The organism is Larkinella terrae (assembly GCF_009668025.1).
GTDB classification, from domain to species: Bacteria; Bacteroidota; Bacteroidia; order Cytophagales; family Spirosomataceae; genus Larkinella; species Larkinella terrae.
In genome coordinates this window covers 57,672-112,184 of record NZ_WJXZ01000021.1, presented here as the reverse complement: position 1 = coordinate 112,184, position 54,513 = coordinate 57,672, and the positions used below count along the sequence as shown (strand labels likewise).

At 51.8% G+C, this 54,513-nt stretch carries 51 protein-coding genes (1 of these 51 cut by a window edge); 20 read left to right on the top strand and 31 right to left on the bottom strand.

The genetic code is table 11. The features are described from left to right. The 3 genes from GJJ30_RS32240 to GJJ30_RS31875 form a co-directional block, all read left to right on the top strand. A partial coding sequence (locus tag GJJ30_RS32240) for a hypothetical protein (RefSeq protein WP_205880641.1) occupies window positions 1-288 on the top strand: 288 nt, incomplete at its 5' end. Window positions 289-421: 133 nt separating this feature from the next. After that, window positions 422-916 carry an SRPBCC family protein gene (locus tag GJJ30_RS31880; protein ID WP_154179393.1) on the top strand — a complete coding sequence of 165 codons (495 nt, stop codon included), beginning with the start codon at window positions 422-424 and terminating at the stop codon, window positions 914-916. Window positions 917-1,151: 235 nt separating this feature from the next. Continuing rightward, window positions 1,152-2,000: an alpha/beta hydrolase gene (locus GJJ30_RS31875; protein ID WP_154179391.1), complete on the top strand. Its 849-nt coding sequence runs from the start codon at window positions 1,152-1,154 to the stop codon at window positions 1,998-2,000. 75 nt (window positions 2,001-2,075) lie between these two features. Here the strand turns inward: GJJ30_RS31875 and GJJ30_RS31870 are convergent, their stop codons facing one another. Then, a complete protein-coding gene (locus tag GJJ30_RS31870) occupies window positions 2,076-3,497 on the bottom strand; it encodes a M14 family metallopeptidase (protein WP_154179389.1) in 1,422 nt (473 codons plus the stop codon). Window positions 3,498-3,584: 87 nt separating this feature from the next. Continuing rightward, on the bottom strand, window positions 3,585-3,968 hold the full coding sequence (gene crcB, locus GJJ30_RS31865) for a fluoride efflux transporter CrcB (protein WP_154179387.1): 384 nt from the start codon (window positions 3,966-3,968) through the stop codon (window positions 3,585-3,587). A 54-nt stretch (window positions 3,969-4,022) separates the two neighbouring features. On the opposite strand from crcB, the gene GJJ30_RS31860 reads away from it, so the two are divergent. The 3 genes from GJJ30_RS31860 (at window position 4,023) to GJJ30_RS31850 (ending at window position 6,352) form a co-directional block, all read left to right on the top strand. Continuing rightward, window positions 4,023-5,351: an APC family permease gene (locus tag GJJ30_RS31860; protein WP_154179385.1), complete on the top strand. Its 1,329-nt coding sequence runs from the start codon at window positions 4,023-4,025 to the stop codon at window positions 5,349-5,351. Between the two features lie 17 nt (window positions 5,352-5,368). After that, a complete protein-coding gene (locus tag GJJ30_RS31855; protein WP_154179383.1) occupies window positions 5,369-5,818 on the top strand; it encodes a DinB family protein in 450 nt (149 codons plus the stop codon). Between the two features lie 144 nt (window positions 5,819-5,962). Continuing rightward, complete coding sequence (locus GJJ30_RS31850) at window positions 5,963-6,352, top strand: hypothetical protein (protein ID WP_154179381.1); 390 nt, start codon at window positions 5,963-5,965, stop codon at window positions 6,350-6,352. Window positions 6,353-6,442: 90 nt separating this feature from the next. Here the strand turns inward: GJJ30_RS31850 and GJJ30_RS31845 are convergent, their stop codons facing one another. The 5 genes from GJJ30_RS31845 to msrB all read right to left on the bottom strand — a co-directional run bounded on the left by GJJ30_RS31845 (window position 6,443) and on the right by msrB (window position 11,792). Beyond that, window positions 6,443-7,078, bottom strand: coding sequence for a gluconate 2-dehydrogenase subunit 3 family protein (locus GJJ30_RS31845; protein ID WP_154179379.1), 636 nt, complete (start codon window positions 7,076-7,078; stop codon window positions 6,443-6,445). A 220-nt stretch (window positions 7,079-7,298) separates the two neighbouring features. Further along, on the bottom strand, window positions 7,299-9,044 hold the full coding sequence (locus tag GJJ30_RS31840) for a GMC oxidoreductase (RefSeq protein WP_154179377.1): 1,746 nt from the start codon (window positions 9,042-9,044) through the stop codon (window positions 7,299-7,301). A gap of 133 nt (window positions 9,045-9,177) precedes the next feature. After that, on the bottom strand, window positions 9,178-9,753 hold the full coding sequence (locus GJJ30_RS31835) for a hypothetical protein (protein WP_154179375.1): 576 nt from the start codon (window positions 9,751-9,753) through the stop codon (window positions 9,178-9,180). 285 nt (window positions 9,754-10,038) lie between these two features. After that, window positions 10,039-11,316 carry a D-alanyl-D-alanine carboxypeptidase/D-alanyl-D-alanine-endopeptidase gene (locus GJJ30_RS31830; protein ID WP_154179373.1) on the bottom strand — a complete coding sequence of 426 codons (1,278 nt, stop codon included), beginning with the start codon at window positions 11,314-11,316 and terminating at the stop codon, window positions 10,039-10,041. 80 nt (window positions 11,317-11,396) lie between these two features. Continuing rightward, window positions 11,397-11,792, bottom strand: coding sequence for a peptide-methionine (R)-S-oxide reductase MsrB (gene msrB, locus GJJ30_RS31825; protein WP_154179371.1), 396 nt, complete (start codon window positions 11,790-11,792; stop codon window positions 11,397-11,399). 113 nt (window positions 11,793-11,905) lie between these two features. On the opposite strand from msrB, the gene GJJ30_RS31820 reads away from it, so the two are divergent. Both GJJ30_RS31820 and GJJ30_RS31815 read left to right on the top strand, forming a co-directional pair. After that, window positions 11,906-13,819 carry a RecQ family ATP-dependent DNA helicase gene (locus GJJ30_RS31820; RefSeq protein ID WP_154179369.1) on the top strand — a complete coding sequence of 638 codons (1,914 nt, stop codon included), beginning with the start codon at window positions 11,906-11,908 and terminating at the stop codon, window positions 13,817-13,819. Window positions 13,820-13,823: 4 nt separating this feature from the next. Further along, window positions 13,824-15,227, top strand: coding sequence for a DUF5723 family protein (locus GJJ30_RS31815; RefSeq protein WP_154179367.1), 1,404 nt, complete (start codon window positions 13,824-13,826; stop codon window positions 15,225-15,227). Window positions 15,228-15,310: 83 nt separating this feature from the next. Here the strand turns inward: GJJ30_RS31815 and tpiA are convergent, their stop codons facing one another. Beyond that, on the bottom strand, window positions 15,311-16,069 hold the full coding sequence (gene tpiA, locus GJJ30_RS31810) for a triose-phosphate isomerase (protein ID WP_154179365.1): 759 nt from the start codon (window positions 16,067-16,069) through the stop codon (window positions 15,311-15,313). Window positions 16,070-16,305: 236 nt separating this feature from the next. On the opposite strand from tpiA, the gene GJJ30_RS31805 reads away from it, so the two are divergent. After that, entirely contained in the window at window positions 16,306-17,559 is a 1,254-nt protein-coding gene (locus tag GJJ30_RS31805) for an aspartyl protease family protein (protein ID WP_154179363.1), read from the top strand. Window positions 17,560-17,705: 146 nt separating this feature from the next. Here GJJ30_RS31805 and rpmB read toward each other — a convergent pair whose 3' ends face one another. Together rpmB and GJJ30_RS32135 are read right to left on the bottom strand one after the other, a co-directional pair. Continuing rightward, window positions 17,706-17,945 (bottom strand): 50S ribosomal protein L28, encoded by a 240-nt coding sequence (gene rpmB, locus GJJ30_RS31800; RefSeq protein ID WP_154179361.1) that lies wholly within the window; start codon window positions 17,943-17,945, stop codon window positions 17,706-17,708. Window positions 17,946-18,097: 152 nt separating this feature from the next. Beyond that, window positions 18,098-18,265: a DUF5522 domain-containing protein gene (locus GJJ30_RS32135; RefSeq protein WP_170299321.1), complete on the bottom strand. Its 168-nt coding sequence runs from the start codon at window positions 18,263-18,265 to the stop codon at window positions 18,098-18,100. Between the two features lie 113 nt (window positions 18,266-18,378). On the opposite strand from GJJ30_RS32135, the gene rocD reads away from it, so the two are divergent. The 5 genes from rocD to GJJ30_RS31775 all read left to right on the top strand — a co-directional run bounded on the left by rocD (window position 18,379) and on the right by GJJ30_RS31775 (window position 23,091). After that, window positions 18,379-19,629, top strand: coding sequence for an ornithine--oxo-acid transaminase (rocD, locus tag GJJ30_RS31795; protein ID WP_154179359.1), 1,251 nt, complete (start codon window positions 18,379-18,381; stop codon window positions 19,627-19,629). Window positions 19,630-19,935: 306 nt separating this feature from the next. After that, on the top strand, window positions 19,936-20,571 hold the full coding sequence (locus GJJ30_RS31790) for a peroxiredoxin (protein ID WP_154179357.1): 636 nt from the start codon (window positions 19,936-19,938) through the stop codon (window positions 20,569-20,571). Between the two features lie 267 nt (window positions 20,572-20,838). Further along, window positions 20,839-21,411, top strand: a complete 573-nt coding sequence (locus GJJ30_RS31785; protein WP_124873625.1) for an RNA polymerase sigma factor — start codon at window positions 20,839-20,841, stop codon at window positions 21,409-21,411. A 65-nt stretch (window positions 21,412-21,476) separates the two neighbouring features. Further along, complete coding sequence (locus tag GJJ30_RS31780; RefSeq protein WP_310588444.1) at window positions 21,477-22,058, top strand: hypothetical protein; 582 nt, start codon at window positions 21,477-21,479, stop codon at window positions 22,056-22,058. Further along, complete coding sequence (locus tag GJJ30_RS31775; RefSeq protein ID WP_229313587.1) at window positions 22,033-23,091, top strand: hypothetical protein; 1,059 nt, start codon at window positions 22,033-22,035, stop codon at window positions 23,089-23,091. Before GJJ30_RS31780 ends, GJJ30_RS31775 begins: the two co-directional genes overlap by 26 nt. Before the next feature lie 8 nt (window positions 23,092-23,099). Here the strand turns inward: GJJ30_RS31775 and GJJ30_RS31770 are convergent, their stop codons facing one another. Together GJJ30_RS31770 and GJJ30_RS31765 are read right to left on the bottom strand one after the other, a co-directional pair. Beyond that, window positions 23,100-23,603 carry a cupin domain-containing protein gene (locus GJJ30_RS31770; RefSeq protein ID WP_154179355.1) on the bottom strand — a complete coding sequence of 168 codons (504 nt, stop codon included), beginning with the start codon at window positions 23,601-23,603 and terminating at the stop codon, window positions 23,100-23,102. A gap of 15 nt (window positions 23,604-23,618) precedes the next feature. Beyond that, window positions 23,619-24,215: a cupin domain-containing protein gene (locus GJJ30_RS31765; protein ID WP_170299320.1), complete on the bottom strand. Its 597-nt coding sequence runs from the start codon at window positions 24,213-24,215 to the stop codon at window positions 23,619-23,621. Window positions 24,216-24,320: 105 nt separating this feature from the next. On the opposite strand from GJJ30_RS31765, the gene GJJ30_RS31760 reads away from it, so the two are divergent. Then, on the top strand, window positions 24,321-25,379 hold the full coding sequence (locus GJJ30_RS31760) for a class I SAM-dependent methyltransferase (RefSeq protein ID WP_154179353.1): 1,059 nt from the start codon (window positions 24,321-24,323) through the stop codon (window positions 25,377-25,379). 31 nt (window positions 25,380-25,410) lie between these two features. On the opposite strand, the gene GJJ30_RS31755 is transcribed toward GJJ30_RS31760, so the two are convergent. The 3 genes from GJJ30_RS31755 to GJJ30_RS31745 all read right to left on the bottom strand — a co-directional run bounded on the left by GJJ30_RS31755 (window position 25,411) and on the right by GJJ30_RS31745 (window position 30,786). Further along, window positions 25,411-28,263 (bottom strand): AsmA family protein, encoded by a 2,853-nt coding sequence (locus tag GJJ30_RS31755; RefSeq protein WP_154179351.1) that lies wholly within the window; start codon window positions 28,261-28,263, stop codon window positions 25,411-25,413. 72 nt (window positions 28,264-28,335) lie between these two features. Beyond that, on the bottom strand, window positions 28,336-28,914 hold the full coding sequence (gene lpcA / locus GJJ30_RS31750) for a D-sedoheptulose 7-phosphate isomerase (protein WP_154179349.1): 579 nt from the start codon (window positions 28,912-28,914) through the stop codon (window positions 28,336-28,338). A gap of 72 nt (window positions 28,915-28,986) precedes the next feature. Continuing rightward, a complete protein-coding gene (locus GJJ30_RS31745; RefSeq protein WP_154179347.1) occupies window positions 28,987-30,786 on the bottom strand; it encodes a hypothetical protein in 1,800 nt (599 codons plus the stop codon). A 129-nt stretch (window positions 30,787-30,915) separates the two neighbouring features. Between GJJ30_RS31745 and upp the strand changes: the two genes are divergently transcribed. After that, window positions 30,916-31,560 (top strand): uracil phosphoribosyltransferase, encoded by a 645-nt coding sequence (upp, locus tag GJJ30_RS31740; protein ID WP_154179344.1) that lies wholly within the window; start codon window positions 30,916-30,918, stop codon window positions 31,558-31,560. Here upp and GJJ30_RS31735 read toward each other — a convergent pair whose 3' ends face one another. From GJJ30_RS31735 to ilvD, 16 genes are all read right to left on the bottom strand, one after another. Beyond that, window positions 31,561-36,354 (bottom strand): hypothetical protein, encoded by a 4,794-nt coding sequence (locus tag GJJ30_RS31735; protein WP_154179342.1) that lies wholly within the window; start codon window positions 36,352-36,354, stop codon window positions 31,561-31,563. It abuts the gene before it with no gap. Window positions 36,355-36,361: 7 nt separating this feature from the next. Next, complete coding sequence (gene prmA, locus GJJ30_RS31730) at window positions 36,362-37,204, bottom strand: 50S ribosomal protein L11 methyltransferase (protein ID WP_154179340.1); 843 nt, start codon at window positions 37,202-37,204, stop codon at window positions 36,362-36,364. A 107-nt stretch (window positions 37,205-37,311) separates the two neighbouring features. Continuing rightward, window positions 37,312-38,451 carry a 2-isopropylmalate synthase gene (locus GJJ30_RS31725; protein WP_154179338.1) on the bottom strand — a complete coding sequence of 380 codons (1,140 nt, stop codon included), beginning with the start codon at window positions 38,449-38,451 and terminating at the stop codon, window positions 37,312-37,314. Window positions 38,452-38,490: 39 nt separating this feature from the next. Then, window positions 38,491-39,561, bottom strand: a complete 1,071-nt coding sequence (gene leuB, locus GJJ30_RS31720; protein ID WP_154179336.1) for a 3-isopropylmalate dehydrogenase — start codon at window positions 39,559-39,561, stop codon at window positions 38,491-38,493. Window positions 39,562-39,658: 97 nt separating this feature from the next. Continuing rightward, window positions 39,659-40,261 (bottom strand): 3-isopropylmalate dehydratase small subunit, encoded by a 603-nt coding sequence (gene leuD / locus GJJ30_RS31715; RefSeq protein WP_154179334.1) that lies wholly within the window; start codon window positions 40,259-40,261, stop codon window positions 39,659-39,661. After that, window positions 40,258-40,620, bottom strand: a complete 363-nt coding sequence (locus tag GJJ30_RS31710) for a DUF5615 family PIN-like protein (protein ID WP_154179331.1) — start codon at window positions 40,618-40,620, stop codon at window positions 40,258-40,260. The genes leuD and GJJ30_RS31710 overlap by 4 nt, the downstream gene beginning before the upstream one ends. Then, window positions 40,620-40,865 (bottom strand): DUF433 domain-containing protein, encoded by a 246-nt coding sequence (locus tag GJJ30_RS31705; protein ID WP_154179329.1) that lies wholly within the window; start codon window positions 40,863-40,865, stop codon window positions 40,620-40,622. Before GJJ30_RS31705 ends, GJJ30_RS31710 begins: the two co-directional genes overlap by 1 nt. A gap of 13 nt (window positions 40,866-40,878) precedes the next feature. After that, a complete protein-coding gene (leuC, locus tag GJJ30_RS31700; RefSeq protein ID WP_154179327.1) occupies window positions 40,879-42,282 on the bottom strand; it encodes a 3-isopropylmalate dehydratase large subunit in 1,404 nt (467 codons plus the stop codon). A 16-nt stretch (window positions 42,283-42,298) separates the two neighbouring features. Then, window positions 42,299-42,676 carry a DUF5615 family PIN-like protein gene (locus tag GJJ30_RS31695; RefSeq protein ID WP_154179325.1) on the bottom strand — a complete coding sequence of 126 codons (378 nt, stop codon included), beginning with the start codon at window positions 42,674-42,676 and terminating at the stop codon, window positions 42,299-42,301. After that, window positions 42,676-42,909, bottom strand: a complete 234-nt coding sequence (locus tag GJJ30_RS31690; protein WP_154179323.1) for a DUF433 domain-containing protein — start codon at window positions 42,907-42,909, stop codon at window positions 42,676-42,678. The genes GJJ30_RS31695 and GJJ30_RS31690 overlap by 1 nt, the downstream gene beginning before the upstream one ends. Window positions 42,910-42,921: 12 nt before the next feature. Beyond that, complete coding sequence (ilvA, locus tag GJJ30_RS31685; protein WP_310588443.1) at window positions 42,922-44,190, bottom strand: threonine ammonia-lyase IlvA; 1,269 nt, start codon at window positions 44,188-44,190, stop codon at window positions 42,922-42,924. Window positions 44,191-44,307: 117 nt separating this feature from the next. Continuing rightward, window positions 44,308-45,351 (bottom strand): ketol-acid reductoisomerase, encoded by a 1,044-nt coding sequence (gene ilvC / locus GJJ30_RS31680; protein WP_154179321.1) that lies wholly within the window; start codon window positions 45,349-45,351, stop codon window positions 44,308-44,310. Between the two features lie 39 nt (window positions 45,352-45,390). After that, window positions 45,391-46,530 (bottom strand): hypothetical protein, encoded by a 1,140-nt coding sequence (locus tag GJJ30_RS31675; RefSeq protein ID WP_154179319.1) that lies wholly within the window; start codon window positions 46,528-46,530, stop codon window positions 45,391-45,393. Between the two features lie 34 nt (window positions 46,531-46,564). After that, entirely contained in the window at window positions 46,565-47,098 is a 534-nt protein-coding gene (ilvN, locus tag GJJ30_RS31670; protein WP_154179317.1) for an acetolactate synthase small subunit, read from the bottom strand. 86 nt (window positions 47,099-47,184) lie between these two features. Beyond that, a complete protein-coding gene (gene ilvB, locus GJJ30_RS31665; RefSeq protein ID WP_154179314.1) occupies window positions 47,185-48,936 on the bottom strand; it encodes a biosynthetic-type acetolactate synthase large subunit in 1,752 nt (583 codons plus the stop codon). A 57-nt stretch (window positions 48,937-48,993) separates the two neighbouring features. Next, a complete protein-coding gene (gene ilvD / locus GJJ30_RS31660) occupies window positions 48,994-50,703 on the bottom strand; it encodes a dihydroxy-acid dehydratase (protein WP_154179312.1) in 1,710 nt (569 codons plus the stop codon). 165 nt (window positions 50,704-50,868) lie between these two features. Here ilvD and murQ point away from each other — a divergent pair, with 165 nt between their 5' ends. From murQ to GJJ30_RS31640, 4 genes are all read left to right on the top strand, one after another. Continuing rightward, window positions 50,869-51,681, top strand: coding sequence for an N-acetylmuramic acid 6-phosphate etherase (murQ, locus tag GJJ30_RS31655; protein ID WP_154179310.1), 813 nt, complete (start codon window positions 50,869-50,871; stop codon window positions 51,679-51,681). Further along, window positions 51,678-52,706, top strand: coding sequence for a zinc-binding dehydrogenase (locus GJJ30_RS31650; RefSeq protein ID WP_154179308.1), 1,029 nt, complete (start codon window positions 51,678-51,680; stop codon window positions 52,704-52,706). Before murQ ends, GJJ30_RS31650 begins: the two co-directional genes overlap by 4 nt. A 72-nt stretch (window positions 52,707-52,778) precedes the next feature. After that, on the top strand, window positions 52,779-54,170 hold the full coding sequence (locus GJJ30_RS31645; protein ID WP_154179306.1) for a Gfo/Idh/MocA family protein: 1,392 nt from the start codon (window positions 52,779-52,781) through the stop codon (window positions 54,168-54,170). Window positions 54,171-54,386: 216 nt separating this feature from the next. Beyond that, on the top strand, window positions 54,387-54,513 hold the 5' end (the start) of the coding sequence (locus GJJ30_RS31640) for an aminotransferase class I/II-fold pyridoxal phosphate-dependent enzyme (RefSeq protein ID WP_310588442.1). 1,031 nt of this gene lie beyond the right edge of the window; 127 of the gene's 1,158 nt are visible here — the first part of the coding sequence; its start codon is at window positions 54,387-54,389; the stop codon falls past the right edge of the window.

Below are 54,513 nucleotides of genomic sequence, written 5' to 3'. Positions count from 1 at the left end.
CGGGCTTTAGCACGCCAATTAAAGCCCGGCACCGGCCGCCCGGCCTTCAGGGGGTTGGGGGCGGATTCAAATAAGGAAAATTCTAAAATTTTGACAGTTTTTAAGGGGTTGGAGTTAAGAAAAGTAAAATTCAGATGGTCTATAAGTGACTGTCTAAAATTCAGATTTTCCCTTTCTTCGGTCTGCCCCCAATCCCTTAAAGGGGGCTTTGAAATGCCGATTAAAGCCCCCTTTAGGGGGTTGGGGGCAAAGCGGAAAAGGAAAATTATAAAATTTAGAAGTCTCTAAAATAAGCGTTAAAAAAATTTGCGCAACCGAATAGTTGCGCGTATATTTGCAATCATTCGGTTGCAAATAAAGGAGATTTGGTGAATGAGAAGGGATGTAGACAACGTATTGCTTACCTTAAACACAAATAAAAATGAAAAGTAACCTCGTAATGAATTTTGTCGTTGACAAGGAAAACAGCAAAGTTTTAGTCGAACGGGAGTTTGCCGCGCCAGTTTCGAAAGTTTGGTCGGCTTTTACCGAAAGTCAGATCCTCGACCAGTGGTGGGCACCCAAACCGTGGAAGGCCAAAACCAAATCGCAGGATTTTACAGAAGGCGGCACCTGGCTTTATTCGATGGTTGGGCCGGACGGAACCGAACACTGGTCGCTGTTTAATTACGAATCCATCACCCCTGAGAAAAATTTTAGCGGTCAGGACGCGTTCTGCGACGAAAATGGCGTTGTCAACCCGGACTTTCCAACCTCGAACTGGTCGAACACCTTCAGCGAGAGGGATCAAAGAACAACCGTTTCCATTGAAATAAATTATCCTAAAATGGCGGATATGGAGAAGTTTCTCGAAATGGGCTTCCAGGAAGGCTTCACACAGGGTCTGGAGCAGTTAGATGAATTACTGGCCGCCTGAAAAGAGCGCAACAAATACGGATTTCTGCTAATTCCCCCTAAATTCGATTTTCGGATCTAGGGGGAATTTTTGTATCGTTAGACTAAAGAAAAAAGAGAATAGAAAAGAGAATAACCTCCTTAAAATGAATGCGTTAATATTGTTTTTTCTCTTGTATCTAAGTGTCTACTTGTAATCCCTATCCTTTTGACCTGACAAAACCGGTGTTTAAATTTATAAACTCCACGTGACCAAAATGAAAGCAAACGCTCTTCTTTTCATCCTGACTTTCATCACAACGCTGGTTTTCGGCCAGAGCAATAAACCGTTTGTTCTCGGCGTCGTCGATGAGCTAAAATCCGTTGAACTGGCCGAAAACCGGATCCTGAATATCTATCTGCCACCGGGTTATAATCCGGCCGATACGACGAAATATCCGGTGGTTTATTTGCTGGACGGTTCGGCTGATGAGGACTTTATTCACATCGTCGGTTTGTACCAGTTCAACACGTTTCCGTGGATAAACCGGGTGCCAAAATCCATCATTGTGGGCATTGCGAATGTGGATCGGCGACGGGATTTTACGTTTCCGACCACGATTGAAAAAGACGCCAGAAAATTCACCACAGCGGGTCAGTCGGCCCGGTTTATTCGTTTCCTGGAGAAGGAATTGCAGCCGTATATTCAAACGAAATACAAAACCAGCGCGGCCAAAACCCTCATTGGGCAGTCGCTGGGCGGGTTATTGGCAACCGAAATTTTGCTAAAAAAACCGACTTTATTTAACCGGTATATCATTATCAGCCCCAGTTTATGGTGGGACAACGGCTCGCTGTTGAACCAGAAATCCGACTTGTTACAAAAAACATTCATCCAAAAAACCGGTGTTTATATCGGGGTCGGAAAAGAGGGATTGACGCCCGGCGACATTCCGCATGTGATGGAAGTCGACGCCAACCTGCTGGTCGAGAAATTAAACCGGACGGAAAGCAAAACCGTACTCATTCATTTCGATTATCTGCCCCAGGAAGACCACGCCACCATTACGCACCAGGCGGTTTTCAACGCCCTACGGCTTTTATATCCGCCCCCCCAGAACCGTTGATCAAACCGCTTTCACTGCATTTTTCACCTAAAACCGCCCGCAGCATCGGGTAAATGGAATGGCGCCGATTAAAAATTACTCCACAACACCCGTTCCCAATTTGTTCGAACCGCTGCTGACATCCAGCCAGAAACCGTTGATGAATACGTACCGCAACTGATTGCCCCGGCGCAGCAGGAAAGTCGGAATCCGGCCGGTTTGCACGGGTCGGACGGCGGAAGTGGTGGGTTGAAGCAGGTGAACCGGTGCCGCATGCGTCGTTGCCCGCGAGGGTGCTGCCAGCCGGAACGTGGTGACGCCTTGCTGCAGCAGCGAATCCAGCCTGTATTTAGTCAGATCGGCCAGCGAACGCAGCGTATCGGCATGAATCAGGCCCGGCGAAACCGTCAAACCGGTTGCGTCGACTTCCTCGATGCCGAAAAACGTCGACAAATCGCCAAAATCCTCGATCGTACTGCGATACCCGAACGTGGCCGCATTGCCGACATTGACTTCGTAGCGGTTGATGCCAATATCGACCGTTACCGGTTTTCCGCCCCGCATCATCTGTGCGTTCCGCACCAGCACATCGAACAGATAGCGCTCATTTTCCGGAATGGTGTTGTATTCCGAGCGGGATTCCGCCTGGTAAGAATCCGTCGCGATGGCTTTCAGCGATGAGAGAATGGCGACGTAATTCAGCTTGCGGATAAACTGTTTTTCGGGATCGTTCGGATAACCGCCCGATTCGATTAGAACCAGCGTTGTGCCCCATTTCTGGATGTTGTCGCCGAACGCCCGCGGCTCGAATTCGTCGGAAAACCGCCCGACGCCACCCGGAATAAACTGCTGCAGCACCCGGTTCATGCCTACAATCAGTTGCATCGAACGCTCCCGCACGGAATTGATGCTCCGGGCCTGGTCAAAAGCCGTCGCCAGAAACGAGATGGTGGCTTGTTTGGGCGTCGGACCGGCGCTGTACCGGGTGTTCTGGTCGTGCAGATTAAAGCCGACCAGCGGTTTCAGTGATTGCTGTAAGCCTTTCAGAATCACCGACTCCGGCGATTGCAGCCGCTGCGCATCACGGTTCAGATCGATGTCCAGCGCATTCCGGCGCTGATACCGCTCGGCGCCGTCGGGATTCAGCATCGGCACGAAATAGAGCGTCGTTTCGGCCAGCAGCTGTTTCTTGAAATCGTCGAACGAACCGTCGGCGCGGAGCAGATTGAAAATATCGAAAATTGCCATCGTGGCCGAGGGCTCGTCCCCATGCATCTGCGACCACAGCAACACCTTGCGCGGGCCGTTTCCGACTTTAATCAGCTGAACGGGCCGTTTTTCCACCGATTCGCCCACTTTCGTGACCTCAAACCGGCCATCGGTTTTCAGTTTGTCGATCAGCGGCAGAATATCGGTTTGTTTAAACCGCCGGTGCGTAAGCGCGGTTTCGCGGTAGGTGTCGTAGGTATCGAATAAGTCCCGGGAAAAGGCCAGGTCCTGGCTGTATGCAGTGGTCATTAGCAACAAATTAAATACAAAGATGGTGAGGGATGTAGCAGATTTCAGCATGGTATGAAGTTGATTATCTTAAATCCCACTAAAAATTCAGGGCCGACCGAGGTACAAACCGGCCAGTGAGGCCAGTAAACACAGCATCACATTCAGGACCACATTCGACGCAGCCGCCCACCAGCGACCGGTTTGCATCAAAAACAGCGTATCGGTGCTGAAGGTCGAAAAGGTGCTGAAACCGCCACAAAAACCGACGCCGATCAGAAGCCGGTAGGTCTCGCGACCCGAGGCCCGGGCGGTCAGCCAGCCAACCAGAAAACCCAGAATCAGGCTGGCAACGACGTTGACAAGGAGCGTAGACGCTGGATAGGTCGTTTTCAACAACGGTTGTACGTACCGACTGACGCCATACCGCGCCACGCTACCCAAACCGCCACCAAAAAAGACCAGCCAAAACGGATTCGTGATCATTTCCATCAAATCAAGCTGTAAAAATAGCCGGTTTTTGGCGAAAAAGTCTATTATTGTAGCATGACACCCACTGAATCAAACCGCTCTTCCCAACTACTTCGCCTTTTGGGCGTCGGCTTCGGCGTTGCCGTCACCATTGGTGGCACCATCGGCACCGGCATTCTCCGCCGACCGGGGACGATTGCGCAGGAACTGGGACAGCCCTCGCTCGCGCTGCTGGTTTGGGCGCTGGTGGGCGTTTACGCCCTGATCGGTTCGCTCCAGGTGATCGAATTGGGCACGATGATCCCGAAAGCCGGGGCCTGGTACGTATTTGCGCGCCGGGCATTTGGCGATTACGTCGGTTTTCTGATCGGCATTAGTAGCTGGCTGGGCAGCATTGCGGCTATGGCGTTCGGGGCGGCTGTCATGGGCGAATACATCGCGTTGCTGATCCCGGATCTTTCAGCGTATATTAAGTTGATGGCGATTGGCATTCTGCTGGCTTTTACGGCTTTTCACCTGATTGGAGTCCGGTTGGCCAGCAAGGCGCAGGAAGTCATGAGTTTCATCAAAGCCCTTGGTTTACTGGCGTTTGTGATCGTCTGTTTTGTGTATACGACCGACAAACCGCTGCAATTTTCTGCGGATAATACCCTTCCCATTCAGGGTTCGTTGCTGGTCGGGATTCTGGCGGCTTTGCAATCGGTTTTTTACACCTACGACGGCTGGCACACGGCGGCTTATTTCACTGAAGAAGACATTAATCCCAACAAAAACCTGCCGCGTTCGATGATGATCGGCGTTCTGCTGATCATTGCGATTTATCTGCTGGTCAATCTGGCGCTGTTTCACGTGCTGCCCATCGAACAACTGGCGAAATCGAAACTTCCGGCCGCCGATGCCATTCAGGCGCTGTACGGCCCCGCCAGCGCGAAGGTGGTCACGCTGCTGCTCATGATTTCGATCATGGGCATTATCAACGCCCAGATCATGTTCAACCCGCGGGTGTTGTTCGCCATCAGCCGCGACGGCCTGTTCTCCCGGTATTTTACCCGCGTCAACACCGGCGGAACGCCCGGCCCGGCCATGTTTCTAACCGTCGGCATGTCGATTCTGATGATTATCACCGGCACGTACAACAAACTGTCGGATGTGGCCTCTTTCTTTTTTGTACTTTGTTACGCAGCGGCTTTTGCCTCGCTGATTCGCCTGCGGAAAACCGCTCCGGATTTGACCCGCCCGGTTCTGGCCTGGGGTTATCCCGTAACGACCTGGCTGATGCTGGTGGCTTCGCTGGCGTTTCTGGTGGGCGTTATTTACAGCGACCTCTACAGCAGCGCCTACGCCGTTGGTTTTATCATTCTGAGTTATCCGTTGTTTTTGCTGGTCAGGCGATTGAATCGCTGACGAAAACCGCTTCTGTAATGCTACAAACCCTGAAATCCCTGTTTGCGCGCGATCTCCAAAAACTGAGACGTGAAATTGAGCTGTACCGGAACGAAGAAAAGCTCTGGGTGGCCGCACCGGGAATCACCAATCCGGCAGGGAATCTCTGCCTGCATCTGGTGGGTAATCTGAATACGTACATTGGAGCGGTTTTGGGCCAGTCAGGTTACATCAGAAACCGCGAACTCGAATTTTGGCTCCGCGACGTTCCCCGCAGCGAACTGCTTCAGAAAGTCGACGATACGCTAGCCGTTGTCCTGCGCTCCCTGGATCAAATGACCGAAGAGCAGCTTCTGGAAGACTATCCGATGCTGGTATTTGAAGAAAAAACCTCCACCGAATACTTCCTGACTCACCTGACCACCCATTTAACCTATCACCTCGGCCAGATCAATTACCACCGCCGGTTGCTGGATTCGAACCGCTAAGCGGTTTTTCTATTTTCCTTTCATCCAACTATTTAGCCATACGTAAAAAGTTGCTCTTTAATGAGGCATAACCATGTACCTTGCAATGCAAACTAGATTATTATCGCAAAAAGAGAGTAGTTCTCATTTAAAAACAACAATACCATGAAAGCACCCCATTTTCTACTGGCATTTTGCCTTTTTGTCAGCCTGGTCAGCATTACGAAGGCCGTTGTTGCGCCAAAATCGGATCGCACGTCCTTCAGTGTGAGAGAATCGGATGATTCGTACCAGATATCAGCGACCTACGATCCGGATAAAACCCGAAAAGTACAAAGCTATCTCGACGAGTATTTGACCAGAAGCGGGGATGCTTCTTTCAAGAATGCGCAAATCGACGCCACGATGACGCTGAATGATAAGACGATTTTTTACATTAAATCGTCCCCCGGCAATTTGCTCATCAAATTCGATAAGAAACGGAATTCCGAAAAAGCGTTAGCCCGGTTTAAAAAATTGGCAGAGAAGTTAAGGGAGACTTTGACGGACAAATAACCGTTTTGCACAACCATTCATTCTATTAAAAACCACAACGGGCCGCTACAAAACCGGTTTTCGTAGCGGCCCGCTGTACACAATACCGCCTTATTTCTTTGGCTCGTCGTAGCTCAGCCCGTACTGTTTCAGCACATCTTCCGGCACACCTTCCCATTTATTCGGTGTGTTGCCGACGTAGCCCAGATCGTCGATGCCCATTTTGCTGGTGTAAAAACCGCCCATGACAAAATTGCGCATCATGGTAAAGAATGCGACGCCCTGCGTTAGGTCCGACGGGACTTTTTTGCCGGGGTAGGCAATCTGCTCCACCATATCGATTTGCTGCTCTTTGGTGCATTTCGCAAACAGATTTCCGTAGCGGCTGACGCACTTGGTATCCAGCCAGCGCAAGCCCCCGCGCATCGGCGTCTGACTCCGGGGTTGGTCGCGCATCATAAAATCAATAAAAGCCGGTACCCCCGCCTGCGACGCACTCCCCGATTTGGCGTCCGCCGGAATGATGATATCGCCTAAAATGGTGACGGTTTGCAATTCCGCCGGAGTAAAAAACTTCTCCGATGCGAGCAATTTAGCATCACGTTCGGCCTCAAATTTCTGCCGCCCGGGCAGGAGTTTAACCGCGGGCTTGGTATCCGGTGGCTCCGGAACAGCCGCTTCGACCGGTCCAACCGCCATACCCAATGACGCGACCGAAATTGCCTTTAATGTATCTCTGCGTTTCATGTTTTTAATCTTTAAGAAAGAACGGAATGAGGATAACGGTCGCGTAGCGACTTAATGTTTGTAGCCCAGAATACCTGCCAGATTTCGTGGTCGCGTAGCGACCAAACATCAAAGGCAATCGGTCTGATCGCTACGCGACCATGAGACTTTGCTATTGGGCCCTTTTTCTACAAACATTTGGTCGCTATGCGACCGGAAACATAATTCAATTCAAACGCTATCAAATATTCTTCTTCTTCACCTGATCGATCAAGTACTCCGAGGTGCGCATGGACGCGGCCAGGATGGTCCAGGTGACGTTTTTGTCGCCCTGCGTTACGAACGGGGCGGCATCGACCACGAACAGGTTTTTGACGTCGTGGGCCTGCTGAAACTTGTTCAGCGCCGACTTGCCAGGGTCGTTGCCCATCCGGACCGTACCTACTTCGTGGATGATCCGGCCGGGAGCGGCCAGGCCGTAGTTCTGCTCTTTGCCGGGTTTGTTGCCCATCGGCATTCCGCCCATCGCTTCGATGATCTGCTCAAACGTATCCTGCATGTGTTTCGCCTGCTTGATTTCGTTATCCGACCATTTGTAGTGAAACCGCAGCGTCGGAATCCCGTATTTATCGACCGTGTTCGGGTCAATTTCGCAGTAATTGCTTTCCAGCGGAATCGGTTCGCCCCGGCCCGACATGCTGACGTAAGCCCCGTAAAACCGGCGCATGTCGTCTTTCAAACCGGCTCCGTAGCCTCCGGCGGGTTTCATTTTGCCGTCACGGCCGGGAATTTTCCCGTTCAGGTTTTCGATACCGCCCCCAAAACCGTAGCCCGGCATGCCCATACCGCCCCCGTATTCGATGTGGTAGCCACGCGGGAAATCGAGTTTGCTGTTGTCGAGCCACCAGGGCGTAAAGACGTGCATGCCGCCCACGCCGTCTTCGTTGTAGCGTTTGCGGTCCATCAGCGCGGGCACAAAACCGGAGCGCGACGCCCCCGTCGAATCATTCAGGTATTTGCCGACCACGCCACTCGAATTGGCGAGACCGTTCGGGAAGCGGGCCGATTTGGAGTTCAGCAGCAGCCGCGCCGATTCGCAGGTACTGGCACCGAGAATGACGGTTTTGGCGTACACCGACATTTCCTGCATGCTGATCGTATCGACGTAGGAAACGCCCGTTGCCAGACCGGTTTTGGCGTCGGTCAGCACTTCGCGCACCATCGCGTTGTTTTGCAGCGTCAGATTCCCGGTTTTCACGGCCGGAATACACAACACCGACGACGACGAGAAATCGGCGTAGGCCGAACAGCCCCGGTTGCACTGTCGGCAGTAAAAACACTGCCCGCGTTCTTTATTAATCGGCTGAGTCAGAATCGATAAGCGCGACGGAATCACCGGAATGCCAATACCGGTAGCGGCTTTTTTGAGCATCAGCTCGTGCAAACGCGGCTTCGGTGGCGGCAGAAAATGACCATCCGGCTCGTTGTGCATATTTTCGACCGATCCAAACACCCCGATCAGTTTATCGACGCGGTCGTAGAACGGTTTCATGTCGTCGTAGGTAATCGGCCAGTCGTCGCCGATACCGGATAAGGTTTTCCGCCGGAAATCGTCGGGGCCAAACCGCATCGAAATCCGGCCCCAGTGGTTCGTCCGTCCGCCCAGCATCCGGGAGCGGAACCAGAAGAAATCGCCACCCGGTTTGGAAGAATACGGTTCACCCTCGATTTCCCAGCCGCCCCAGGCCGCGTCGAAATCGCCACCCGCCCGTGTGGTGCTGGCCCCGCGCCGGGGCGATTCGTACGGCCATTTGAGCTGCGTCATGTACTTCGGGTCGGCGGGGTCAAAATAGCCACCGGCTTCGAGCAGCAGCACTTTCGCTCCGGCTTTGGTCAGCATGTAGGCCGCCATACCGCCCCCCGCGCCCGACCCGACAACGATGGCGTCGTAAACCGTCGGGGCTTTTTTAATCTGAAAAAGGTCCATGCAGTGAGATTTAGGAAGTAGTCGGAAAGTACTGTACAGTAAAAACTTATCCTCTAAAAAGCCGTCGGGGCGCACCAACTACTGATGCGCCCCGACGGCTTTCGTTATTCGTTTATACCATTCGCTGGCTGACTTACAATTTGTCCGCGTGATCCCGTTTGGCAGTGGGTTCAGTGGAGCCCGCAATTTGCACGGGTATGGCAATAACCGGCTTGCCATCAATCATTTTCAGGTCCCAGAGCGCAATGGATTCATGCGGAATTTTTAGCTTGCCCAGCTCGCCAACCAGTTCGTTATACGCCTTCTGATTCAGGCTTTTCATGCTCTGCATATCGGCCGGTTTCAGGATTGCCAGCGTTTCCATCAGCGTCAACCGGCCCACCTCGGCCAGGTTGCAGATTTTCCGACGTCGAACGATGGAATAAAACGTCATTCGGGTCTGCACCCGGAGCGGTATCTGGTCCAGCGTAATGGCGGGAATTTCGCTGAGAATCTGTTTTCTTCGCTGAATTTCGCTTTCCAGGAACGACTGCAATCGAATCAGTTCCGCCCCGGAAACCGTCGTGATTTTCTGGCGCAATCGTTCAAGATTCAAATCTTCCTGCATGTGCAAAAGGTAAAAACCGGTGGGGTTCCGAACCGCGATAAGCAACCAAAATGACTTCGCGATCTGGTATACAAAGGTAGTTTCCCACCCAGTGGTTTTCAACAGAAAAAACCCGGTTCTTTGAAGAAAAATACAGTTTTTAATTAACCAGAAGATCCCCCTGTTGGTAAGCCCGAAGGGCTTGACTATTGATAACCCCGAACTCGGTTCGGGGCCGGGAAATCACAGCTGCCATCCCAACCCCGGTAGGGGTTGACTTAACCCGCAGACAGTCAACCCCTACCGGGGTTGATGCAGGCGCTTGCCGTTTCGATATGTCCCCGAACCTGGTTCGGGGTTATCCATCGTAAAGTCCTTCAGACTTTTTCAGGAGTGGTTGCCGTCCCCTCAATACTTCTGGTAAATTTTCGTCAGAAAAGCTGCCGTCCTATTTCGCATGTCCGAAACCGATCCGGCAAAATTGTTATTCATGATACTGAACAACAGCAACTTTCCTTTTTTTGTGATTAAATAACCGCTCAGATTATAAACGCCGGTCATCGAACCGGATTTGGCAAACACAAACGGCCGATCAGCTTTGTAGACCCGCTGAATCGTCCCTGTCGAGCCGCCAACGGCCAGCAACTGAAACAACCGCTCCTGCGGCACCTTCCGGTATATTTTCTGCAACAACCCGATCATGGAACGGGGCGTGACCAGATTATACCGCGATAAGCCCGACCCATCGACCCAATTAGGCTTATCCGGCAAGTCGGCCAGGTGTTTTTTCAACATAGTTTCAATACCGACCGAGGTGTTGAGCGTGTCCTGCATCGACGAGCAGAGCAGCATCAGGTGTTCGGCCAGGGTGTTGTCGCTGACCTGTAACATGCGTTTGTAAAGCGAATCAACGGGCTGGCTGTAGAGCGTTTTGGCCGAGCGATCGAACCGGATGTCGGCCGTGGAAACCGCCCGGTGTAGTGTGTCGGCCAGTAAGCGCGCGGCCAGTTCGGGCGACCAGCGAAACGGAACATCCTGCATAAACGGGCGAATGGCTGCGGGCCGGTCGAAGCGGTTGCTGTGCTCGTCACGCTGAACACTTCTCGAAAACTTCCGCAACGAAACCTTCGTCACGCTATCCCGAAAAAACCGGGGTTCGACGTCCAGACGCGCCACGCGGTCGGGCGAGATAAACCGCACAAAATTACCGTAGATCGGCAGCGGCACTACTTCGGCGGAATAATCGTCGTTGAAATCATCCCAGGCCCAGCCGGGCCCCATGCGTGGGCCGCTGAAATTAGCCGGTGAAAAAATCAGTTTTTCGGGCCGATTCCGCAAAAACCGCAAAACCGCAGTGTCGGGCTGGTTCTGGTTCAACAGCAAGGGGTCGCCGGTTCCCCAGAAAATCAACGAATCCGCGCGGGTCAGGTAACGCAAAGCCGGGATCGAATCGCCCAGTGTGACCAATCCGGCGTAAAAACTGAAGAGTTTGGTGTTGGATGCGGGCGTAAAATAGTGGCTGGCGTTGTGCTGAACGACCATTTTCTGTTTTTCCCAGTCGTAAAGCGCAAAACCGATGGCGTGGTCGGCGAGTTGAGGGTTCTGATGGAGTTCGCGCTGGAGGGGGCGGTACGTAGCGCAGCCGGTCAGGAGTAAAAAAAGGCACAGGGGATAGAATGATCTCATACCCCAAAATACGGTTTTTTGGAATGAGATAACAGAAAACCGCCCGAATCGATGCGATCCGGGCGGTTTTACCAAAAAACTTATTCGGGTTTTAGTTTTAGAGCCACCGAATTGAGGCAGTAGCGCATGCCCGAAGGCCGGGGACCGTCGTTGAAAACGTGGCCGAGGTGCGCGTCACAAACCGCACACATCACCTCCACCCGCACCATGCCGTAGCTGTAGTCTTTTTCCAGCGTGATCAACTCCGGGTCGATCGGGTCCGTAAAACTGGGCCAGCCGGTACCGGAATCAAACTTTTGTTTGGATTCGAACAGGTCGGTGCCGCAGCAAACGCACTGGTAAATGCCGGGGTCGTGGCTCTCGCAATATTCCCCCGTAAAGGCCCGCTCGGTTCCTTTCTGGCGCGTCACCCGGTATTGTTCGGGCGTCAGCTGCTGACGCCATTCTTCGTCGGTTTTAATGACTTTCGTGATCATGGTTGTTGATTGGTTGTAAGCAAACGGTTCGTCTGATAACCCCTGAGTCGTCGCGCGAAAGTTCGGCTACAAGCGTAAACTAATTTTGGATTGATTTATCTTTACTGTCGGTTATGACCATCCACCAAATTCTTAAACAATTCTGGGGGTACGAGTCGTTCCGGCCCCTGCAGGAGGATATCATTCGCTCCGTACTTGGTCGGCACGATACACTCGTGCTGTTGCCAACCGGTGGCGGCAAGTCGCTTTGTTTCCAGCTTCCGGCCCTGGCCATCGACGGCGTTTGCCTCGTTATCACGCCCCTGATTGCCCTGATGAAAGATCAGGTCGAGCAATTACGGCGACGCGGTATTCCGGCGGTGGCCATTTTTTCGGGCATGCACTGGCGGGAAATCGACCGGGCGCTCGACAACTGCATTTACGGCAACGTCAAATTTCTCTATGTTTCGCCCGAGCGGCTCCAAACCGAATTATTGATTGAACGGGTCAAGCAGATGAAAATTAGTGTGCTGGCCGTCGACGAAGCGCACTGTATTTCGGCCTGGGGATACGATTTTCGCCCTCCATACCTCCAAATCGCGACTTTTCGCGAGTTGCTGAAGGGCGTTCCGGTGGTCGCGCTGACGGCCTCGGCCACGCCCGAAGTGCAGCGGGATATCGTCGAAAAGCTGGAAATGCGGCAGCCGCAAGTGTTCCGCCAGACGTTCGCCCGCAAGAATTTATCGTATTCTGCGTTCTACGAAGAGAATAAGGAAGCCCGGTTGCTGAAAGTGTTGCAGGGCGTTCCGGGCTCGGCGATTGTGTACGTGCGCAGTCGGCGGCAAACCCAGGAAGTGGCCGAGTGGCTGCACCACCAGAGCATCCGCGCCGATTATTACCACGCCGGTTTAACGGCCAAACAACGCTCGGATAAGCAGGACGCCTGGATTCATAACCGTATTCGGGTGATTGTGGCTACCAACGCCTTTGGAATGGGAATCGATAAGCCCGACGTCCGGACGGTGGTTCACCTCGATGTGCCCGATAGCCTGGAAGCGTATTACCAGGAAGCCGGGCGGGCGGGCCGCGATGAGAAAAAAGCGTATGCGGTTTTGCTGTATAACCACAAAGACCTGGACGACATCGAACAGCGGGTGATTCAGCAATACCAGCCGGTCGAAACGCTCAAACGGGTGTATCAGGCCCTGGCCAATCACGCCAATATTGCGGTCGGTGGAGGGGAGTTTGCGGACTTCGATTTCGATCTGACGGCTTTTTGTCAGGCGTTTCAATTACCGGTTACCGATACGCATTACGCGCTGAAACAGTTGCAGCTGGAAGGGTTTATCGAGTTAAGCGAAGCCTATTTCAGCCCGTCGAAAGTGTTGATTGGGGTAGATAACCGGGCCTTGTACGAATTTCAGGTGATGAATCCGCATTACGACTCGTTCCTGAAACTGCTGCTGCGGATGTACGGCGGTGAATTGTTTACCAATTTCGTCAGCATTGCAGAAAGTTCGATTGCTAAAACCGCCCGGATACCGGAAAATGAGGTGTTTTCGTTACTCGAACAACTGTCGCAACGGTCGATTCTGGTGTATGAAAAACAAAAAGATAAACCGCAGCTGACGTTTCTGACCCCGCGTTTCGACGCGCGGAATTTGCCCATTAACGTCATGGAACTGGAGCAGCGCAAGCAGCGCGATCTGGCCAAGGTGCGGGCAATGGTCGATTACGTTCAAAACCCGGTGCAGTGCCGGACGCGGTTGTTGCAGGCCTATTTCGGCGAAGAACCGGGCGACGCCTGCGGTATCTGCGACCATTGTTTGAGTCAGCATTCGCCGGATCTTGGTCAAATCCGGCAGCGAATTATTGAATACCTCGACGCCACCGACGGAAAAGGCCTTGCGCCCCGCCAGTTGGCCGACCAATTGAATCTGAATACCGAACGGCTCGGCGACGTCATCCGGCAGATGCTGGCCGACGAACAATTGCGAATCGATGCCGCCGGAAATTTGCACGCGGGAAGCACAATGAATCAACGATAAATAAATGAAGAACAATTTTTTGCGTTTAGTCCTGACCGGTTTGGTGGGTTCAGGCTCCCTGACGGTTTGGGCCCAATATCAGCCGGGTTTGGTCAGCAGTAATTACGGCGGTATTCACCGGATGCTCCAGAATCCGTCGTCGATTGCCGGTTCGCGGTACAAATTTCAGGTCATTGCCGTTACCGGCACCTCTTCCGTCAATTCTTTGTATACGAAGTATGTATCGAAGGGCTTTTTTCAATCCATTCAACTTCCCTACAGTCAGGGGCTTAGCTTACCCCTCCGGACGCTGGGTTCCATTACCGATGCCCCCAAAACCACCTCGTATTCCGAAATTCTGGGGCCGTCGGTGTTGCTCAATATTGACGGAAACCAGACCATTGCCCTGCACACGCGGATGAGAAGTTTCCTTTATGGTTCGTCATTGCCCGAAAATTTAACGGAAGCCTACCGAAACCGGCTCTTTTATAAAAACTTGCAACCCTCATCGGGCGCTTTTGATCTCAATCTGGCGCACAACAGTTACGGCGAAGTCGGCCTGACGTACGGTTTGCAGGTTTTCGACGGACAATGGCACCGGCTGAATATCGGGGCAACCGTCCGGCGGATTGTGGGCGCCCAAATGACTCTTTTCAACGCGCGGGGCAATTACGCCATTCGCCAGGTCAACGGTGACACGGAAAAAACGCTGGACATTACCAACCTGGACTACGGTTTGAGCCAAACCACACCCCGCAAGGATTTCAGCCTGGGTTCGGTTTTTTCGAGTACCTACGGCAGTGGCTGGGGGTTTGATCTGGGAGCGACGTACGAAATCGGCCGCCGAACCACCGGGCGGGGCTATAATTCGGAAACCCCGATGAAAGACCCGCGTCCGGCGTACTGGCTCCGGTTATCGGCGGCTTTGATGAACGGCGGCAGCATCACTTATCCGGCGGGAAAGTCGGTCAGCGGAAACGGACCGCTCACTTTTCAGCAGGAGGAACTGGAGAAATTTGGTGATGCTCCCACGGATTACCTGACGACCAAAGCCGATACGAAACCGCAAACGTATTCGCCCGGCAAAGTGGCGCTTTCGCGGATGCTGCATCTGGAAGCCGATATGCGGCTGGCGCCGTCGTTTTACGTCAACGGTTTGCTGATGAAAAACCTATCGTCGGCGGCCCTGGTTCAGATGCCGAATATGCTGATCATCACGCCCCGGTTTGAAGATGAAGACGTTGAATTTGGTCTCCCCATTTCCATCATCGGCCCCGACAGCCGGGTGGCCGTCGGCATGTCGACCCGGCTCGGACCGATTACCCTCGGTTTCAGCGACATGGGACGAATCTTCAGCAAAAAGGGAGATAACCGAAGCTCTTTAGCCTGGATCGGCTTTTCGGTCTGGAAATGGAGGAAGAAGAGTTAATGCAATGATGAATTATGGATGATGAACGATGAATTGATGCACAAGCCACACATCGTTCATCATCCATAATTCATCATTACTTTTTAACTCTTAACTACAATGGTGAATTCCCGCGATTTCAGGGAGGCACCACCGATCAGACCGCCGTCGACATCGGGTTGGGCGAAGAGTTCGGCAGCATTTTTCTCGTTGGCGCTACCGCCGTATAGGATAGACGTGTTGTCGGCTACTTCCTGACCATATTTTTCGGCTAAATGCGCGCGTAACGCTGCGTGCATTTCCTGCGCCTGTTCCGACGAAGCCGTTAAGCCCGTACCGATTGCCCAGATGGGTTCGTAGGCGATAACGATGTTGGCAAACTGCTCGGGCGAGAGATGGAACAGGCTTTCCGTCAACTGCGTCCGCACAAAATCAAAATGAATACCGCTCTGGCGTTGCTCCAGCGACTCGCCACAGCAGAAAATGGGCGTTAAACCGTTGGCCAGCGCACTGTTCACTTTCTCAGCCAGTTGCGCGTTGGTTTCTCCGAAATACTGCCGCCGTTCGCTGTGCCCCAGAATGACGTAATTTATCCCGATTGACTTCAGCATCGGAGCGGAAATTTCGCCCGTATACGCACCGGAAGCCTTCTCGTGGCAATTCTGCGCGCCCAGTGCCACCCGCGTCTGACCTTCCAGATACGGTTTGAGCGTTGTCAGATAAAGCGAGGGCGTACACAACACCACCTGAACATCGCCCGTTACCTCATCTTTAATCATATTGACCACTTCCGACACCAGCGCGACGGCCTCGTCGAGCGTCTTGTTCATCTTCCAGTTTCCGGCAACAATTTTCTTCCGCATTGTAAATAGGTGTATGGTTTTAAGCCCTGATTACGAATGAAATACAAAAAGAAACCCGGTGCATAAACTTTCGTATCCGGTTTCGTGTTCCACCACTCGCGGGGCGAAATTAGCGGTTTTTCAGCATCATTTTCCATTCAGATAAAAAGTATCAGAATTGTTAAGCAACGAATTGAAAAAAATTGTGTTATTAGACAAATTAGTTGTAACTTTCTTACGTATTCACAAAAAAGGTCATGAAGCTGTTTGTTATTTTCTTCGGAATATTGCTTTGCTGGCAGGAGGTGTCAGCGGGCAACGACGAGCAGAGCGAACGATATGGTTATTTTATCACGAATAACCGCAAGCAAACCCGAATTCCCTTCCAGTTGCACTCCAATCTGATCATCATTCCGATCAGGATCAATAATTCCGACACCTTGCACTTTATTCTCGATACGGGCGTTAGTTCGGTTATCGTTACCGATCCGGCGGCAGTACGTCGGCAACCGTTGCGGTATACCCGGAAAGTGAAACTTTCGGGCGCGGGCGAAGGCGGTCAGTTGATGGCGTCGGTAGCAATCGACAACCTGCTGATGATGGGGCAAATGCAGGCTACGCACCAGAACATCGTCGTTCTGGACGATGATATTCTTAAATTATCGGAATACGTCGGGGTCCCGATTCACGGTATTTTCGGCTACGAAATCTTCAATAATTTCGTGGTAACCATTGATTTTCAACGAAAAGAACTCGTTTTAAACACGCCCAAAAACTACCGGTATCGCCGGTCACACGGCACGCGTTACCCCATTGCCATCCAGGATACCAAACCGTATACCGATGTGATGGCGCTGCTTGAGAATGGCAAAACGCTGCCGATTCGGGTGGTGATTGATACGGGAGCGGGCCACGCGCTGCTCATCAACCGCAGCAATGGCGACGACATCCGGTTGCCGGACAAAGTGATTCGGGCACAGCTGGGCCGTGGGCTGAGTGGCGTTATCAACGGTAATCTGGGCCGGATCGAGAAAATCCGTCTGGGCAATTTTGAAATGGATAACGTCGTCGCGTCGTTCCCCGACAGTACATCTTTCGGCTTGAAAATTGCGGAACATGCCGCCGAGCGCAACGGCAATTTAGGTTGTGAAATCCTGCGCCGGTTTCGGGTGACGTTCAATTACCAGGACAAATACATGGTGTTGAAACCCATCAAACGCATTCTGAAACAATCGTTCGAGCACGACATGAGCGGTTTGGAGCTGAAAGCGCGGGGGGACAATTTCCGGAATTATTACATCGAGAAGGTAATCGACGATTCGCCAGCCAGTCGCTCCGGTTTGAAAGATGGCGATGAAGTGCTGTTTATCAACAACATGGCCGCCGGTGATCTGAACGTGAGCGAAATCTACAAAATGCTGCAAAAAGGCGAGGGCAAAGAGATCACTATTCTCGTCCGGCGCAACGGCAACATTGTTTTTGCCCAGTTTGCCCTGAAACGGATGATCTGATTCTACGACAAAAGCGAAATGCAGGCGAATAAACGTGCAAGCTAAAACTTACACTTCATTCGCCTGCATTTCGCTTTCTACGAAACGGGTGATTTTTTCTGAACGGAAAAATTACCTGCAAAACCGCAAAAACCGTATAGCCTGATTTATACCGTCAGCGTTCCTTTGCTGTGCGCATCTTTCAGGACGGCTTCAAGACCTTTCTTGTTGATAGTCCGCATGGCCGAAGTAGCAACCTTCAGTGTGATCCATGCACCCTGTGACTCAAGGAAGAAGCGTTTCTTTTGCAAGTTGGGATAAAACTTCCGCTTTGTTCTATTGTTAGCGTGTGATACGTTATTACCAACCCGCGTCCGCTTTCCTGTAATTTGACAAACTCGTGCCATGACAATACCTGTTTCTGAATGAGCCTGCAAAATTGGGGAATATTTTATTCAAATACAACCCTAAAGAGTTAAAAGTTAAGAGTTATGAGTTTAGAGTTTTAAAAAAAGCGCGCCCCAGAAGTATGCGTCAGCCAAGTTGTAACTCGTAATTCTTACCTTTTAACTCCCCGCCAGGGGCAATGCTTACAGCAGTTTTTGCAGCAGTAGCCGCGCTTGAGGTGGTAGGTTTTCGTAAAAACCAGATAGCCCTGTTCGTTGAAGTAATAATCTTCATCTTCCAGACCATCGACTCTGGGCTTTTTGGGATTCGTATCAGGCATTGTTTGTCGAACTGAGCAAGGAGTTGTATTTTTGAAGCCATTGGCTACCAACCTGCTTTACCCGAAAAGTACGCATCAGCCGCCAATTTACCCACTACCTCCCTCATACGACTATGGAAACGCTACCTTCGGTTTCGGCGACTCAACAGGCAATTGACCTTGAATGGCAGTACGGCGCGCATAATTACAAACCGGTTCCGGTGGTGCTGAACCGCGGGGAAGGTATTTTTCTCTGGGATGTGGAAGGCCGGAAATACTTCGATTTTCTGTCGGCCTATAGCGCTGTTAGTCAGGGACATTGCCACCCTCGGATTATCAACGCGCTCATCAAACAGGCCCAGCGCCTGACGCTGACGTCACGTGCTTTCCACACGGATCTGCTGGGCGTTTGCGAAAAATACTTGTGTGAGTATTTTGGGTATGACAAGGTGCTGCTCATGAATTCGGGCGCAGAAGGGGGCGAAACCGCGCTAAAACTGACCCGGAAATGGGCCTATAAAGTAAAGGGCATTCCGCAAAACCAGGCAAAAACCGTGTATGCAACCGGTAATTTCTGGGGCCGGACCCTGGCCGCTATTTCATCCTCCACCGATCCGGAAAGTACGAATGACTACGGGCCCTTGTTGCCGGGTTACCTGCTCATTCCGTATAATGACTTGAATGCGCTGGAGGCTATTTTCCGCCGGGAACCCAACGTTGCCGGTTTTATGGTGGAACCGATTCAGGGTGAAGCGGGCGTAGTAGTGCCCGACGAAGGATACCTGAAAGGCGTTCGGGCGTTGTGTACCCAATACAACGTGTTGTTCATTGCCGACGAAGTGCAAACCGGTATCGGCCGGACGGGCAAACGGCTGGCCTGCGACCACGAAGGCGTCAAACCGGATCTGCTCGTTTTGGGGAAAGCCTTATCCGGCGGCACGATGCCGGTTTCGGCCGTTCTGGCGAGCGATGAGGTGATGCTGACCATCAAACCGGGCGAACACGGATCTACGTACGGCGGCAATCCGCTGGCCTGTGCCGTTACAATGGAAGCGCTGCGCGTGGTTGAGGATGAAAAACTGGCCGAAAATGCGGCTGCGATGGGCGAGGTGTTTCGCGATCGAATGAATGCCCTGATTGCCAAAACCGGAATGGTAAAACTGGTGCGCGGCAAAGGGCTGCTGAACGCCATTGTGATCGGTGAGCATCCGGCTTACGGCGAAAAAACATCCTGGGAAATCTGCCTGCGGCTGAAAGATAAAGGATTGCTTTGTAAACCGACCCACGGCGACAAAATCCGTTTTGCTCCACCGCTGGTGATTACGGAAGAGCAAATGCACGAAGCCTGCGACATCATTGAGCAGACGATTCTGGCGTTTGCCTGATTTTCCTTCTTCATTAAAAAACCGGACAGTGAACGCTTACTGTCCGGTTTTTTAATTTGAAAGCAGCCTTACTCAACTCCTCCAATAACCCCGCGATTTAAGAATCCAATTGTTCTTTTGGGAAGGTTTTTTGCGTCAGAACTGGCGTTCTGGGCGGAATTTGATAGCCATTGGGAGAAATTTGATAGTCGAATTGCGACGAGTCGGCCAATTTTGTCAGCATCTTCGCTACTGCCCATCGATCTGGGCGATAGCAGATAAAACCGGTCACTCATTTTTAACGATTACTAAACCAACGCAATTATTATGGCACTCCGATTAGGCGACATCGCCCCCGATTTTACCGCACAAACCACCGAGGGCACCATCCACTTCCACGAATGGCTCGGCAATTCCTGGGGAATGATTTTCTCGCACCCGGCCGATTTTACGCCCGTCTGCACCACGGAACTAGGGCGTACGGCTTCGCTGAAAAGTGAGTTTGATAAACGGGGCGTCAAGGTCATCGCCGTCAGCGTCGATCCGCTGGAGTCGCATACCGAGTGGATCAAAGACATCAACGAAACGCAACAGACTACCGTCAATTTTCCGATGATTGCGGATCCAGACCGCAAAGTGGCGGAACTGTACGACATGATTCATCCGAACGCCAGCGAGAAGGCGACCGTGCGATCGGTCTTTGTAATCGGCCCCGACAAGAAAATCAAGCTGACGCTGACGTATCCGGCTTCGACGGGTCGCAATTTCAACGAAATCCTGCGCGTCATCGACTCGTTGCAGTTAACGGCAAACTACCAGGTTGCGACGCCCGCCGACTGGCAAACCGGCGAGGACTGCATTGTGGTGCCGGCCGTGAGCACCGAAGATGCGATCAAAAAGTTTCCGAAGGGCGTCAAAATCGTCAAACCGTACCTGCGGACCACCCCGCAGCCGAATTTATAAACCATACGAATGGCGGTTTTTCGAAACCAATTATGATGAAGGAGTCGGTCGTTTCGATGATCGACTCTTTTTCTGTTGATACGGGGTGCATCTGGACGCATTTTTGCGGGACTAACCGGGGCCTATTTTCACATGAAATTTCCCAAAAACGGCCTGTATGCCGGTTTTAGTACAAGTCCGTGAAAAAAAATAATAACTTGTGCAACGTTGCTATAGATCGCCGTGTCATTGAGAAGAAAATCAGCCGCATCCGATTCCTCAGGCCGCTTGGAAACAAAGTTGTATATAGACCGACATGTCGAACTCGTAGAAAGGTGTAAGCAAGGTGAAAGACGTGCTCAATACGAGTTGTATAAGCATTATTCAAAAGCCATGTTTAACGTCTGTATGCGCATCCTGAACCACGTAGCGGAGGCCGAGGATGTGTTGCAGGAAGCCTTTTTAGATGCCTTCAATAACCTCCATTCGTTCCGGAATCAATCGACGTTTGGCGCGTGGCTGAAGCAAATCGTGGTCAATCGGGCTATTAACCACCTTCGGAGCCGTAAAAGCCGTTCCGGTTTGCAGTGGGTCGATTTCGACTCGCAGCACCTGGGCGAAGAGGACGGCCTGGATGTGGCCGATACGGAACCGTACGATGAGGAGGGTATCCAGCTGGAAGTGGACCGGGTGCGCCAAACCATGCAGGGACTGCCGGAAGGCTATCGGGTGGTTTTATCGCTGTATTTGTTCGAAGGCTATGATCATGAGGAAATCGGAGCCGTGCTGGGCATCAGCGAAACCACTTCCCGAACGCAGTACATGCGGGCCAAAAAGCGGCTTTTGGAGATGTTAAAATAAATTGTGATTGAGCGAATGAGTGATTGAGTGATATTCACTCATCCGCTCAATCGCGAATTCACTCAATGAAGATGATGAAAGACAAATTAGAACGATTTGTCCGGGACAACCGGGAAGATTTCGATGTTTTTGAGCCGAGAGCGGATTTGTGGAAAGATTTGGAGAAAGGACTCGGACACAAAGAACGTCCGTTGTGGCAACGACCATTGGGATCGGGCTTTTCGACCTCCCGCCGAATGGTCTGGCAGATTGCCGCGTCCATTGCGCTGATTGTTGGTCTGGGCGGTTTCTGGTATTTCAATCATCAGTACGGCGTAACGGAACAGCCCGATGTGGTGGCTTTTAACCCAACGTATGCCCGAACCGTCCAGCAATATACCCGCCTGATTGAGGATAAGCGGGGCGAACTAAAAACCGTAACGGAAAACGATCCGGCTCTGTATCAACAGTTTGCGTCTGATTTCGATCGGCTGGAAAAAACCTATCAGAGTTTGAAACAGGAACTTCCGAAAACGCCCAATCAGGAAATATTGATTCAGGCGATGGTTGAGAACCTGAAAACCCAGATCGACTTGCTCAACCAGCAGTTGATGATTATTCAACGTATTAAGCAACAAAGCAATGAAAAGAATAAAATTCCTGTTTAATTTTCTGTTCATCAGTACATTAACCGTCGGCATCGTCACCGCCGACAATGAAGTCCAGAGTGAGCGGAAAAAGACCATCGTCAAGGTTTACGACGTAACGTCTAAAGACCACTTAATGATTGAAAATCAATTCGGTAACGTTAATATTGATGTTTGGAACCGCGATGAAATCCGGGTAGATATCACGATCAAAGCGAGTTCCAGCTCTGATGAACGCGTTCAGAAATACCTCGATGCCGTTGAAATCAGCGAAAAACGCAATGGCGACCAGATTGTCCTGAAAACCATTATCGACAAGAGCGGTTTTGGTGGAAACTGGATCATGAACCGCAACAAAGACGGCGAGAAGAACTACGTTCAGATTGATTATCAGGTATCTATGCCGAAAACCAATGCACTGGCCGTCAAAAATTCGTTCGGCAACACCACCATCCCAACCTTTAGCGCGCCATTAACCATTAACCAGCAATACGGTAATTTCTCGACGACCGAACTGAACGGCAATCAGGTCGATGTGGATGTGCGCTTCGGAAAAGCCGATATTCACGAAATGGAAGACGGAAAACTGAACATTCAGTATTCCAAACTTCAGCTGGAAAAGGCCAAGAACATCAACCTGAACAACCAGTTCGGCGGAATGTGGATCGGCGAAGTAGGTCGGCTGGACGGAAAAATTGGGTATTCGGGAGCCAAAATCGGCACCGTTAAACAATCCTGTAACATCAAGCTGGATTTCTCGGGCGGTTTTAAAATCGATCAGTTGAATAAATCCGTTGATAACGTTGATATTCAGGCCAGTTACTCGTCGGTGGTGTTGCCGATGGCCGATGTCAATGACTATAATTTCGACGTGACGGTCAGCTACGGCGGTTTTAAATACCCTTCCGATGGCCGGATCATGATGAGCGCCCAGCCCAGCGACGACGATAGTCGCGGCCCCAAAATGACCAAACAGTACAGCGGAAAAGTAGGCAAAGGCACAGCCACGAAAGTGCGCGTCACCTCAAAATTTGGCGAAGTAAAGTTTCAGTAAGTCGCTGATTAATGGGTCAGTAGCTCGATCACTTCCCGGTGCTGCGGATATGCTTCCACTAAGTCCGCGCGGGTTGCCAGTTCAAAATCTGCAAAATCGAACCCCGGCGCCACGGTGCAACCCACCAGCGAATAAACCGATTCTGCGGCTGGCTTCGAGCCAAACCAGCATCCGGCCGGCACCACCGCCTGAAACACTTCGCCCCGGGTCGGATCGTTGCCCAACCGAATGATTTCCAACTCGCCCGACGGATGAATGACGTATACATTTAGCGGGCCACCGGTGTAAAAATGCCACATTTCGTCGGCCTGAATCCGGTGGAAAGCCGAGACATGGTGGTTTTCCAGCAAAAAGTAAATCCCGGTGCTGAAACTCCGATTGCCGGAAAACCGGTCGGGCAACGCGTCATGCGGTATTATCTCGGCGGATCGGTAGGTTTCGGCAAAAAAACCGCCTTCGGGATGCGCCTGCATCCGGTACGCATCGATCCAATATTGGGCGGGGAAGTTCATAAATTCTAAAACAGGTTACATCGTTAGTTTCACGCGCTGAACAATTGCTTTCACCGGCTCGGGCGACAGCACCCGGACCGTATGCTCCACATCCAGCGGAATATCCACATAGTCACCCGCCGAAAGCCGGACGGTTTCGCCACCGATCCGGCATTCGCATTCACCTTCCAGAATCAGGAAACTTTCGCGTTCGTCGTGGTGATCTTCGGGTTGTACTTCGATTTTTACCCAGAGAATAAATTGAATAATACCGTCCTTTTCCCGGAGCGGATGCACATACAGATTCCGAAAATCGCGGGTGGGCAGAATCGACGCAATGGTTCGCTGCCACTGGTCACTGTCGGAATAGGTGTTGATGAGCGGAAGGCGGTTTAAATCAAAAACCGGGGATTCGCCAAGTTGGGCAAGAATGCGGTTTTTCAGTCCATCGTCCGGCGAAATGGATTGATCTTCAGGAACTTTAAATTGCTGAAACCGTTTATTAATCGCTTGCTGAACGGCCGGATGCAAACCGGCCATGCGCTCAACCTCCTGAATCTCTTCGGGCAGAAGAAGTCCAAGACAATACTCATCCAAGATTCCCGAATCAATAAAATCCTGTACTTTACTCATGCCCTAAAATAAATACTACTTGTTTCAGCCTGAATCGGTCAAATTCAGTTATATGTAACGACGAATATACGTTGAAAATTATTAAGAATAAATTTTAATACCCGCATGCGACTGACCGTTACGCCTGAAAACCTGCTGGAATGGATTGCGCTCAAAATCAATCTGGTACCGCTGCCACTTCTGCACGCCCAGATTTTTCCGATTGTCGGGAAAGCGGTGCTCGAAGCAGCCGATAAGGGCGTTTTTGAAGCCGTACAGCGTGGAAAACAGACGGTTGACGAAATTGCCACCGATTGCCGGTTGCACCCGAAAGCCCTGGGGGAACTGCTGGGTCTGCTGACGGTTTTAGGATATTTCCGGTATCGCGGGGGGCGTTATACGTTGACCCGGCTCAGCAGTCGCTGGCTGCTGAAAAACAACGACGAGTCGGTTTTCGGAATGATGCTGTTCAATAACCGGGTGGTCTGGCCGTGGCTCGATCAACTGGGCAATTACCTGCAAACCGGCGAAGGCATTCAGTACCACGATCACCTGACCACCCAGCAATGGGCGTATTACCAGCAGGCAATGCTGGCTGCAACCGGCACGGAAGCCAAAGAGTTCGGGCGGAAAGCGCCGGTCCCCAAAACCGCTACTCTCATGCTCGACATTGGAGGCTCGCACGGGCAGCACGCGGTCGCGCTATGCCGAAGAATCCCTGATCTTCAGGCCATTATTCTGGATTTACCGCAGGCTATCGAACAGGCAGCCCCGTTGCTGGCGCGGGCCGGCATGGGCGATCGGATCCGGCATCAGGTGGGGAATGCCCTGACGGATGATTTCGGCGAAAACCGCTACGATATCGTTCTGATGTCTAGTCTGGCCCACCATTTTTCGGATGAACAAAACCGGGAGGTGGCCCGGAAAGTGGCCAAAGCGTTGAAACCGGGGGGCGTTTACATAATCAACGAGTTCATCCGCCCCGAGGTCGACGGAGAATCGGGCGGAGTTGGCACCAGTCTGGTGGGCAGCAGCATGGATCTGTTTTACGGTTTAACCAGCACCGCCGGGAATTATTCCGTCCGCGAAATTCAATCTTGGCAGACCGCTGCGGGTCTAAGCCTTTCGAAAGTGAAAACGTATCTCTCGATTCCGGGCCGGGCAATGGTGGTCGCTAAAAAATAAAACCGTCTGATCGTCAGGCGGTTTTTATACGCTACGTAGAATCTTTCGGAGTTTTGGCCAGCTTTTGCAGCCACTTCAGGCCCTGTTCTTTCAGGTCATTTTTGGCGCGTTTCACCACCGCATCTTTCACCTCAGTGGCGGTTTGCCCGCCGAGAAATTTGAGCTGCGGTTTTTTATAATTTCCATTCAGGGCAAAATCAATTTTGGCCCGATCAACATTGCCCAGCGGCTGGCCCATCAGCGACGAAAACGCATTGGCAAACTGAACGCCCGCTTTTCCCGTCGGCACATCCAGCTTCAACGTGTATTTCAGGTCGCCTTCCAGCGAGTTGGAGCCCGAAACCGTAACGATATTATCCTTGATTTTTACGTCGAACGGCTTAATGGCTACAAATCCGTTTTTTACTTCCACCTTCATCAACAGGTCTTTGAAGTTCGGATTTCGGAGATCGGTCAGCTTTGTTTTCTCGAAAAGTCGCTCCAGAACAGGGTTGTTTTGCAAAGTAGCCTGAATGATCTCGACCAGACCGTTTCCCGTTAAACTGTTCAAATCCGGCATCATATCCGGCTCCAATCGCCCATTGACGGCAAATTTGCTCGAAAACCGCCCGATCACGTACTGCGCCAGCGGGAAAATGATTTTCGCCAGCGTCAGGTGTTTGTAAGCTTGCGCAACCTCGGCGTTTGCAATGTTGATATCGAACGCAAACCGGGGTTTTGCCAGATCCTTCGGGTCGTACGTTCCGTTGGTTACAAACTGCCCACCCAGCGAATTGAACGTTACCTTTTTCATCTGCAGCGCGCCGTCGGCCAGTTCAAGCTGCCCCTTGATGTTGTTCAGCGGCATTTTGTTGTACACGGCCTGGTCGACATTGGCATTCATGGTAAACCGGATATTCTTTGGAAGGGCGATCAACGACGGTTTGGCGGTTTTGGCCTGCGGCTGCGGATCGTCAGTCATCCATTCATTGATATTCAGGCGATTGGCCTTAACATTCAGCAAACCTTCCAGCGACTGGTTTTCGTCCAGGAAAAACGGCATGTAGTTGCTCAGAAAACCGTCGGCCTTGAATTGGCTCGTTCCGAGTAAACCATCGGCCTGTTCAACAAGCAGTTTTCCGGGTGACAGATTCAGGCGGGCGGTGTTCAAAACCAATCCCTGCGGCAGACTTTCGCCCTTGTAATTCAGTTTGGAAATCACCATCGTTCCGCTCGTCGGAAGCCGGTCGTACCGCTTCGCTTTCGCATCCGAAAGCTGGCCCTTCGTTTTGATATCCGCATCGATCAAACCGGCGAGTTTGGTGCCTTCCAGCGGAAAAATTCGGGTTAAATTTGTCAAATTCAGCCGACCTTTGGCGGTTATGTCGTACGTATAATCGTCGAAATTCTGCACCCAGCCTTTGGCCTGAAACGGATCACCGGCCAATTTCAATTGCAAATTGCCAATATCGACCCGGGTGTCGGCGAGCTTGCCTGACCGATTCGTGAGATTCGCCACCGCGTTAATCGCATCAACCGGTTCAGGAAACTTCATCGACTTTACAAAACCGTTTTGTAACTGCATCAGGCCGTCGACCACCGGGAATTGTTTGGCGGTTTTGTCGCAAATGCCTTTAGCTTTGAGATTTAGGTCGGCTAACCCGCGCAACGTCAGGCTGTCGATCGGGAACAATTGCGTCAGTTCTTCCAGATTCAGTTTAGCCGTCACGTCGGCATCGACCGCCGAATGAGTCAGCCCTTTCACCAGAACCCGCCCGCGAATGGGATTATGACCCAGATCCGCCACCAGCTTTTTCAGGTTAATAACGGTATTCGCAAGCTGGTCCGTTGCATTGGCGACGGTTAAATCCAGGCCAATGTGTTCTACCGCGGATGCCAGATTCGGGTATTTGAACCGCCCCTCATTTACGGCCAGATTCAGCAAAAAAGCCGGGATTTGCGTTCCATTGTAAGCCCCTTTGACCGTCCCATCGAACCGAACCGTTCCGTCGACATCGATATCCCGAAACCGCTCGGAATACATCCCGGGCACCAGCGACAGCAGATTTTTAAAATCACTTTCGGGCGAACGATACGTCAGGTCAAACCGCATGGACGTATCCGACGGCGCCGAACCGGTTGAAATCGAACCATTTAATTCAATCGGCAAGTCATTCAGGCGCAGGAGGTTTTCGGCGAACGTGTAAACAGCTTTCTCAAAATCAGCCCGCAGCTTCATGTCGGAATCCAGTTTTTTATCGGTCAGGTACTCCATGCCGTCGTACGTAACCGTGATCCGTTCTGCCCGGGTATTGAGCACCAGATCGGCCACATCGGCCGACAAACTCCCGCTGCCGGTATGATCGACCGCTTCCAGCCGAACGTCCAGGGGCAGACTCTGGTCATTGTACCGAACCAGACCGTTTTTCACTTCCCATTCGTCAATATCGAGCGTAAAAGCCGTCTGGCTGGTGTCGGCCTTTGTCGGTTCGGCGTTCTCAGCGATTTTATAAATATCGTAGTTGGCCCGGCCATCGGGCAGAATTTTGATCAGGACCCGGGGCTGATCGAGGTAAACGCCGTTCAACTTCAATTTATCACCCGAAATAGCACTCAGTAAATTGACCGACATTTCAAAAGCGCGGGTGCTGAGCAACGTATCACCCCGGAAGGGCGACTGCCCGACAATGCTGAGCGAGTCGGTTTGTAACGTCAAATTGGGGAAGTGGCGAAACAGCGATAAACGGACCTTGTCCGTCCGAAAACTGATGTGCGCATTCAGCCGGTTATTCAGTTCCTGCTGAAGCTGACTCACGATTTTATCCCGAAAAAACATCGGCACAATCCAGGCCGTCAGGAGTAAAACGCCCACTATGGATGCAGTGATGATTCCGGCTTTTTTCATGCTAATTGCTTGTCTTCTATTTATATAGGACAAACAAAGAACAAAAAAGTTTGAATAATTTCCGGGAATGCCTTACCCAACAACCAGGCGTTCGATGAGCAGAATAAACAAGTGGATGACTTTGATATGCACTTCCTGAATGCGGTCGGCGTAGCCAAAATGCGGCACCCGAATTTCCACATCGGCGGTTCCGGCGAGCTTGCCGCCGTCTTTGCCCGTCAGCAAAACCACCTTCATACCCCGTTGCCGGGCGGTTTCCAGGGCGCGAATGATGTTGCCCGAATTACCGCTCGTACTAATTCCCAGCAAGACGTCGCCCTCGTTGCCCAACCCTTCGATAAACCGTGAAAACACAAAGTCATACCCGTAGTCATTGCCCACGCAGCTGAGGTGGCTGGAATCAGAAATGGCAATGGCCGCCAGCGCCCGCCGTTCGTCGCGGTACCGCCCGGAAAGCTCTTCGGCGAAGTGCATGGCGTCGCAATGCGAACCGCCGTTGCCGCAGGAAATGATTTTACGGCCCTTTTGCAGCGCTTCGGCCATCAGCCGGGCGGCATTTTCGATGGCGGCAATCTGGTTAGGGTCGTTCAGAAACGCGTCGAGAACCGAGCGGGCTTCGGTCAGTTCCTGACGAATGGTCTGGTCAAGCATAAACGTAATCTGTTAATTCGCCGTCGCTGAACCGGATTTTATGGTAAAAAAACCGGTCATACCGATCAATTTCTAAAGAACTAACGTTCGGTAAGGAAGATTCCAGCGCAGGGCAAATGAGGTGGATGATGTATTGTACTTCAGTCGCTCAGCCTGGCTGTCGCTCTTGCGGAGAAGGAGCTGAAAATCAATAAAAAAGCTATGCTTCAGCATAAACGAAAGCCGCACGTCGCCGTACGAAACCAGCGTTTTACGTCCCTGACCGATGCGGTGCCCGGTGCCCGTCGCCTGATCCGGCCATTCGATCCGGCTTTCGTAGTTTTTCAGCAGATTACCGCCGTAATTGTATTTCTCACCCGGCGGATCGACGCCATAGCTCATCAGGCCAAATGTGCCCGTCAGACTCAGGCGATTGAAAGGCTGGTATTTCACAATGGCCAGTCCTTCGATGAAATTCGCGCCGAGCGGATGCGCGAGCGGCTGGTTGTAATTGACGTAATTGGTCTGGCCGGAGCGGTGCGAATACGTATACGGCCGCGCCAGGTTCATTTCGGCCTGTAAATCGAGATTCGGAATAGCAAAGGCGTCAATGTATTTAAAACCGGTCTGTAAAGCGTATTTATTTACCCAGGAACCCTTTCCGGCTTTCAGTTCACTAATTCTGAACTCATCGAACATGAGCTGACCGTAGGCTAAAAAATGCCCCGCAAAGGTGGCCTTGAGATCCATTCCAACCAGTGCATTATCGGCGCTTCCCCGGTAAGATTCGATAAACCGGTAGAAAATAACCGGATTAAAATAATTCAATTCCAGTTGGCTGCGGCTGAATACCTCTGCTTCAAACAATCCCAGATTGACGTGATTGCCGATATTGACGCTCAGGTGGTGAATGGCGGCATATTTTTGCGGGTTCAGCCCTTCGTAAGCTCCGGCAGGCTCCTGGCGGTTTTGAAACTCCGTCAGCAAATTGGTGTATTGAAAGCGGCCCAGCTGCGTACTGATTTTCAAAAACAGATACGGCGAACTGTTGTCCGATAATAGCATCGACCGGTATCCGTTCCCGAAAAAGTTGCGGTCGTGCCCAAACTGAATATTGATAATTTTTAACGCGTTGAAGGTAATATAACCGCGCGCTGAAAGAAAATCCGCCCCGCCAAACGTAGAATTGCGGGCGTCAATCCGTTTGGTAAATCCTTCAAAAGGCGCAAATCCCTGGCTTGGATCGGAGGTATACTGAGCGCCATATTCCCAGATATAACGGGGATAGAGCACCTGGTTATCGGACAGAAAAGTGTAAAAACTTAGCCGTTTGCGAATGCTTCCCCGAATTTCGAGCCCCCGGGAATTGATAAAGGGGTTAATTGACTTGCCGACAGTTCCGGTATTTCGTTCGGCTCCGTAGCTAAAATTGAGCGCCGGACTGATGTGAATGTCAAAGTCCTCATTCTGATAGCTATAAAAGTCATTTTTTTTCTCGTAGAAGGGTCCGAACGCGCGCTGACTGTCGCCCGGGCGTTTCTTCCCCAAGAGTAATTCGGACGTTTTTAATTGCAGAAGCGCCAGCGAATCGGGGTAAACCGTAGGAACCCATTCCCAGCTATCGTCGCGCAGGTAGCGAATGGTAAAAAGATCGACGGGAGATAAGCGAACAAAGGGGTCACTCAGGATGCTGTCCGTCAATTGAACAACGGCTTGCCGGTTATACGGTTTCACCGAGCTATGAAAACTGCTCGCCCATTGGCCCTGTTTGATTTCAAGCCGATCAATCAGGTGGTAATAGTCATTATTTAAAGGTATCTTCTGACTTTGAGCCTGCGTCAGTCCCGACGCCAACAAAACAAAAGCTATCCCGGTTGTAAAAATATTCCTCATAGGAACCTTTGCACTGGTAGCCGTGTGGTCAGCCACCTTAGATAACATGTACTTAATTCGCAGCACAAATTAGGGAAAGCGTTTGGATAATCCGACACATTCCCTTTAAATTACCCTGAAAAAGCCCTTATGTTCGTTTTTGCCGACCATCCATCAATTGCCGACCAGTTTATTGCCGAACTCCGTGATGTTACCATTCAGAAAGATCAGATGCGTTTTCGGCGGAATCTGGAGCGATTGGGCGAACTGATGGCCTACGAAATATCCAAATCGATGTCGTTTCAGATCGCGAAAGTGAAAACGCCACTGGGCGTTGCCCCTACCCCACTGATCAAAACGCCACCGGTTCTGGCCACCATTCTGCGGGCCAGTTTACCGTTCCACCAGGGCTTTCTGAATTATTTCGACCGCGCCGAAAACGCATTTATTGGCGCTTATCGCGGTTATTTGCCGGTCGGTGAAGAGTTTGAGGTAGCAATGGATTACATTTCCAGCCCCGACCTGAGCGGAAAAACCGTTATCCTGATGGACCCGATGCTGGCAACGGGCCGGTCGCTCGAAAAGGTTTATCACGCCCTGCTGCGGTTTGGAACACCGGCCAAAACCCACATTGCCGCCGTTCTGGCCAGTCCCGAAGGCGTCCGCTATGTTCAGGACAAAATGCCGCAATGCCACCTCTGGCTGGGAGCCATCGACGAGCGGTTGAATTCGCATTATTACATCGTTCCGGGCCTGGGCGATGCGGGGGATCTGGCGTTTGGCGAGAAAATCTGATCAGAAGCCTTCCTTTTTCTCTTCGGCTTTTTCCTTTTTCTTCTCGACCACTTTCTTCGGCGCTTCTTTGGAGGTAGCGGTTTTGGGCTGCGGTTTTGGTTTTTCCCGGGTTTTATACTGATCCATGTACCGATCCGTAAACTGGGTTTTCTCGAACACATCGGCCGGGACAATCGACAGCGACGATTTGCCGCCGTTTTTGCCCCCCGCCATAATCCGGTCGTTCAGTTCCTGATCGGACGTCAGCAGGGCCAACTGCGCCGTTGCACCCCCGCCCGACTTATAATCCCAGTAAAACCAGACATCCGGCGATGCCTCCAGGTAAATCGTTGCTTCGTCGCCCCCGTCGTGCTTTCTGATTTCGACAAAACCTTCCATTTCGGCGTTAATATCGACATTATCAATATTTGACACGCCGATTGTACCCACGCTGTACAAGGCGTTGTATTTCTCCGACCAACGCAGATTGACGTTCGAAAGCACCAGCGAAGCCGCAAATTTGGGAGCTGCCTGCGTAATCGAAACGTGCTGGTTCTGCGCTTTTACGCGATAAACGTCCGTTGCTTTCTGCCCAATAAGGGCCGCCAGTTTAGCCGTTAAGCGGTCGAGATCGTCGTCGGCAGGTTCGTCGTTCTTTTCGTCCAGATTGGCTTTCACAATTTTGTCGGCAATGGCGGCATTAACTGGCTGCGGAATCGGCAGGGCAAAACCGACCAGCGCATTCAGCCGCATTGTCGAACTGTCGACCTGAGCCCGGCCCGTTCCGGCGGCAAAAACCAGGTTGTTCGGCGTCGAACCGGTCATTCCGGTATTCATCAGATTCACCGGTCCCTGGAAATTCATGACGCCCGTTGCGTCATTGAACGTAAAAGCACCCTCGACATCTTCCAGCCCGGCGGCATCTTTCTTCACAATCCGGAAAACCTTATCCTTTTGGTCGTAGGTCATCACGCCCGTCGCCCGGTAGAGGTCGTCATCCTTATCGCTTTCTTTGGTCGACAAAAACGTCGGATACAAACCGGCGCTGCCCCCACCCCGGAAATGCAAACCGGCGGTTAAGGGTTGATTTCCGTCATTTTTCAGCGTTTGATCGACTTTAATACTGAAGGTTTCACCAATTTTTTCCTTCATCGGAATCCAGTCGCTCACCAGCTTGGGTCGCTTTTTCAGCGCAATTTTAATGGCCCCCTCCAGCTTTAAATCCTGCTCGGGTGCCATCATTGTAATGCTACCCTTAAACGCTACTTTGGGTGCCAGCGTCACGTTATCGCGCTCGTCGACATCGGCGCGGGCCACGGTGTAATACGTTTTAGCGAGTTCGCTGCCGTTTTTACCTTTTCGACCGGCCGTCCGGGAATTGGAAGCCAGCGCCACCGGAGCGGCTTCTTTCAGCTCAAAACTCCCCATTTTGATATTGGCCGTATCGCCCTTCGCAGCCGCAAACTGGTAAATGGCATCCCCCGCAAACCGGGTCCGCGACTGAACCTGAATGTTACCGCCTTTCAGTTTATGGAACAAACTGGTCGTATCCAGTTCCAGCCGGGCGTTTTTAAGCGGCAGCATCTCGCCGTTTCGCTTGATCGTAATCAGGCCTTTTTCGGGATAAATCCGGGCATCGGCCGAGGTAACATACGGCACTCCGCTGATGTTCAGGGTGGCTTTCTCCACGTCATAAACCGCCGAGGCACCATTGAACGTCAGCCCTTCCTGTTCTTCGGCAGTGGCCGTGAAGGTGGAAGTCTTGGCCGCTTTCATCGTAATGGTTTTGGCCGCAATGTTCCATTGGGCCTTGCTAATCGACGTCTTGTAAGCCGCGTTCGGGAATTCCAGGCTCGACATCAGCGTATCGCTGAGCGAGTTAGCGGCCGAATTATTGGTGGCAATGGTTACAACGCCCTTCACCTGATTGAAGTCCAGATCGACCTTCGTGCCCAACAGCATCGCTTTGGTTGCGCTGCCCTGCTTATCCCCCATCACCCGGAACTGGGCATTTCCGGCCGTAAATCCTTCTTTGTTAAACTTGATGTTTTCCGACTGCGCTTCCGAATCCGTCCGTTTCACCGTGCCTTTTCCAAATAAACCGCTCGACCGCATGACCAGATCACCCGCCAGATTGGTGGTGCCGTTGTAAAAACTAAAGTGGTCGGCTTTGGTCGAAATCTTCATGCTGTCGGCCTTCGGGAACCACTTCATGACGTAGTTTTTGAGGTTCACCGCCGGGAAATAAGCTTTCCCGACCAGCCCTTCCTTGATCTGCCCCGACTCGCCCGATGCCAGAACCGAGTCTGGCGTCATCAGGATGTCTTTGGCGGGCAGAGCCGCATTCAGGTGCGAAATAACGCCTTCGGCCCGGAGTCCCTTGCGGTCCATGATCAATTTGCCCGTAAACTTCAAGTTTCCTTTTCCGCCGTAAATCGGATAGCCAGCCGCCGGAGCCGTGTGTTCAAAGCCCAGCGAGTTGTCAGGCATCGACTTCAGCGTGGTTTTGATGGGCGGGAAAATACCGTCGGAGTAGAACGTGCCGTCGAACGCAATATCGCCTTTGCCCAGGCTGTCGTTATCCACCGCCGGGACCTTGAAATACACGTTTTTGTTGTAAATCAAACTGCCACGGTTCGGCTGGTTGAAATAAACCGTCATCCCTTCCGGCATCAAAAGCCGCTGGGTGGTTTTCTTGTTTTTCTGTCGACCCGATTTATTTTCCTTGTCGGCCAGGAAAACCGTACCCGGTTTTTCATACTGAATATCTCCGCCAATCTCCTGATTTTTGCCTTGTGGTGTAAACGTAATCGAGTCGATTTTGGTCATATTCATCGAAAACTGGTCGTAATTGAAACCCAGGTCACGGCCCGTATAGCGCATGTTACCGGATTTCAACTGCCCCGTCAGCGTGAACGCCCGGTTTTTGCCAATCCGCAGGGTTTTATCCGTCGGAATGGCCGTAATTTTCAGCGAATCACTGATGCTGAACTTTTCCACCCCGCGAATGGTCAGAAATTTATCGGCCAGATTGATCGTCGCGTTGGTCGTGCTGTCGTTGGACGGGTACGTCGAGCGAATCAGGAAGTTGTCGTAGTCTTTTTTGTGGGCGTTTGCCAACACATACAGCACACCTTTCCGGCTCAGGCGCATTTCTTCCGATTTGGGGTCCATATCAATGTAACCCAGCGCCATCATCCGGTTCAGGACGTTGCGCATGATGGACGGATTCATTTTAGCATAAACCGCCAGATCGTCCGCAAAAAACGTCTGCGTTTTCTTCGTTGTAATGTAATTAGCGGCTAGCTGCAGCGGATGAAAACCGTAGTCGGCCGACATTCCAGCGTAGCGTTCGGGGTAGAAAAAGTCAAACGACTCAAACCGGACCGGCACTTCTTTTTTAGCGCCAAGTTGGTAGAAATCAACCTTCTGGCGCGGCAAATCCCAGCGAACAATTTCGGGCTGGATATAGAATTTATGGTAGCTATCGCTGAAATACGTGTCGGAATACCCCGACTTTTCGGCTTTGCTCAAGCGGGCAACACCGGTTTCACGGTCATATCGGAAGGCAATGCCGGGGTGATACAGCGTATCGGCAGCATCGATGTAACCGGTAAACGAAATCAGTGGACTTGAAATAACGGAGTCGGCGAACTCAAACCGCTTGCTGATGGCTTTAAACGCCGGTTTTCCTTTGAAACTGACCTGCAGCAACGACGGCTGACCGTTGGCCGCCGAACCGAACAGTTTGGTTCCGACCAGCGCGATACCGCCCTTATAGGTAATGCCGTTCCCGAGATTACTCAACACCACGTCGTTCGACCACGACATAAACCGCGGATACGTCGGCGCCTGCCGGGCCGCGCGCTTCTTGCTGTCAAATTCAAACGTGCCTTTGATGGGTTTGGCAAGCGGTTTAAACGTCAGCAGGACGTCGTCGGCAGTGATTTTAGGATTGCTGACGGCAAACGCGTAATCGGCCAGGGTGACGAACGTTTCCGGCTGGCCCGCCGATTCCCACGAAAACGAACCGCCTTTCCCGACCCACATGCCGTCTTTTAACAGCAACGCGCCATCGGTTTTCTTCACCACAACGGAATCGTTGGCCGTCGTCACGACCAGATCCACCCCCTTAATTTCCACCAACGGCCCGGCCAGCGTCGGAATCGGTTTGCGATCGACGGACGACATCAGGGGTACGACTTTGCCACTCGAATCGACGGGTAAATCCCAGCCATCCGAATCAGCGGGTTTGGAAACCGCCGGTTTTTTGGCGGCAACGGTATCGGCGTTTGAGGTAGAAGTATTGCCGTTTGGATCGGCAAAACGAAGCGTAAAGGTGCCGCCGTTGGCGTACAGTTTATTGTAATTATTGGAGTACAAAAACCGCTTTTCGGCAAACAACCGAATGGTTTCCAGCACTTTCGCCAGATTTTTGGGATCGTATTTTTCGAACGATTTTTCGGCCATGGTCAGGTAATTATCGACTTCGGCCGGGCTTACCTGCTGTGTAACGAGCAGTTGGTACAAGGCTTCGTAAAACGGTGCAAACTGCTGCACCGGCTGGTAACGCTTGGCGTTCATTTTCCGGCTCAAGGCAATGATTCGCTCTTTCTGCGGAGCCGACAACCGGTTTTCGGTGAACAGCGTCTCCAGATTTTTTTCGGCTTTCTGGGTATAAGCCCCACCCGCGTTCATCAGTTTTTGCAAATCCGTCAGAAACTGCTCGGGATTCTCCGACAGCTTAACGGTTTGCGCCGTCGCCACCGTTGCCAGCAGAAGGATTGCGGATAGAATGCTATATACCTTGTTCATAATTTCCTTACGATCCGTGGGTACGTTTATCAAATTTCAGTGAAACCCACTTATTTTGGGACAATTGCCCGGTTTTGGTTAGTCCTTCGCCCACACCTTTTTCCTCAATATCCGGGGCGTCCTGTTCGTAAAAACCGCTCACCAACAACGTGCTGTGGGGCTTCATGAGTCGGGCGTAAACCGGGATATCTTCCAGCAACACATTTCGATTAATGTTGGCCAGCACGATGTCAAACCGCTCCGCCGGATTTACATCATGAATCGTGCCCTGAAACACTTCGATTTGTGAACAACCGTTCAGTTCAGCGTTCTCACGGGCGTTTTCAATGGCCCACTCTTCAATGTCAAACGCCACCACCCGTTCAGCGCCTTGCATAGCCGCCAGAATGGCCAGAATGCCGGTTCCTGAACCGACGTCCAGCACGGTTTTTCCGGCGGCATCGACGTTCAGCTGGTGTTCGAGCATCATGGCCGTCGTCTCATGGTGGCCCGTTCCAAACGACATTTTCGGATTAATGACAATGTCGTACCGAAAACCGGCATCGGGTTCGTGAAACGAGGCCCGGACACGAATCTGATCCTGAACTTCGATGGGTTGGTAATTCTGTTCCCATTCTTCGTTCCAGTTCTTTTTTTCTAACGAATTGATCTGGTAGGCTATTGCGGTTTGATCGGCGTATTTATCGATAACCGACTGAACCGCAGCTGCGTTAAAATCGGGTTCCAAAATGTACGCATTTAGCCCTTCATCGGTTTCCGTGAAGGATTCAAAGCCCAATTCGGCCAGTTCGGCCATCAAAATATCGGTGTAATCGGCCGAAAGCGTTATCTGTAGTTCCGTGTAATTCATATGGTAAAGAAACTAAAAAAGGACAAGCTTACGGCCTGTCCTTCTCATTTCTAAACCAATAACTCTCAACCTGACCTCTCTTAAAAACCGGTCAGGTCAGCAGGATTTTAGCGAACCAATTCCATCAAATCCTTATCATTCACTTCCTTACGGATGTCGGCCATGTCGAGAAAACGCGTGTAGATGGTATCCAGCGTCGGTTTGTCGTACCGGAAACCCAGCAACTCCAGGCGGTGTTTCAGGGCGTGGCGACCGCTGCGGGCCGTCAACACAATCGACGATTCGGGAACGCCAACCTCCTGCGGGGTCATGATTTCGTAGTTTTCGGCGTGTTTCAGAAAACCGTCCTGGTGAATGCCCGACGAGTGCGCGAAGGCATTCCGGCCCACGATGGCTTTATTGGGCTGCACCGGCATGTTCATCATTTCCGATACCAGCTGGCTAACCGGGAACAACCGCTTGGCGTCGATGTTCGTTTCAAAACCCAGTTCTTTGTGCACTTTCAACGCCATCACGACTTCTTCCAGGGACGTATTTCCGGCCCGTTCGCCAATCCCGTTGATCGTGACTTCCACCTGACGCGCGCCGTTCTGGATACCGGCCAGCGTGTTGGCCGTGGCCAGTCCGAGGTCATTGTGGCAATGGATCGAGATCGTAGCCTGGTGAACGTTCGAAACGTGTTCGTAGATGTACTTGATTTTGTTCCCGTATTCATCGGGCAGGCAATAACCGGTCGTATCCGGAATATTCACCACGGTAGCCCCGGCGGCAATAACCGCCTGCGTCAGCTGCGCCAGAAAAGCGAGATCGGCGCGTCCGGCATCTTCGGCATAAAACTCCACGTCATCCACGTAAGTTCGGGCGTGTTTGACAGCCGCAACCGCCTGTTCCAGAATCTGTTCGCGGGTGCTGTTGAATTTATTCCGGATGTGAATATCCGACGAACCGATTCCGGTGTGAATCCGCTTCCGTTTGGCGTATTTCAACGCTTCCCCGGCCGCATCGATGTCTTCCTTCTTCGCCCTTGAAAGCGCACAGATGACCGGTTCCGTAACCGCCTTCGAGATTTCGACGATGGACTGAAAATCGCCGGGACTCGAAACCGGGAAACCCGCTTCGATGATGTCGACACCGAGACGTTCCAGTTCTTTCGCCACCACGATTTTTTCTTTTGTGGATAGCTGGCTACCCGGCACTTGCTCGCCGTCGCGCAGGGTGGTGTCGAAAATATAAATCCGTTGGCTCATGGTTGATAAAGAATTATTGGGATAGAATTTCTCGCGTAATCAAAGTTTGGAAAGTAACTGCTTTCCCATTGCTTCGGTCCCTAAAATCAGGTCTTTCGGCGTATTGGCATCCGCAATATCGCGGGTTCGGAAACCGGCTTTCAATACCTGATCGACGGCATCGACAACGGCCTCAGCCTCGGCTTTCATCCCAAACGAAATGTCCAGCATCAGGGCCGCCGATAACACCGACGCCAGCGGATTGGCAACGCCTTTGCCCGTAATATCGTGCGCCGAACCGTGAATAGGCTCGTACAAACCGGTGGTGTCGCCCACCGACGCCGACGCCAGCATGCCCATTGAACCGGCAATCTGCGAAGCTTCGTCCGTCAGAATATCGCCGAACAAATTTCCCGTTACGACCACATCAAACCGGCGCGGGTCCTTGATCAGCAGCATGGCAGCCGCATCGATAAACTGGTGCTCGACCTCAACTTCCGGATACTGTTTGGCGACTTCCTGCACCACTTCGCGCCACAGCCGGGATGATTCCAAAACGTTGGCTTTATCGACCGAACACAGCTTTTTCCGGCGGGTCATGGCTGCGTCAAACGCTTTAACCGCAATCCGCTCGACTTCGTAGCGGCTGTAGATCATCTGGTCGTAGGCGGTATTTCCGTCGTCTTTCCGGCCTTTTTCGCCAAAATACACATCGCCTGTCAGCTCGCGAAAGAACAGAATATCAGCGCCTTGCAGAAACTCCGGTTTGATGCTCGACGAGTGCAGCAATTCATCGAACAACTTGATGGGCCGCAGATTGGCGTACAGACCGAGGGCTTTCCGAATGCCCAGCAAACCCTGTTCGGGCCGGACTTTCGCCGACGGGTCGTTGTCGTATTTCGGGTGACCAACCGCGCCGAACAAAATCGCGTCCGACTGCTTCGATTTGGTAATGGTTTCTTCGGGCAGCGGATTTCCCGTGGCTTCAATGGCTGCGTGGCCAATCAGGGCTTCGTCGTACGTGAACTCGTGGCCGAATTTCTCCGCAACGCGGTCCAAAACCTGTTTCCCAACGGTGGTAACTTCCTGACCAATGCCGTCTCCGGCGATGACTACAATGTGTTTCTTCATTCGTTTTCAATGAGCGAATGAGCGATTGGGTGATTGAGTGAATAGCTCCGCAGTGAGCAGGTATCTGGCAGAGCTATTCACTCATTCACTCATTCACTCATTCAACATTTGTATGGGCTAGATCGTATTGTTTAATTTCTTCTTTCAGGCTCAACAGGTAATCAATATCGTCGTATCCGTTCATCAGGCACTGTTTTTTATAGGCGTTGATGGCGAATGATTCTTTCAGGCCGTTTTCCAGTACAATTTCCTGATTAACCAGATCGACCGTAATTTCGGTTTGGGGATTGGCTTCGACGGCTTTGAAGATTTCGGCCAGAAACGTGTCCGAAACCTGGGCTGGCAACACAAAGTTGTTCAGGGAATTGTTCCGGAAAATATCGGCGAAAAAGCTGGAGATGACCACTTTAAAACCGTAGTCGTGCAGCGCCCAGGCCGCGTGTTCCCGACTCGAACCCATCCCGAAGTTCTTGCCCGCCACCAGGATTCTGGCGCCGGCATACGTCGGATCGTTCAGCACGAAATCGGTTTTGGGGGTATCGTCGGCGTTAAACCGCCAGTCGCGGAACAGGTTATCGCCGAACCCTTCTCGCGTGGTGGCTTTCAGGAACCGTGCCGGGATGATCTGGTCCGTATCAATGTTCTCAATCGGCAGCGGGGCCGCCGTCGAGACGAGTTTATGCATGGTTTCTTTGCTCATTCCTTTCTTACTATTCGGACTCTGATCGACTCTTCTGTGACTGTAATAAAGTTGCTGTTGTTTATCAAGTCTATGTTAGTTTCAAACAAACGTGATACCACTTCTATTTTGTTACCCGATGTTTCATTGCCCAACCGCATGAACACAACCCCCTGATGCGGCAAACCATTTTTAAATATCAATTCGCCAAAATCACGGTCATTCGTTATGATGATTCGTTGTTCGTCAACGGCTTTCTGTAAAATCTCTATGTCTTTCATTCCCCGGCCTTGCCTGAAAACCGAAAAAACGTCAAATCCTTTTTCCAGTAACCAATCGGCAACGCGAGGGCCTGTGCATTCGTCGACTATAAATTTCATTATGCCGATTTTGCTAATGGCATAAAAATATTATCGTCTAACACTCGGTTTGCAAATAATAAACAAGCCTGAATATCCTCGCGATTGATGTAATCGTATTCCTGCAGAATCGATTCAATGCTTTCGCCGTGTCCCAGCAAATTAAGAATAAACTGGACGGACAAACGGGTTCCTCGAATAACCGGTTTTCCAACCAGAATATCCGGATTCGTCTCGATACGTTGCAACAATTGTTCGTCCTGCATGGCTGTTATTCCATTACACCAGTTCTCTCACATCCGTTACTTTGCCCGTCACTGCAGCGGCTGCGGCCATGATCGGGCTGGCGAGGAACGTCCGCGCGCCCGGCCCCTGCCGACCTTCAAAATTGCGGTTGGAGGTCGAAATACAATATTTTCCTGCCGGAACTTTGTCTTCGTTCATGCCCAGACAGGCCGAACAACCCGGTTCGCGCAGTTCAAAACCGGCTTCCAGAAACACTTGGTCCAGTCCTTCGGATTTGGCTTGATTCGAGACTTGCACCGAACCCGGCACAATCCAGACTTCCACGCCATCCGCTTTTTTCTTGCCTTTTACGAAATCAGCTACCGTCCGCAAGTCTTCGATCCGGGCGTTCGTACAGGAACCGATGAACACGTAATCGACCGGTTTTCCGACCAGTTCCATCCCCGGTTCCAGCCCCATGTAAGCCAGTGACTTCGTGTAAGAAGTCAATTCGCTTTGCGGAATTTCACTCAGGTTCGGCACGTGGCTGTCCACGGAAATGCCCATACCAGGGTTTGTTCCGTAGGTAATCATCGGCCCGATGTCTTCGGCTTTGTAATTCAACTCAACGTCAAATTCGGCCCCTTCGTCGGTTTTCAACGTCCGCCAGTGTTCGACGGCCTGGTCAAAAGCTTCGCCCTGGGGTGCAAACCGCCGACCTTTAATGTATTCGAACGTGGTTTCGTCCGGCGCAATCAAACCGCCCCGTGCGCCCATTTCGATACTCATGTTGCAGATCGTCATCCGGGCTTCCATCGACAGACCGCGGATCGTATCACCCGCGTATTCAACGAAATAACCGGTGGCGCCACTGGCCGATATTTTCGAAATGATGTATAAAATGATGTCTTTTGACGAAACGCCTTTTCCCAACTGGCCGTTGATGTTGATCCGCATCCGCTTGGGTTTGTATTGCAGGATGCACTGCGTCGCCAGCACCTGTTCCACTTCGCTGGTTCCGATCCCGAAGGCTACGTTCCCCAATGCGCCGTGCGTGCTGGTGTGGCTATCTCCGCAAACGATGGTCATGCCCGGCAATGTGAGGCCCAGTTCAGGTCCGATAATGTGGACAATACCCTGGAACGGGTGCCCCAGATCGTATAATTCGATACCAAATTCCGCACAGTTCTTCCGCAGGGTTTCTACCTGATGACGCGAAAGAGCCTCCTTGATCGGCAGGTGCTGATCCTTCGTCGGAACGTTGTGATCCGCCGTGGCCGTGGTGCGGTTAATATTGAAGACGCCAATGCCCCGCTTCCGCAACCCGTCGAAAGCCTGAGGACTTGTTACTTCGTGAATAAAATGCCGGTCGATAAAAACCGCATCCGGTCCGCCGTCCATCGCCTTGACGACGTGGGCGTCCCAGATTTTATCAAATAGTGTTGTGGGTTGATTCATTATTGTAACTTTATAATTAATGCTTAAATCTAAATCTTACGGTTTTATCTTTTCGCTCCCCTACTAGTATAAAAGGCGGTTCAAAGTCTGTTTCGAGCAAAATCATTTTTTCCAAGGTCAATAAATGCTCTCCACTCAGCAAATGTCCCGGCCTTAGGTAAATAATGCCCCAATAGGGCGCATTGGCGGCAAAAATCAATCCACCAAAATCACTATCAAGCGTTAATACGACCCGTTGGTTATGGTAAGCCCAATCTAAAATAGCTGTGTCTGGTTTACTGACAAAGCCAATATCCCTTACACTAATAATGTCACACTTATTTCTGCTCAAAAAATCAATTAGCAACTGGCTAATGTTTTCATCAGCCAATAATTTAAAATCAGCAATATGCATTAGGCCGCCAGTGTTATATCCTGCCAGAATGGATTCCGGGTAAGAAGGGCCGCGTAGCGTATAGCTTCCTGAAGAGCTTCTATTGATAATTGAGGAAACTCCTGGTGTATATCCGCCAATGAAGCTCCTGAAGCAACCGTTTCCAAAATCAATTCCACGCTAATCCGGGTACCTTTAATGCATGGCTTCCCTCCCAGAATACTAGGTGTTGAAACTATATAGTTAAATTCCATGACTAAAGAAATTCAAATCAAAAACTCAAACAAATCCGGTTTGTCGTTCAAATACTCAAACTGGATTTTGGCGTCCCGCATGCGTTGGAGCAAGGGTTCAAAATCCGCTTTGTTTTTCAGCTCAATACCGACCAAAGCCGGGCCGCGTTCACGATTGGTTTTCTTGGAATATTCAAATAACGTAATGTCATCGGTCTCACCCAGAACCCCACTCAAAAACTCGCGCATGGCTCCGGCCCGCTGCGGAAACCGGATGATGAAATAATGCTTCAGTCCTTCGTACAGCAACGAACGCTCCTTGATTTCTTCCGTCCGCGTAATGTCATTGTTCCCCCCACTGACCAGACAAACCACGTTTTTGCCCTTGATTTCATCTTTCAGGAAATCCAGCGCGGCAATGGTCAGTGCACCGGCGGGTTCAGCAACGATCGCATCTTCGTTGTATAACTGAAGAATGGTCGTGCAGACTTTCCCTTCCGGGATCAGAATAACCCGGTCGAGGTTTTGTCGGCAAATTTCAAAGGTTGTATTGCCCGGACGTTTTACTGCGGCTCCATCTACGAATTTGTCAATTTCATCGAGCGCAATAACGTGGCCTTCGTCAATGGACACTTTCATGGATGGCGACCCCAACGGCTCCACGCCAATCAGCTTCGTTCGCGGACTCAACTGGCGGAAAACCGTCGATACACCGGAAGCCAAACCGCCCCCGCCAATGGCCATCAGCAGGTAATCGATTTTGAAATTGGAGTCCTTAAAAATCTCCAGACCAACGGTTCCCTGTCCTTCCATGACCTGCAAATCGTCGAATGGATGCACGAACGTGCTGTCGTGCGCATTGACGTATTCCATCGCGGCACTGTAGGCATCGTCGTAGGTATCGCCCGTCAGAACCACCTCCACAAACTCTTTTCCGAAGAGTTTGACCTGTTTTACTTTCTGGTTGGGGGTGGTCGTCGGCATGAAGATGGTGCCTTTGATCGCCATTTTGCGGCAGGCATAGGCCAGCCCCTGGGCGTGATTTCCCGCACTGGCGCAAACAACCCCCTTCGCCAGGGCTTCGGCGGGCAGACTTGCCATCTTGTTGTAGGCGCCCCGAATTTTATAGGACCGCACAACCTGCAAATCTTCCCTCTTCAGAAAAATAGTGGCACCGTATTTATCCGACAGGTTCAAGTTTTCCTGCAAGGGCGTATGCACGGCTACGCCCCGCAACCGATCAGCCGCCAGATAGATGTTGTCTACGTCCGGAAAGGTTATTTTTTTCTCCGCTTCTACCACGTTTCAAAAGTTTTACTATGTAAGGATTGGGGAGTTCAGGAGCTGGTATGGGACGTTAAAGTTACTCAAATTGCCGAACACTTTAAAATCTGCCCCAAACTCCCCAACCAGGACGCTCTAGTTCCGCTCCGGCCGCAGGCTGCGAACGGCCGTACCGGCACGCCACATTTCCGACTCGCGCAGTTCTTTCAGTTCTTCTTCCAGTTTTTCGCGGTAATCCGGTTGTGAGTTCCGGGTGATTGAAATATTGGCTTGCTCGCCCGCTTTTACGGAATTATACAGTTGTTCAAAAACCGGTTTGGTCGCATCCCGGAACGGTTTCCACCAGTCGAGAGCACCGCGTTGGGCAGTCGTCGAACAGTTGGCGTACATCCAGTCCATGCCGTTTTCGGCTACGAGCGGCATCAGCGACTGCGTCAACTCTTCAACGGTTTCGTTGAAGGCTTCCGAAGGCGAGTGGCCGTTGGCGCGCAGAACGTCGTATTGAGCTGCAAAAATGCCCTGAATGGCACCCATCAGCGTACCGCGTTCACCGGTCAGGTCAGACGTTACTTCTTTATAGAAATTAGTTTCGAACAGATAACCCGAACCGACACCGATTCCCATCGCAATCGCGCGTTGACGGGCGTTGCCGGTGGCATCCTGGTAAATGGCGAAACTGGAGTTCAGACCTTTGCCTTCGACAAACATCCGGCGCAGCGACGTTCCGGAGCCTTTCGGGGCTACCAGGAATACATCGACATCGGCGGGTGGCACAATACCGGTTTGCTCTTTGTACGTAACGCCGAAACCGTGCGAGAAATACAGGGCTTTGCCGGCAGTCAGGTGGCTTTTTACGGTCGGCCACAGCTCGATCTGAGCGGCATCCGACAGCAGGAAGCAGATAATGGTCCCTTTTTCGAGGGCTTCTTCAATTTCAAACAAGGTTTCGCCCGGCACCCATCCATCCCGAACGGCTTTGTCGTAGGTTTTGCCTTTACGTTGGCCAACAATTACATTGAAACCATTGTCGCGCATATTCAGCGACTGGCCGGGGCCCTGAACACCGTAACCGATGACGGCGATGACTTCGTCTTTGAGGATTTCTCTGGCTTTTTCGAGAGGAAACTCTTCGCGGGTTACGACTTCTTCTTCAACTCCGCCGAAGTTAATTTTTGCCATTGTTTGACTGGTTTATTTGAATTGAAATTGATTACTGATTTATGGAAAACTAATCGAATACATCAGCGAAATAACCGCACTGGTCAACAGAACATACCGTAACTGATTGCGGGTCATGTACCGGTGCAGAATGGCCAGCGCAAAAAAGAACGCCATGAAACCAAACGAAAGCGACCGCGTTCCGTCGGCCACCAAAACCGCCACGACCATCGTCAGCAGCCAGGCACCGCCCAGCAACACCAGCTCAAGCCACTGCCGCCGAACCGCCAGCGCCCAGAAAGCCGCCAGCAGCACCAGCCACATGCCTTCCAGCCCCCGCGCCATTTTATCGCCCACGTAACTCATGCTCCAGGCCAGCGTCCGGGCCGACCACGACGCGTCGTGCCCGACTTTCATTCCGTACGTCAGCTCCAGCCATTTCCGGATTCCGGCGTAAATCAGAACGCTCACAACCAGCGCCACCAGCGGAGCCGGAATCTGCCGGAGGTCGAACTTCCGGGTTTCGATCACAACTTTCAGAACCGGCAATGCATACCACAAACCGATGTACGAAGAGTTGATCAATGCCCGCTCGTCGCACCAGAACGCCAGCTGCGAGAAAATAATCACCAGCAGCGGATTCCGGAAATACAATGCTAAGACCATGAAACAGAATACATACCCGTCGCAATGGCCAAAATAATTGATAAAAAAGGCGATCCCGGCGTAAATACCGGTAAAGCCCGTCAGAAAATAGAATGTCAGGATTTTATCCTGCAAAATTTTGTTCGCGATTCCGGTTACGGCCCACACAAAAATCAACCCCAGCACCACCTGCAACAGATACAGTTTCGCGACGCCCAGGTGGAACACACGAACCAGCAGCGGAATGGTCAGCCGAAACGTCTGGTTGGCTTCGTGCGTTCCCGGTTCGTAGGTATTGGGTTCTATCGGATGTTCGCTCTGGCGAATGATGTCGTCCCAGAAAAAACCGTCCAATACGCCCGGATGACGCATCTCTTCGTATAAATACCGAAAACCGCGGTCGATAAAAATGCTGTTCAGCAACATCAGGCTGCCAATCGAAATCAAAAGCGCCAGACTGATCAATCGAATTTTCCAGAACCGATTATTGAAAAAAACAGACAGTCGTTGCTCAAAATGGTCAATCGGTGCGGCTAAAGACGGTAGTTGTTGCATGTAGTTGAGTTATCCGGCCGCAAATATCGCATTTCTACAGATAATACTCCCACTCATATTCAGGCAAATACTCGACGAGCCCCTTCTCGGTTTTGCCAACCGCAACCCGACCCGACCGCACAAATTCCAGAATTCCGTGGGGTTTGATGTAACTGAAAAACTCGAAAATCTCCTTTTCCGACCCGGTTTTCTCAATTACGACGTAGTCCAGCTGCCAGTAAACCACCCACGCATTGAAGTTTTTGTTGATGTATTCAATGTCGAGCGGTTTGGAACCCAGGGGCGTTGCGATCTTGAACAGAGCGATTTCGTTCGAAACGATTTCGTCGTTCAAATACCCGAAAACCGCCATGACTTCGATGATTTTCCGAATCTGGCGGACCAGTTTTTCCACCGTCTCCCGCGACTCATGCTTGATGACAATGGTAAACCGCGAAACGCCCATTCGTTCGGTTTCCGAAACCGTCAGGCTCTCGATGTTGATCCGCCGACGGGTGAAAATGATCGTAATCCGATTAAGCAGCCCAATCGTGTTTTCGGTGAATATGCAAATGGTGTAAGTGTTCATTTTCGTACCCACGGACTTCAGTCCGTGAAATTCTGATGGCTCACTGAGTGGATAAAAACACGGACTATCAGTCCGTTGGGACAGAATCATTCCAGTCGAATCGAAGCGACACTCGTCCCGGCCGGAATCATGGGGAAGATATTTTCTTCTTTCTCAACGATGATTTCCAGCAAATACGGTTTATCTGACGCCAGGAGTGTATCGAGCGACGCCGACAAGTCTTCCCGCTGGGCGCAGGTATGTCCGGCAATCCCGAAGCCTTTGGCAATCGTGATGAAATCCGGATTCTGCAATTCCACGAAGGAATACCGGCGGTTGTGGAACAATTGCTGCCACTGCCGAACCATCCCCAGGAAGTTGTTATTCAGAATGATGATCTTCACCGGAAGCTTGTTCTGCGCGATGGTGCCCAGCTCCTGAATCGTCATCTGGAAACAGCCGTCGCCGATGATGGCAATTACTTCCCGGCTCGGATCGCCCACTTTGGCGCCGAAAGCCGCCGGAAGGGCAAAACCCATCGTTCCCAAACCGCCCGACGTCACCAGGCTGTGCGGTTTTTTAAACTCGTAATACGCCGAGGTCATCATCTGGTGCTGGCCGACATCGGCCACCATCACGGCTTCTCCGCGCGTCTTTTTCGACAGCAAATCAATGGCTTCCGCCATTTTAATTTTCTCGGTTGTCGGAGCAATTGCGGGCAGCGTTACTTTCTCGTCTTCTATGTCGTCGTACTGCCGGAATTCGTTGCGCCAGGCCGTATGGTCGTTCTCATTCACCAGCGGGAGCAGGCGGGTCAAAATCTCTTTGGCATCGCCAATCACCGGCGCATCCGCCTTAATAATCTTGTCGATTTCGGCCGGATCGATCTCCAGGTGAACCACTTTGGCCTGGCGGGCAAACAGTTCGGGGTTCCCCGTTACGCGGTCATCGAAACGCATCCCAACGCCAATCAGCAGGTCGCACTGATCGGTCATGACATTGGGTCCGTAGTTGCCGTGCATTCCCAACCAGCCTGTATACAGGGGATGATCCACCGAAATGGCCGATTGCCCCAACAAGGTCGTCGCTACCGGAATACCGGTTTTTTCGACAAACGCGATCAGTTCCTGCTCGGCTTTGGAAATCAGCACGCCGTGGCCGACCAGCATGTACGGTTTTTTGGCCTTATTGATCAGTTCAGCAGCTTTTTCCAGCTGCTCCTGTTTCGGCACCAGACGCGGGCGGTAGCTGGGTACTTTCTCGCACTTTTTGTACGAGAACGGTTTTTTCATCAGCTCCTGCTGCGCGTTCTTCGTAATATCAATCACCACCGGCCCCGGCCGACCCGATTGCGCGAGGTAAAAGGCTTTCGCGACAATTTCTGGAATCTCGTCGGCACTCGTAATCTGGTAGTTCCATTTCGTAATCGGCATCGTTACGCCAATCACGTCGGTTTCCTGAAACGCGTCGGTTCCCAGCAGTTTCATACCGACCTGCCCGATCAGACACACCATCGGCGTGGAGTCGATCTGCGCGTCGGCAATTCCGGTCACCAGGTTCGTAGCACCCGGTCCTGAGGTAACCAGACAGACGCCTGCCCGGCCCGTGATGCGGGCGTAGCCTTCGGCAGCGTGGGCCGCGCCCTGCTCGTGCCGCACCAGAATATGGTTCAGACGATCCTGATAATCGTACAAAGCGTCGTAGACTGGCATAATAGCCCCGCCGGGGTAGCCAAAAATGGTTTCTACGCCCTCTTCCACCAGCGCCTGCATCAGGGCTTCGGCCCCCGTCAGGGGTTTAATCAACTTAGCCGCCGGTTGGGGTTCTTCTGCTGTTAATTCACTGACCGTTGTATTCATCGTATTGTCTGTTTAAAAAATAGTACCGCTGATGAAGACTCACTTTATATTTCTTATCTACGCATCGGTTACGCAGCCTTCGCTCGCCGAACTGACCAGTTTTACGTATTTCCGCAGGATACCGTGATCGGCGGCTTTTTCCAGGGGTGGAACTGTCCAGTTCGCCCGGCGTTCAGCGAGTTCTTCGTCCGAAACGTGCATGTGAATGACGTTGTTGACAGCGTCGATCGTGATTTTGTCACCGTCGCGAACCAGCGCCAGATTGCCGCCTTCCTGCGCTTCGGGCGTAATGTGGCCCACTACAAAACCGTGCGTTCCGCCCGAAAACCGCCCGTCGGTAATCAACGCCACTTTATCGCCCAGACCCAGACCCATAATCGCCGATGTTGGTTTCAGCATTTCGGGCATTCCAGGGCCACCTTTCGGGCCTTCGTAGCGAATCACGACCACGTGTCCTTCCTTAATTTCTCTTTTCTGGATGAATTCCAGGAGCTGTTCTTCGCGCTCACACACTTTGGCAATGCCTTCAAACCGTTCGCCTTCCTTGCCGGTAATCTTGGCAACGGCGCCCTGCGTCGCCAGGTTGCCGTACAGAATCTGAATGTGACCGGTTTTCTTGATCGGGTTCGACAGTGGCCGGATAATGTTCTGGGTTTCAAAATCCAGATCCGGTGCTTCTTCCAGATTTTCGGCAACGGTTTTTCCCGTCACCGTCAGGCAATCGCCGTGAATGTATCCTTCTTTGTACAGGTATTTCATCACCGCCGGAACTCCCCCAATCGCCAGCACATCTTCCATGAAATACTTGCCGCTCGGTTTCAGATCACCCAGGTACGGTGTCCGGTCGCTGATGTCCTGAATATCTTTCAGCGTCAGCGAAACCCCGACCGACTTGGCAATGGCGAGGTAATGCAAAACCGCATTCGTCGAACCGCCAAGTGCCATCACCACCGTCATCGCATTTTCAAACGCCTTTTTGGTCATGATGTCGCGGGGGCGAATGTTCCTGGCCAGCAGGTTCATCATGGCGGCACCGATTTTGCGGCACTCTTCCTGTTTGCCTTCGTGCGTGGCCGGAAACGATGAACTGTAAGGCAGGCTTAATCCCATGGCCTCCATCGACGATGCCATCGTGTTGGCGGTATACATCCCTCCGCAGGCACCCGCACCCGGAATCGAATTCTGGATGACGCCTTTATAATCTTCGTCGCTGATGTTTCCGGCTACTTTTTTACCGTACGCTTCAAACGCCGACACAATGTCTAATTTTTGTCCTTTATAGCTCCCCGACCGGATCGTGCCGCCGTACACCAGAATTGCCGGGCGGTTTAACCGGCCTACGGCCATCAAGGCCCCGGGCATGTTTTTATCGCAACCCACCACCGCAATCACGCCGTCATACCACTGGGCATGCACCACGGTTTCAATCGAATCCGCGATCAGATCGCGCGACGGCAGCGAGTACGACATGCCGTCGTTCCCGTTGGTCATCCCGTCGGAAACCCCGATCGTGTTGAACACCAAGCCCACCAAACCGCTTTCGTTGACGCCTTTTTTAACGTAAGCCGCCAGCCCATTCAGGTGAATGTTGCACGGGTTGCCATCATAACCGGCACTGGCAATCCCGATCTGGGGTTTCTGCATGTCTTCCTCCGTCAGGCCGATGCCGTAGAGCATGGCTTGAGCGGCAGGGTTACTAACTTCCTGAGTAAGGGTGGCGCTGTACCGGTTTAATTGGCCTTCTTTTTCGGTTGCTATAGTGGTCATAATCTCGATTAGCGAAAATTCGCTGAAAGCGTATTTTGTTTCAAAGGAAAAAAATTGAAATAAAATTGTCAAGCGATTTGCCCGGTTTTTTAGCATTTTTTTTTACTATGCATAGTTAGAATATAAATGATTGTACTTTTGATAGACAAGAAATAGCACTATACTATGATTACCGAAAACGCATCCCATTACGACCACCTGGAGCAAATGTCCGTGCAGACCTTGCTGACCAGTATCAATAATGAAGACAAAACCGTTCCTTTGGCGGTTGAGAAAGCCATTCCGCAAATCGAAGCCCTGGTGACGGCGATCGTCAAACGAATGAAGGAAGGAGGCCGGTTGTTCTATATTGGTGCCGGAACGAGCGGTCGGCTGGGAATTGTTGATGCGTCGGAATGCCCGCCAACGTATGGAGTTTCGCCGGATCTGGTGGTCGGTATCATTGCCGGTGGTGACCGCGCCATCCGCAGTGCTGTTGAAAACGCAGAAGATGATTCGGAGCAGGCCTGGAAGGATTTGCAGGCTTTTCACATCGATCAGTTGGACACGCTTATCGGCATTGCGGCATCGGGCCGGACACCCTACGTGATCGGCGGTTTAGAGAAAGCCCGCGAAGCCGGTGTGCTGACGGGCTGCGTCGTTTGTAATCCCGGATCAGCCGTGGCCAAAGCCGCCGAATTCCCGGTCGAAGTGGTCGTTGGGCCGGAATTTGTGACGGGCAGCACACGCATGAAATCCGGAACGGCGCAGAAGCTGGTTCTGAACATGATTTCAACCTCGGTGATGATTCAGCTGGGTCGGGTGAAAGGCAACAAAATGGTCGATATGCAATTGACGAACCACAAACTGAAAATCCGGGCGGCCAACATGGTCATGAGTGAAACCGGTGTGTCGCGCGAACGGGCCGAAGAGTTACTCGCCAAATACGGCAGTGTACGGAATGCGGTTTTGAACGTCAATACTAATTCGGAAAAATGAAGGCAATTTTTCAACCCGGGCTTCACGAGTTTGCGCAATACATCGATATGGAAAAACCGGTAGCCGGGCCGGGCGAAGCGATTGTCCAGATCAAGGCTGCGGCCATCAACCACCGGGATGTTTACGTGCAGCACGGTTTATACCCCAAAATGAAGCTCCCCGTCGTGCTGGGTTCCGACGGCGCGGGAGTGGTGGTCGAGCTGGGCGAGGGCGTCGATCCGGCCTGGAAAAACGAGGAGGTGATCATCAATCCGGCGCTGAACTGGGGGCCTAGCCCGCATTTTTACGGACCGGATTTCAAGATTCTGGGCATGCCCGACAACGGAACCTTCGCCGAATACGTCAAAATTGAAGTCAAATACCTCCACCGAAAACCACAACATCTTTCTTTCCAACAGGCTGCTGCTCTCCCACTCACGGGTCTGACGGCCTGGCGCGCACTCATGACCCGGGCCGGATTGGCGCAAAATCCAACGGGCCAACCCGAGCGCGTTCTGATCACCGGTATTGGTGGCGGAGGAGCGTTAGCCGCGCTGCAATTTGCCAAAGCGGCCGGGGCCGAAGTCTGGGTAACGTCCGGTTCGGCAGAAAAACTGCAACGCGCGCAGGAATTGGGTGCAACGGGCGGCATCAATTACCGGGAGGCCGACTGGGCGAAAACACTGCTGGCCCAAACCGGCGGTGGCAAAGGCGGTTTTTTCGACGTGATCATCGACAGTGCTGCCGGACCCGGTTTTGCCAAACTGGTCGATGTGGCCGCGCCGGGCGGACGGATCGTTTTTTACGGCGGAACGACCGGTAACATCACGGACGTAGCGCCTTCCAAGGTATTTTTCAAGCAGTTGAACATCCACGGAACCACGATGGGAACCGAAGCTGAATTCGCCGATATGGTCCGGTTTGTGGAAAAACACCAGCTCGTTCCGGTCATCGACGAGATTATGCCGCTGGCCGAAGCGGAACTGGCGCTGCGCAAAATAGAGAGCGGAAAACAGTTTGGGAAGCTGGTTTTGCAGGTTTCCTGAAGAATTCTTCTTAAGTTTCTGCTTCCGCGTCAAATCGGCCCGGACAAGCCCGTTTTGCGAAACCCGATACCCATGAAAAAGCAACGCCGTGACTTCCTGAAACTGACCGGTTTAGCCGGTGCCGGACTCACTACCGGTCAATTAAGCTACGGTCTGACTCCAATGCCCCCCGCCCCGCGCCCCCAGGTGTTTAACATGAGCGGTTTTAGTGCGCCCAAAATCGATACGGTTCGGATTGGGTACATCGGGGTTGGAAACCGGGGAACGGGCGCGCTTCAGCGAATTGTTCACCTGGAAAACGTAGTCATTCAGGCGGTTTGCGATATTCGGCCGGAGCGCGTCGAGGAGGCCCGGAAATTGCTGGAAAAAACCACTCACCGTCCCACTTTTTACAGCGGCAAAGCAGATGCCTGGAAAACCCTCTGCGACCGGAAAGATATTGACCTGATTTACATCTGCACGCCCTGGAATCTGCACGCGCCGATGGCCTTGTACGCGATGGAACAGGGCAAACACGTGGCTTGCGAAATTCCGATTGCCACAACCGTCGAGGATTGCTGGAAACTGGTGGAAACCTCCGAGCGCACCAAAAAGCATTGCATGATGCTGGAAAATTGCTGCTACGATTTCTTCGAACTACTGACGCTCAATATGGCACGTCAGGGCTTTTTCGGGGATATTGTCCACGTTGAAGGCGCGTACATTCACGACATCTTTGATTCGCTTTTCGATAAAAGTAAACGTTACGACCTCTGGCGGCTGAAAGAAAACCAGCGCAACGGCAACCTGTATCCAACCCACGGTTTGGGTCCCATTGCGCAGGTACTAGACATTAACCGGGGAGATCAGATGGATTACCTGATCTCGATGTCCAGCAACGATTTCATGCTCGCCAAAAAAGCGGAGGAACTGGCCAAAACCGACGATTATTTCAAACAATACAAGGGAAAATCGTTTCGGGGGAACATGAACACAACCACCATTCGGACGAAGAAAGGCCGCACGATCATGTTGCAGCACGACGTCAGTTCTCCGCGCCCTTACTCCCGGCTTCACCTGATCAGCGGCACCAAAGCCAGCGCCCAGAAATACCCGCTGCCCGGCCGGATTTCGACGGGGCACGAATGGCTGCCGGAAAAGGAATACCAGGAACTGGAGAAAAAATACCAACCGGAGATCGTCAAGCGCGTGGGCGAACTGGCCAAGCAGGTCGGCGGACACGGCGGGATGGACTTTTTGATGGACTGGCGGCTGATCGACTGCCTGCGCAACGGTCTGCCGCTCGATCAGGATGTATACGATGCCGCCCTCTGGAGCAGCATTGGGCCGCTCAGCGAATGGTCGGTGGCGCATCGTTCCAATTCCATTGATGTGCCAGATTTTACGGGTGGTTCCTGGAAAACCAATAAACCGGTCGACATCAGTCTGGCAGTTGGCGGAACCACCCGCATCAAAGATGTGTAGGCGGTTTTCTCCGGCTTTGCAAAGTGAAGCGTAACCAATTACCGGATAAATTGTTTATCAAATTGTTACCATTTTGATAACTTTTATATACAAAAAATATAATACAGATCCACTTATCCACACCTGGGTGTGGATAAGTCTTGATTTCATCCCATTTGTCCACATTTTTTTCGCCGTTACCCTTCTGTCGGCCTTTGGGAATAATCTGAGAATAAGGTGATAAGAGCTGAAAAGTCTATTCAGGAATTACTGGAAAAACGCCGGGCTGCCGGGCTGCTCCGGTCGCTAAAAAAGCCCGAAAACGTACTTGATTTTTGTTCCAATGATTACCTGGGATTGGCGC

Excerpts from the sequence above, each read along its gene's own strand:
- GJJ30_RS31880 (WP_154179393.1), top strand. The coding sequence starts at position 422 with ATGAAAAGTAACCTCGTAATGAATTTTGTCGTTGACAAGGAAAACAGC.
- GJJ30_RS31875 (WP_154179391.1), top strand. The coding sequence starts at position 1,152 with ATGAAAGCAAACGCTCTTCTTTTCATCCTGACTTTCATCACAACGCTG.
- GJJ30_RS31870 (WP_154179389.1), bottom strand. The coding sequence starts at position 3,497 with ATGACCACTGCATACAGCCAGGACCTGGCCTTTTCCCGGGACTTATTC.
- crcB (WP_154179387.1), bottom strand. The coding sequence starts at position 3,968 with ATGGAAATGATCACGAATCCGTTTTGGCTGGTCTTTTTTGGTGGCGGT.
- GJJ30_RS31860 (WP_154179385.1), top strand. The coding sequence starts at position 4,023 with ATGACACCCACTGAATCAAACCGCTCTTCCCAACTACTTCGCCTTTTG.
- GJJ30_RS31855 (WP_154179383.1), top strand. The coding sequence starts at position 5,369 with ATGCTACAAACCCTGAAATCCCTGTTTGCGCGCGATCTCCAAAAACTG.
- GJJ30_RS31850 (WP_154179381.1), top strand. The coding sequence starts at position 5,963 with ATGAAAGCACCCCATTTTCTACTGGCATTTTGCCTTTTTGTCAGCCTG.
- GJJ30_RS31845 (WP_154179379.1), bottom strand. The coding sequence starts at position 7,078 with ATGAAACGCAGAGATACATTAAAGGCAATTTCGGTCGCGTCATTGGGT.
- GJJ30_RS31840 (WP_154179377.1), bottom strand. The coding sequence starts at position 9,044 with ATGGACCTTTTTCAGATTAAAAAAGCCCCGACGGTTTACGACGCCATC.
- GJJ30_RS31830 (WP_154179373.1), bottom strand. The coding sequence starts at position 11,316 with ATGAGATCATTCTATCCCCTGTGCCTTTTTTTACTCCTGACCGGCTGC.
- msrB (WP_154179371.1), bottom strand. The coding sequence starts at position 11,792 with ATGATCACGAAAGTCATTAAAACCGACGAAGAATGGCGTCAGCAGCTG.
- GJJ30_RS31820 (WP_154179369.1), top strand. The coding sequence starts at position 11,906 with ATGACCATCCACCAAATTCTTAAACAATTCTGGGGGTACGAGTCGTTC.
- GJJ30_RS31815 (WP_154179367.1), top strand. The coding sequence starts at position 13,824 with ATGAAGAACAATTTTTTGCGTTTAGTCCTGACCGGTTTGGTGGGTTCA.
- tpiA (WP_154179365.1), bottom strand. The coding sequence starts at position 16,069 with ATGCGGAAGAAAATTGTTGCCGGAAACTGGAAGATGAACAAGACGCTC.
- GJJ30_RS31805 (WP_154179363.1), top strand. The coding sequence starts at position 16,306 with ATGAAGCTGTTTGTTATTTTCTTCGGAATATTGCTTTGCTGGCAGGAG.
- rpmB (WP_154179361.1), bottom strand. The coding sequence starts at position 17,945 with ATGGCACGAGTTTGTCAAATTACAGGAAAGCGGACGCGGGTTGGTAAT.
- GJJ30_RS32135 (WP_170299321.1), bottom strand. The coding sequence starts at position 18,265 with ATGCCTGATACGAATCCCAAAAAGCCCAGAGTCGATGGTCTGGAAGAT.
- rocD (WP_154179359.1), top strand. The coding sequence starts at position 18,379 with ATGGAAACGCTACCTTCGGTTTCGGCGACTCAACAGGCAATTGACCTT.
- GJJ30_RS31790 (WP_154179357.1), top strand. The coding sequence starts at position 19,936 with ATGGCACTCCGATTAGGCGACATCGCCCCCGATTTTACCGCACAAACC.
- GJJ30_RS31780 (WP_310588444.1), top strand. The coding sequence starts at position 21,477 with ATGAAGATGATGAAAGACAAATTAGAACGATTTGTCCGGGACAACCGG.
- GJJ30_RS31775 (WP_229313587.1), top strand. The coding sequence starts at position 22,033 with ATGAAAAGAATAAAATTCCTGTTTAATTTTCTGTTCATCAGTACATTA.
- GJJ30_RS31770 (WP_154179355.1), bottom strand. The coding sequence starts at position 23,603 with ATGAACTTCCCCGCCCAATATTGGATCGATGCGTACCGGATGCAGGCG.
- GJJ30_RS31765 (WP_170299320.1), bottom strand. The coding sequence starts at position 24,215 with ATGAGTAAAGTACAGGATTTTATTGATTCGGGAATCTTGGATGAGTAT.
- GJJ30_RS31760 (WP_154179353.1), top strand. The coding sequence starts at position 24,321 with ATGCGACTGACCGTTACGCCTGAAAACCTGCTGGAATGGATTGCGCTC.
- GJJ30_RS31755 (WP_154179351.1), bottom strand. The coding sequence starts at position 28,263 with ATGAAAAAAGCCGGAATCATCACTGCATCCATAGTGGGCGTTTTACTC.
- lpcA (WP_154179349.1), bottom strand. The coding sequence starts at position 28,914 with ATGCTTGACCAGACCATTCGTCAGGAACTGACCGAAGCCCGCTCGGTT.
- GJJ30_RS31745 (WP_154179347.1), bottom strand. The coding sequence starts at position 30,786 with ATGAGGAATATTTTTACAACCGGGATAGCTTTTGTTTTGTTGGCGTCG.
- upp (WP_154179344.1), top strand. The coding sequence starts at position 30,916 with ATGTTCGTTTTTGCCGACCATCCATCAATTGCCGACCAGTTTATTGCC.
- GJJ30_RS31735 (WP_154179342.1), bottom strand. The coding sequence starts at position 36,354 with ATGAACAAGGTATATAGCATTCTATCCGCAATCCTTCTGCTGGCAACG.
- prmA (WP_154179340.1), bottom strand. The coding sequence starts at position 37,204 with ATGAATTACACGGAACTACAGATAACGCTTTCGGCCGATTACACCGAT.
- GJJ30_RS31725 (WP_154179338.1), bottom strand. The coding sequence starts at position 38,451 with ATGAGCCAACGGATTTATATTTTCGACACCACCCTGCGCGACGGCGAG.
- leuB (WP_154179336.1), bottom strand. The coding sequence starts at position 39,561 with ATGAAGAAACACATTGTAGTCATCGCCGGAGACGGCATTGGTCAGGAA.
- leuD (WP_154179334.1), bottom strand. The coding sequence starts at position 40,261 with ATGAGCAAAGAAACCATGCATAAACTCGTCTCGACGGCGGCCCCGCTG.
- GJJ30_RS31710 (WP_154179331.1), bottom strand. The coding sequence starts at position 40,620 with ATGAAATTTATAGTCGACGAATGCACAGGCCCTCGCGTTGCCGATTGG.
- GJJ30_RS31705 (WP_154179329.1), bottom strand. The coding sequence starts at position 40,865 with ATGCAGGACGAACAATTGTTGCAACGTATCGAGACGAATCCGGATATT.
- leuC (WP_154179327.1), bottom strand. The coding sequence starts at position 42,282 with ATGAATCAACCCACAACACTATTTGATAAAATCTGGGACGCCCACGTC.
- GJJ30_RS31695 (WP_154179325.1), bottom strand. The coding sequence starts at position 42,676 with ATGCATATTGCTGATTTTAAATTATTGGCTGATGAAAACATTAGCCAG.
- GJJ30_RS31690 (WP_154179323.1), bottom strand. The coding sequence starts at position 42,909 with ATGGAATTTAACTATATAGTTTCAACACCTAGTATTCTGGGAGGGAAG.
- ilvC (WP_154179321.1), bottom strand. The coding sequence starts at position 45,351 with ATGGCAAAAATTAACTTCGGCGGAGTTGAAGAAGAAGTCGTAACCCGC.
- GJJ30_RS31675 (WP_154179319.1), bottom strand. The coding sequence starts at position 46,530 with ATGCAACAACTACCGTCTTTAGCCGCACCGATTGACCATTTTGAGCAA.
- ilvN (WP_154179317.1), bottom strand. The coding sequence starts at position 47,098 with ATGAACACTTACACCATTTGCATATTCACCGAAAACACGATTGGGCTG.
- ilvB (WP_154179314.1), bottom strand. The coding sequence starts at position 48,936 with ATGAATACAACGGTCAGTGAATTAACAGCAGAAGAACCCCAACCGGCG.
- ilvD (WP_154179312.1), bottom strand. The coding sequence starts at position 50,703 with ATGACCACTATAGCAACCGAAAAAGAAGGCCAATTAAACCGGTACAGC.
- murQ (WP_154179310.1), top strand. The coding sequence starts at position 50,869 with ATGATTACCGAAAACGCATCCCATTACGACCACCTGGAGCAAATGTCC.
- GJJ30_RS31650 (WP_154179308.1), top strand. The coding sequence starts at position 51,678 with ATGAAGGCAATTTTTCAACCCGGGCTTCACGAGTTTGCGCAATACATC.
- GJJ30_RS31645 (WP_154179306.1), top strand. The coding sequence starts at position 52,779 with ATGAAAAAGCAACGCCGTGACTTCCTGAAACTGACCGGTTTAGCCGGT.